General features: G+C 35.6%; 46 protein-coding genes and 2 pseudogenes (1 of these 48 only partly in view). 5 read left to right on the plus strand and 43 right to left on the minus strand.

What is annotated here, in order from left to right; genetic code table 11:
* Window positions 1-2,621: KxYKxGKxW signal peptide domain-containing protein (locus HFD15_RS07080; RefSeq protein WP_167595243.1), on the minus strand; the 2,621-nt coding region annotated here is incomplete at its 3' end.
* Between the two features lie 201 nt (window positions 2,622-2,822).
* Here HFD15_RS07080 and HFD15_RS07085 point away from each other — a divergent pair.
* Window positions 2,823-4,919, plus strand: a complete 2,097-nt coding sequence (locus tag HFD15_RS07085) for a heavy metal translocating P-type ATPase (RefSeq protein WP_058208120.1) — start codon at window positions 2,823-2,825, stop codon at window positions 4,917-4,919.
* Window positions 4,920-4,971: 52 nt separating this feature from the next.
* On the opposite strand, the gene HFD15_RS07090 is transcribed toward HFD15_RS07085, so the two are convergent.
* The 19 genes and pseudogenes from HFD15_RS07090 to mnmA form a co-directional block, all read right to left on the minus strand.
* Entirely contained in the window at window positions 4,972-5,511 is a 540-nt protein-coding gene (locus tag HFD15_RS07090) for a hypothetical protein (RefSeq protein ID WP_023189856.1), read from the minus strand.
* Between the two features lie 16 nt (window positions 5,512-5,527).
* On the minus strand, window positions 5,528-5,905 hold the full coding sequence (locus HFD15_RS07095; RefSeq protein ID WP_025016716.1) for a hypothetical protein: 378 nt from the start codon (window positions 5,903-5,905) through the stop codon (window positions 5,528-5,530).
* Between the two features lie 28 nt (window positions 5,906-5,933).
* Entirely contained in the window at window positions 5,934-6,407 is a 474-nt protein-coding gene (locus HFD15_RS07100) for a hypothetical protein (protein ID WP_235586222.1), read from the minus strand.
* Window positions 6,408-6,478: 71 nt separating this feature from the next.
* Complete coding sequence (locus HFD15_RS07105; RefSeq protein WP_167593344.1) at window positions 6,479-6,868, minus strand: hypothetical protein; 390 nt, start codon at window positions 6,866-6,868, stop codon at window positions 6,479-6,481.
* A gap of 14 nt (window positions 6,869-6,882) precedes the next feature.
* Window positions 6,883-7,437: a hypothetical protein gene (locus HFD15_RS07110; protein ID WP_023189859.1), complete on the minus strand. Its 555-nt coding sequence runs from the start codon at window positions 7,435-7,437 to the stop codon at window positions 6,883-6,885.
* Window positions 7,424-9,802 (minus strand): cell wall anchor protein, encoded by a 2,379-nt coding sequence (locus HFD15_RS07115; RefSeq protein ID WP_167593345.1) that lies wholly within the window; start codon window positions 9,800-9,802, stop codon window positions 7,424-7,426. Before HFD15_RS07115 ends, HFD15_RS07110 begins: the two co-directional genes overlap by 14 nt.
* Before the next feature lie 262 nt (window positions 9,803-10,064).
* Window positions 10,065-11,567, minus strand: a complete 1,503-nt coding sequence (locus HFD15_RS07120) for an ABC transporter permease/substrate-binding protein (RefSeq protein WP_167593346.1) — start codon at window positions 11,565-11,567, stop codon at window positions 10,065-10,067.
* Window positions 11,564-12,481: an ABC transporter ATP-binding protein gene (locus tag HFD15_RS07125; protein ID WP_012897497.1), complete on the minus strand. Its 918-nt coding sequence runs from the start codon at window positions 12,479-12,481 to the stop codon at window positions 11,564-11,566. The genes HFD15_RS07120 and HFD15_RS07125 overlap by 4 nt, the downstream gene beginning before the upstream one ends.
* 125 nt (window positions 12,482-12,606) lie before the next feature.
* On the minus strand, window positions 12,607-13,914 hold the full coding sequence (locus HFD15_RS07130) for an NAD(P)/FAD-dependent oxidoreductase (protein WP_058208785.1): 1,308 nt from the start codon (window positions 13,912-13,914) through the stop codon (window positions 12,607-12,609).
* A gap of 137 nt (window positions 13,915-14,051) precedes the next feature.
* Window positions 14,052-14,480, minus strand: coding sequence for a Spx/MgsR family RNA polymerase-binding regulatory protein (locus HFD15_RS07135; protein ID WP_010905585.1), 429 nt, complete (start codon window positions 14,478-14,480; stop codon window positions 14,052-14,054).
* Between the two features lie 160 nt (window positions 14,481-14,640).
* Window positions 14,641-15,744, minus strand: coding sequence for an alanine racemase (gene alr, locus HFD15_RS07140; protein ID WP_003132601.1), 1,104 nt, complete (start codon window positions 15,742-15,744; stop codon window positions 14,641-14,643).
* 44 nt (window positions 15,745-15,788) lie between these two features.
* Window positions 15,789-16,148, minus strand: coding sequence for a holo-ACP synthase (gene acpS, locus HFD15_RS07145; RefSeq protein ID WP_021468491.1), 360 nt, complete (start codon window positions 16,146-16,148; stop codon window positions 15,789-15,791).
* Window positions 16,149-16,250: 102 nt separating this feature from the next.
* On the minus strand, window positions 16,251-17,669 hold the full coding sequence (gene pepV, locus HFD15_RS07150; protein WP_058208783.1) for a dipeptidase PepV: 1,419 nt from the start codon (window positions 17,667-17,669) through the stop codon (window positions 16,251-16,253).
* Between the two features lie 65 nt (window positions 17,670-17,734).
* Entirely contained in the window at window positions 17,735-18,898 is a 1,164-nt protein-coding gene (gene mutY, locus HFD15_RS07155; protein ID WP_058208782.1) for an A/G-specific adenine glycosylase, read from the minus strand.
* Between the two features lie 235 nt (window positions 18,899-19,133).
* Window positions 19,134-21,068, minus strand: a pseudogene (gene uvrC, locus HFD15_RS07160) (excinuclease ABC subunit UvrC); the annotation flags it as partial.
* A 95-nt stretch (window positions 21,069-21,163) separates the two neighbouring features.
* A complete protein-coding gene (gene pnuC, locus HFD15_RS07165; protein ID WP_012897492.1) occupies window positions 21,164-21,877 on the minus strand; it encodes a nicotinamide riboside transporter PnuC in 714 nt (237 codons plus the stop codon).
* A 128-nt stretch (window positions 21,878-22,005) separates the two neighbouring features.
* Window positions 22,006-22,722, minus strand: a complete 717-nt coding sequence (locus HFD15_RS07170; RefSeq protein WP_023189630.1) for a nucleoside phosphorylase — start codon at window positions 22,720-22,722, stop codon at window positions 22,006-22,008.
* A 150-nt stretch (window positions 22,723-22,872) separates the two neighbouring features.
* A complete protein-coding gene (rpsA, locus tag HFD15_RS07175; protein WP_003132594.1) occupies window positions 22,873-24,099 on the minus strand; it encodes a 30S ribosomal protein S1 in 1,227 nt (408 codons plus the stop codon).
* 211 nt (window positions 24,100-24,310) lie between these two features.
* The gene (gene mnmA, locus HFD15_RS07180; protein ID WP_058203346.1) at window positions 24,311-25,441 is read right to left on the minus strand and encodes a tRNA 2-thiouridine(34) synthase MnmA; all 1,131 of its coding nucleotides are present in this window, start codon (window positions 25,439-25,441) and stop codon (window positions 24,311-24,313) included.
* 275 nt (window positions 25,442-25,716) lie between these two features.
* Here mnmA and HFD15_RS07185 point away from each other — a divergent pair, with 275 nt between their 5' ends.
* The 3 genes from HFD15_RS07185 to HFD15_RS07195 all read left to right on the plus strand — a co-directional run bounded on the left by HFD15_RS07185 (window position 25,717) and on the right by HFD15_RS07195 (window position 29,357).
* Window positions 25,717-26,502, plus strand: coding sequence for a DUF4931 domain-containing protein (locus HFD15_RS07185; protein WP_025016724.1), 786 nt, complete (start codon window positions 25,717-25,719; stop codon window positions 26,500-26,502).
* 70 nt (window positions 26,503-26,572) lie between these two features.
* Window positions 26,573-29,224: a YfhO family protein gene (locus HFD15_RS07190; RefSeq protein WP_058208780.1), complete on the plus strand. Its 2,652-nt coding sequence runs from the start codon at window positions 26,573-26,575 to the stop codon at window positions 29,222-29,224.
* Window positions 29,214-29,357, plus strand: a complete 144-nt coding sequence (locus tag HFD15_RS07195) for a hypothetical protein (protein ID WP_003132587.1) — start codon at window positions 29,214-29,216, stop codon at window positions 29,355-29,357. Before HFD15_RS07190 ends, HFD15_RS07195 begins: the two co-directional genes overlap by 11 nt.
* 53 nt (window positions 29,358-29,410) lie before the next feature.
* On the opposite strand, the gene HFD15_RS07200 is transcribed toward HFD15_RS07195, so the two are convergent.
* From HFD15_RS07200 to HFD15_RS07285, 18 genes and pseudogenes are all read right to left on the minus strand, one after another.
* Window positions 29,411-31,573, minus strand: coding sequence for a heavy metal translocating P-type ATPase (locus HFD15_RS07200; protein ID WP_058208779.1), 2,163 nt, complete (start codon window positions 31,571-31,573; stop codon window positions 29,411-29,413).
* A 185-nt stretch (window positions 31,574-31,758) separates the two neighbouring features.
* The gene (locus HFD15_RS07205; protein ID WP_021722979.1) at window positions 31,759-31,959 is read right to left on the minus strand and encodes a heavy-metal-associated domain-containing protein; all 201 of its coding nucleotides are present in this window, start codon (window positions 31,957-31,959) and stop codon (window positions 31,759-31,761) included.
* Window positions 31,960-31,974: 15 nt separating this feature from the next.
* The gene (locus HFD15_RS07210; protein WP_003132584.1) at window positions 31,975-32,430 is read right to left on the minus strand and encodes a CopY/TcrY family copper transport repressor; all 456 of its coding nucleotides are present in this window, start codon (window positions 32,428-32,430) and stop codon (window positions 31,975-31,977) included.
* A gap of 120 nt (window positions 32,431-32,550) precedes the next feature.
* A complete protein-coding gene (gene sdaAA, locus HFD15_RS07215) occupies window positions 32,551-33,414 on the minus strand; it encodes an L-serine ammonia-lyase, iron-sulfur-dependent, subunit alpha (protein ID WP_012897488.1) in 864 nt (287 codons plus the stop codon).
* A gap of 19 nt (window positions 33,415-33,433) precedes the next feature.
* Window positions 33,434-34,105, minus strand: coding sequence for an L-serine ammonia-lyase, iron-sulfur-dependent subunit beta (sdaAB, locus tag HFD15_RS07220; protein ID WP_012897487.1), 672 nt, complete (start codon window positions 34,103-34,105; stop codon window positions 33,434-33,436).
* A 113-nt stretch (window positions 34,106-34,218) separates the two neighbouring features.
* Window positions 34,219-36,222 carry an NAD(P)/FAD-dependent oxidoreductase gene (locus tag HFD15_RS07225; RefSeq protein WP_015426135.1) on the minus strand — a complete coding sequence of 668 codons (2,004 nt, stop codon included), beginning with the start codon at window positions 36,220-36,222 and terminating at the stop codon, window positions 34,219-34,221.
* 161 nt (window positions 36,223-36,383) lie between these two features.
* A pseudogene (locus tag HFD15_RS07230) lies at window positions 36,384-37,625 on the minus strand (NAD(P)/FAD-dependent oxidoreductase); the annotation flags it as partial.
* A 130-nt stretch (window positions 37,626-37,755) separates the two neighbouring features.
* Entirely contained in the window at window positions 37,756-38,118 is a 363-nt protein-coding gene (locus HFD15_RS07235; RefSeq protein ID WP_021722976.1) for a hypothetical protein, read from the minus strand.
* 159 nt (window positions 38,119-38,277) lie between these two features.
* Window positions 38,278-39,081, minus strand: a complete 804-nt coding sequence (locus HFD15_RS07240; RefSeq protein WP_017864342.1) for an alpha/beta fold hydrolase — start codon at window positions 39,079-39,081, stop codon at window positions 38,278-38,280.
* 251 nt (window positions 39,082-39,332) lie between these two features.
* Entirely contained in the window at window positions 39,333-40,694 is a 1,362-nt protein-coding gene (locus HFD15_RS07245; RefSeq protein WP_081199428.1) for a glycoside hydrolase family 1 protein, read from the minus strand.
* Between the two features lie 84 nt (window positions 40,695-40,778).
* Window positions 40,779-42,197 carry a PTS sugar transporter subunit IIC gene (locus HFD15_RS07250; RefSeq protein WP_015426130.1) on the minus strand — a complete coding sequence of 473 codons (1,419 nt, stop codon included), beginning with the start codon at window positions 42,195-42,197 and terminating at the stop codon, window positions 40,779-40,781.
* Window positions 42,198-42,611: 414 nt separating this feature from the next.
* Complete coding sequence (locus HFD15_RS07255; protein ID WP_003132572.1) at window positions 42,612-43,367, minus strand: MurR/RpiR family transcriptional regulator; 756 nt, start codon at window positions 43,365-43,367, stop codon at window positions 42,612-42,614.
* A gap of 265 nt (window positions 43,368-43,632) precedes the next feature.
* Complete coding sequence (gene leuS, locus HFD15_RS07260) at window positions 43,633-46,122, minus strand: leucine--tRNA ligase (RefSeq protein WP_058208776.1); 2,490 nt, start codon at window positions 46,120-46,122, stop codon at window positions 43,633-43,635.
* Between the two features lie 70 nt (window positions 46,123-46,192).
* Complete coding sequence (locus HFD15_RS07265) at window positions 46,193-46,864, minus strand: helix-turn-helix domain-containing protein (protein WP_058208775.1); 672 nt, start codon at window positions 46,862-46,864, stop codon at window positions 46,193-46,195.
* Window positions 46,865-46,936: 72 nt separating this feature from the next.
* Window positions 46,937-47,911, minus strand: a complete 975-nt coding sequence (locus HFD15_RS07270; RefSeq protein ID WP_167593347.1) for a ribose-phosphate diphosphokinase — start codon at window positions 47,909-47,911, stop codon at window positions 46,937-46,939.
* 175 nt (window positions 47,912-48,086) lie between these two features.
* On the minus strand, window positions 48,087-49,466 hold the full coding sequence (ftsY, locus tag HFD15_RS07275) for a signal recognition particle-docking protein FtsY (RefSeq protein ID WP_023163911.1): 1,380 nt from the start codon (window positions 49,464-49,466) through the stop codon (window positions 48,087-48,089).
* Window positions 49,467-49,527: 61 nt separating this feature from the next.
* Window positions 49,528-50,079 carry a hypothetical protein gene (locus HFD15_RS07280; RefSeq protein WP_003132565.1) on the minus strand — a complete coding sequence of 184 codons (552 nt, stop codon included), beginning with the start codon at window positions 50,077-50,079 and terminating at the stop codon, window positions 49,528-49,530.
* 9 nt (window positions 50,080-50,088) lie between these two features.
* Window positions 50,089-50,898, minus strand: a complete 810-nt coding sequence (locus HFD15_RS07285; protein WP_011835534.1) for a Cof-type HAD-IIB family hydrolase — start codon at window positions 50,896-50,898, stop codon at window positions 50,089-50,091.
* Between the two features lie 376 nt (window positions 50,899-51,274).
* On the opposite strand from HFD15_RS07285, the gene HFD15_RS07290 reads away from it, so the two are divergent.
* Window positions 51,275-52,615 carry an amino acid permease gene (locus HFD15_RS07290; RefSeq protein WP_167593348.1) on the plus strand — a complete coding sequence of 447 codons (1,341 nt, stop codon included), beginning with the start codon at window positions 51,275-51,277 and terminating at the stop codon, window positions 52,613-52,615.
* A 49-nt stretch (window positions 52,616-52,664) separates the two neighbouring features.
* Here HFD15_RS07290 and HFD15_RS07295 read toward each other — a convergent pair whose 3' ends face one another.
* From HFD15_RS07295 to smc, 5 genes are all read right to left on the minus strand, one after another.
* Window positions 52,665-53,426 (minus strand): YibE/F family protein, encoded by a 762-nt coding sequence (locus HFD15_RS07295; RefSeq protein ID WP_003132559.1) that lies wholly within the window; start codon window positions 53,424-53,426, stop codon window positions 52,665-52,667.
* Complete coding sequence (locus HFD15_RS07300; protein ID WP_023188837.1) at window positions 53,423-54,541, minus strand: YibE/F family protein; 1,119 nt, start codon at window positions 54,539-54,541, stop codon at window positions 53,423-53,425. The genes HFD15_RS07295 and HFD15_RS07300 overlap by 4 nt, the downstream gene beginning before the upstream one ends.
* 90 nt (window positions 54,542-54,631) lie before the next feature.
* Window positions 54,632-55,042: an EbsA family protein gene (locus tag HFD15_RS07305; RefSeq protein WP_167593349.1), complete on the minus strand. Its 411-nt coding sequence runs from the start codon at window positions 55,040-55,042 to the stop codon at window positions 54,632-54,634.
* A 90-nt stretch (window positions 55,043-55,132) separates the two neighbouring features.
* On the minus strand, window positions 55,133-57,301 hold the full coding sequence (locus tag HFD15_RS07310; RefSeq protein WP_012897477.1) for an LTA synthase family protein: 2,169 nt from the start codon (window positions 57,299-57,301) through the stop codon (window positions 55,133-55,135).
* A gap of 240 nt (window positions 57,302-57,541) precedes the next feature.
* Window positions 57,542-57,671, minus strand: the final stretch of a protein-coding gene (smc, locus tag HFD15_RS07315) for a chromosome segregation protein SMC (RefSeq protein ID WP_167593350.1). The gene runs 3,395 nt beyond the window's last position; the window shows 130 of its 3,525 coding nt (coding positions 3,396-3,525); its start codon lies off the right edge, out of view; the stop codon is at window positions 57,542-57,544.

The raw sequence follows: 57,671 nt of genomic DNA on the forward strand, positions 1-57,671 counted from the left end.
ACCGAAGATGAACTGGCAACACTACTTTCACTGGAATTTGAACTTGAAGCACTTGAACCTTCTGCGCTTGAACTTGAGCTACTTACCCCAGTAGAACTTGACTGACTTGAGCCCACCGAAGATGAACTGGCAACACTACTTTCACTGGAATTTGAACTTGAAGCACTTGAACCTTCTGCGCTTGAACTTGAGCTACTTACCCCAGTAGAACTTGACTGACTTGAGCCCACCGAAGATGAACTGGCAATACTACTTTCGCTGGAATTTGAACTTGAAGCACTTGAACCTTCTGCGCTTGAACTTGAGCTACTTACCCCAGTAGAACTTGACTGACTTGAGCCCACAGAAGATGAACTGGCAATACTACTTTCGCTGGAATTTGAACTTGAAGCACTCGAACCCTCTGAGCTTGAACTTGAGCCATTTACTCCAGCTGAACTTGACTGACTTGAGTCTACCGAAGATGAACTAGCAATACTACTTTCACTGGAATTTGAACTCGAAATGCTTGAACCCTCTGAGCTTGAACTTGAGCCATTTACCCCGGCTGAACTCGATTGACTTGAGTCTACCGAGGATGAACTTGTGGCACTACCTTCACTGGAATTTGAACTTGAAGCACTTGAACCCTCTGAGCTTGAGCTTGAACTTGAAGCATTAGAAGTCGAACTTGAAGTATTTGCTTCACTAGAATTAGAACTCGTGTTGCTTGATACATTTGAAGATGAAGTTGAACTACTAGCTGCACTTGATGAAGAACTGGCACTACTGCTTGATTGGCTACTATTAGCACTAGAATTTGGATTAACTGTTGAAGCACCAACACTTGGAGTTAAAGAATTGATAATTGTCGTTATTCCATTAAGTGCATTATTAACGAAATTATTAATATTATTTTGTATTTGACTAATAGTGTTCGAAAGACCATTTTCGATAGCTCCAAGACCTGGTAAATTATTTACAATCCCCGTCGCACTTACAACAATATTATTGATAGCATTTTGCAACTGATCGAGCACTTGGTTAAGAATATTCGAAGCACCAGCAGGAAGCTTACCAAGTGAGTTTAGACTATTTTGGAGCGTGTTCTCAATCGTGGCTAAGGCTGTTGAACCAAGGCTTGCAAGATTACCCAAACTATTATTTACTTGGTCAAGAAGGCTGGAAACTCCCGTTAAATTCGCAACTTCACCCAAAGATGCACCAGTAAGATTATTTAATATTGGGCTTAAAACATTATTAACTGTAGTACCTACAAGAGGAATATTACTAATAGTTGGAGATAATTGACTCCAAGCAATTTGACCTACTCGATTAATGGCTGAATTAACTACTAAACCAGCCAAGTAGTTGACAAGATCATTTCCTTGAAGAGAGACAAGTGTGTCTAAATCAAAATTAACACCACCCAAGGCATTGGAAGTTGTCGTATTAAGTTGATTAACAATCCCACTTGTTACAGTACTTATTGCGCTAAGTACTGGGCTTAGTACTAGACTTGCCCCCGGAATACTTGAAAGTCCTGGAATTGTTGGATTTTCAAGAAAAGTAAGCACAGCAGCAGGGCTCATTGATGGGATAGCATTAAATGACGCCGCAATTTGCCCTCCAACTAATGGAATTTGGCTAACATCTAAACCTGCAGATTTCATTCCATTTAATAGAAAGGCTCCAGGATTAGCAGCTGCTTCCTGGATATTTCCAACAATATTGACGATTTGTTCAACACCATTAAGAGCTGACGCGGCTGTAGTCATTCCTGGAATATTAAAAGTTCCAAGTGTGCTAAAAATATTTTCTAAACCACTAATTCCTACTGTCGAAATTGCTTGATTTACAAGATCTCCGAGTGTTGTGTTAAGAGTAGCTGAACCACTTGTTGTAGCAGGCGCTGTTGTAGCTAGTGCCTGAGTAAGTATTGGTAGTACCATAGACGAATTAGTCGCTAGAATAGCCGTAAAAGAAGCGACAGCAGCACTTGAAGCATTAGTACTACTATTTCCCGCAAGATTCATTTCCGAACTTTGAGAAGTTGATCCAATACCACTATCAATTGCTGAACTTTCACTCAAAATTACTGATGAACTTGTTGAACTTTGAGAGACAGCTGCCGAATCAACGCTGTCTGCAGCATTAGAAGAACTTAATATAGAATTGCTGCCATTATCATTTGATGAGCTTGAATCTGCAAGCGATACGATATTGTTTGTAGGAGTTTGAATAACCGCTGTACTTGTCGTATTTTGACTTTCATTAATTGAATTGCTACTATCTGACACATTTGAAGTTATTCCCTCAGTATCAGTTTCTACTGTGTTAGCCAGTGAATTATTAAAACTTTGGTCACTAGCTTGTTCATAAGCAACTTGATTTTGACTAGCAGCTACATCACTATTTGTCGATGAAGCTAGTGCTGAATAACTTGTTACCTCAGTAATACCACTAATTTGCTGACTACCATCAATTGCTGTGTCCGCTTTTACATTTTGGTCAGTAATCGTTCCTGAAACGATAATTATAGCTAATGCTGAAGTAGCAAATAACCAACTTTTCCCTGATTTCCAAGTTCGAAAATGAGACTTGGAGGTAACAGTAGTCACTTCTGGCCGTATTTTTATCATTTATTCTCTCCTTGCCGATACTTTTTTATTGAGTATCGCTATGAATATATATTATAATATCACATTTAGGTCACAAAAGAAACCTTATGGTTATTGATTTGTAACATTTATAGAATACAACTTTTTTCCTTGACTTTGATAGTTTACAATTGTAAACTATATATAGATAGAAATTTCAAAGCATTCATTTAGGAGGAAAATATGTCAAATAAAACTCATTCGTCTAATCACGATGAAATGATGTCTGAGCATCATCATAATCATGAAATGATGGATATGGAGCACGAAAACCATGAGATGCACAACATGCACAATATGGATAATATGCATGATATGCATGATATGGACAATATGGATATGATGAATCATGGGAGACACATGATGCATATGGGTGATATGAGTAAAAAGCTCAAAGTGGCTATCATTCTTATGATTCCGCTACTACTCATTTCACCAATCGCTGGCTTTACTATCCTTAAATTCCCCGGAAGTGAAATTTTGCAACTTATCCTTGGTACAATTATCTTCTTTTACTCTGGGACTCCTTTTTTTAGCGGAGCAAAAGGTGAATTAAAAAGCCGTAAGCCAGCCATGATGATGCTGATTACAATGGGAATTACCGTTGCCTATGCTTATTCTGTTTATGCCACAATCATGAGTCTTAACGGACATATGGGCATGAACTTCTGGTTTGAACTGGCAACATTAATTGTCATTATGTTGATTGGTCACCTGATTGAGATGAAAGCAATCATGGGTGCTGGCGATGCATTGAAAGATTTAGCAAGCCTTGTTCCCAAAAAAGCTCACTTAAAAAGTGGGAAGGATGTGGAGCTTTCAGAACTAAAAGTTGGCGATTTACTTTTAGTGAAAGAAAATGAGAAAATACCTGCAGATGGCCTTATATTAAGTCAAGCGCTCGTTGATGAGTCAATGATTACTGGTGAAAGCCGAGCAGTCAATAAAAAAACAAATGATCTTGTTTATGGTGGTTCCCTCAATCAAAACCAACCATTTGAGATGAAAGTCACAACCCTTGGAAAAGATTCATTTCTCAATCAAGTGGCCGAATTAGTCAAGAAAGCCCAAGCTCAAAAATCTAATTTGGAAAATATGGCAGATAGAGTGGCTGGTTACCTTTTCTATGCCGCACTTATTGTTGGTATCTTCTCATTAGTTTTTTGGACAATTAGTTCTAACTTTAGTTTTGCTCTACTTCTTGCGGTTTCTGTTTTTGTAATTGCATGTCCACACGCTTTAGGTCTTGCGGTTCCACTTGTTGTTTCTCGCCTAACCAGTATTTCTGCTAAAAATGGTTTATTAATTCAAAACAGAACTTCTCTAGAAAAAATAAATACAATTAAATATGCCTTAATGGATAAAACGGGAACATTAACTGACGGTAAGTTTATTGTTCGTAATGTTATTGATTTTACTGATGAAACAGACATTCTCCAAATCATGGCAGCACTTGAAGGAAGTTCCACTCACCCGATTGCTCAATCAATCGTTTCAGCTGCTAAACCTCTTGAAAATCTAAAAGTTGAAGCGGTTGAAAATATTCCAGGAGTTGGGATTAAAGGGCAAGTTAATCAAAACTTTTATCAAATTGTTAACTATAAATATCTTCGTGAAAATCAACTTTCTTATGATGAACAAAAGATTGCTCAATATTTAGATTTAGGTTTAACTGTATCTTTCCTAATCAATGAACAACAAGATGTTTTAGGATTTATTGCCTTAGGAGATTCTCCTAAAGCAGACGCGAAAGCCTTTATTAATGGTTTATTAGCCCAAGGAATTACCCCTGTTATGCTCACGGGTGATAATAAAGAAACTGCTCAAAAAATTGCTAGTGCACTAAATATTCCCGAATTTAGAGCGGAATTAAAACCTGAAGATAAAGCAGAAATTGTGAAAGAGTACCAAAAGAAAGCCGGCGTGCTTTTCATTGGTGATGGTGTCAATGATTCCCCAGCTCTTGCAACTGCTACGATTGGTTTTGCGATTGGAGCAGGAACTTCGGTTGCTATCAGTACCGCTGATGTCGTCCTAGTTAACTCCAATCCAAGTGACGTCTTGGATATGATTAATATCTCCAAACGCATGCTTAGAAAAATGAAACAAAACCTCTGGTTTGGAGCAGGCTATAACATTATTGCTATTCCTGTTGCAGCGGGTATTCTTTATCCATTTACAGGGATTTATATTGACCCTCTCATTGCAGCAGTCCTGATGTCAATCTCAACCGTGATTGTCTCAATCAACGCGATGGGATTGAGGTATGATAAAAAATAGAAGAGCACATGCTCTTCTGTTTTTTTCATACTAATTATGAAACTTTTATCACTTAAATATACTTAAAGATTAAGCATGATATCACACAAATACTAATGATTGTAATGATATTTTTAAATGATTTTAGAAACTTTCGTTCATAATCATTTAATTGACTCCCTTGATGAACTAGAAAATAAATATTACCTCTAAGATAACGATTAGCATCAAGAACATCAAAGATTCCTTGAAGTAAATAATCTTTAGTATCTTGAAGCAGTTTTTTTATTTCTAATCTAACCTCATTAGTATCAAGATAAATATCTATATTTTCCATAAACACTTGATAGCTTTTTCCTCTTTTAATTTTTCTTGGCTTTTGTTTAGTAAGGCTTTCAAATCTAACGAGTCCATTTTTTTCATAGTGAACTTCATTCTTCTGTTCTTCGTTCCATCTCTTTCCAGGACCTTGCATCTTTTTAAGATTATCCACAATTTGCTTAGTTTCCCTTGCTTTTTCTTCACTGCTTCTTTCTTTATTTGTTTTAGGTTTATTCTTATCTTTGATTAAAAATATATCGTCTAAATTTTCTGCCTCTTTATTTTGACTCATTAGTTCTCTTCCTTTTCTAATTACTATTACTTAAAAGGTTGATATCTTTTAGAAAAAAAGTAAAGATGTAGCAAATTCCTATAATAATTCTAAGTAAAAATACTAAAAGGTTTCCCAAACTACTATAACTATGATATATAGACAATATTCCCATCACGAATAGAAATAATTTCCACCATTTCCCTCCCCTTTTACCAATACGACTATATGCCACCCACTCTAATACTGGATAGACTGACATTGCAACTATCCCCACTAGTGCTATTACAAAAGGAGAATACCCAGTAAAAGAATACAAATTATTTATGATATTTATTGTGCCCATAATAGCTACCAGAATAGTCGTTAAGACGTTTCCTATTAAAGCTGTTTTTTTGGAAGTAATTGATTTCATTTTCTCCACCTATTTAAATATACCCATTTTAATTGCCCATGCCAGAAAAATTATGATAGTTGCCTATTACAGAAATCAAGGCTGTTCTCATACCACCTATTTTTCGCTGACTATTAATATAATCTCTTTCCTTATTCGTTATTCCTTGTTTTCCTGGTGTCGTTGTCAATAATAATAAATCATGTACAATGAAACTCTCTGCATCCTCTGAATTAAACTCCCCACTTTCTAGTTTCTTTTTAGCTATTTGCAGAATCATCTCTGAATCAACAGATTTATTCGAGTCATTTAAAAGCTCCTCAATTTTTTGTAAAACTTTCGTACTATTTTTTTGTTCTTTTTTACTTTTTTTATTTCCCTCAATTTTTCGATTTGGTGTTAGATAGTCTTTACTATGAATTTCAGCCATCCAGTTATCCCGATAATCATTAAGCCCATTAACAAATTGATTCACATCTTTTGGGTCTATCGGCTTTCTTTCAGCTTCTTTATTCTGGGTCATTTGGTGCCTCCTAGTATTTATCCATAAAAACGAGTAACTTAGTCTAAGATTTTTCCTTTCCAATATAAAAACTAGAAACCAAAAGTGCTCCAACTATAAATTTTAAAAAAAAAAATTAGGATACTATAGATATTAATAAAAGCACTTAAAAGACTTAGAATTCCTACGATAAGCAAAACTCTTTTCCATTTTTTATTGTATTTTTTATCCATTTTAGAAAAAGCAATCCATGATAATAATGGAAAAATTAGCCAACCAATAAGCCATGAAAGTAATAATACAAGGTTTACTAAAATCAATTTAATAATATTGGAAGAATAAGCCCAATTAATCTGTGGGTTATTTAAAGTTGCGATAAACGGTTGGATAATATTTTTCCAAATTTGCGGTCCCCCAATTATCACAGCCATTAGGCTACTAATAATATTTGCTATAAATACAAATTTTTTTGAATTTGACATTTTATCCTCCCCTTCTATCTTATGAATCTGATTATCAAATATGTACCAAGACAAATGACTATGATTGTTATAATATTTTTTACAAATCTTCTATTTTTAAATGATTTAACAGCCTGTTTCTCAGACTCATTTAACTGCTTACCATGCTGAATAAGTAAAGCAAAACTAATCGTAAGATAACGTTTAGCATCAAAAACATCAAATATCCCTTGAAGCAAATAATCCTTAGTATCTTGAAGTAATTTTTTGATTTCCGGACTTATCTCTTCGACAGCGAGATAGGTATCAATATCCTCCATTATTTTTTGATATTCTTTTCCTCTTTTTATGCTTCTGGGCTTTTGCTTAGTAAGACTTTTAAATCTGACTAAGCCTCGCCTAGTATAATAAACTTCATTTTTATTTTCTTTACCCCATTTCTTCCCATGTTCTTGCATTTCTTTAAGATTTGTCACAATTTGCTCGGTTTCCCTTGCTTTTTCTTCACTTGTTTTTCCATTATTTTTTTCAAATTTATCTTTGGTCAAAAAGATATCATCTAAATTCTCAGAGTTATTATTGAGGGTCATTCGCTCCACCTCCTTCATATAAATCATCTTCTTCTCTTTCTTCCTCATATTCTCCGAACTCCCCAATACTATCTCCTAATCCATCCCATTCAGGCTCCTCCCCACTTTCAGGAGAGAGAGGGCTATCGTCATCATCATTAAAGTTCATCCCTGCCGATGCAACCCCCACTGAAGCAATACTAACCGAAATTCCACCTAGAATTTTAGAGTTAACTGTCCCCCAATTTACGTACAATTTCCCATTTTGTATGTATTCATAGCCGTCATCAACATTTTCTACACTTGAAGTCTTTCTTTCACTGGTCTTGTATGTACCATTTTCTTCTGCTACAAGCTGAGCTTCTTTAGAATAATAAGCAGATTGTGGTACATAAAGAGAATAGCCTCCACTAGAAGCTACGCTTGTAGAACCATCCTCTCCTCCTGATGAATAACCATAACCACCAGAGTAAGAAGTGCCTCCATCGTAATGGCCATAAGTTAGTGCATAATAAATCACAGGTGCAATATAATTCGGAACATATTCATAACCATTGGCATAATAAGTCGTCGCATAAGGATTACTCGTGTTATAGTAAACAATCGGTGGCACATATTTGTAGTACACATCAAGTATTTCATCATGTTTTGGATAAGTCCCTGACTGCGTGGTGCTTCCTTCGATGTAGTAATTGCCAAATTTATAAGGCACATTCACCGAATAAGGTTTGTTATAAAGCCCCGTGATTGATTGTTGTCCTAGATAAATACCGTCCGTACCATAGTAATCATAAGTGACGGTACTTTGGATATGATAATAATCACCAACTATTATTGTGTTCCCATTTCTGTGCTGACTTTCTTGTCCATAAGCATAATGTGGGAATTTACTGGCTGGAACATTCCAAGAAACATTTGGAAACCAGATAAATTGATGTTGGGGAACGATAAGCTGATTGTTTTCGTCCGCATCATAATAGTTAAGATAAACAATATCCCGGACTTGTGTCGTCAAATGTGCTTGAAGCGCTGAACCAAAGAGGTCATAGCGAACCCCTTGCGAATATTGATAAGAATCTCCACTACGTACTGGTGCTGGGCTGTAAAAATCATAGTCAAAGTTTGACAGAAAACCGACACCCAGATAACCGCCATAAGGGAGACTAGCTTGACCATTCAAATCCGTATCAGGGCCCGTCGTATCATAAATAACACCACTTGAATCGGTCGCAAGATTAGTGGTCTTTGGAATGACCGTTAAAAGGTTGGCAAGATTGGTCTTGACTCCTTGGGCCATATCAATATCGGTCGTGATAAACGAAGCAAGGACTGGCACTTGAAAATTCGTATTATGTACGACGATTTGATAATTGAGGTTGACATTATTTGCCCCGTAGTAGAGGGCGACAATCGAGTTTCCGTCGGAGTTGGCAATATTTTGTTCGCCTGTAAAAGCGAGGCCAATCGGACAATCGGACGTACTTTTTTTGGGGGCTTGCCAGCTTGATTCATCTGTTGAGATGACTTTGTAAATCAAATCTAGATTGGTTCCGGCTAGGGTCCTTCCAACATTAGTAATTCGTCCAGAATCTCCTGCGTTCATAGTATAAGTGGTCGCAGGTATGGTCGGGCCATCCGTTTGTCCAAAGTTTTCAGTACTGATTTGACCTGTTACCTGACCTGTGATTGGAATAACCTGCGTATTTGCCGACCAATGAAGACCATCAGGCGTTAAAAAGTTATTGGACACAAGATTATTAGCCTTGATTGTAATATTGATACCATCTAGCGTGGCTGGTCCTGTAATGTCATTGGCGACTGAACCGGTTGCTTCAATAGTGCTGATTACAGGGTCTTGACCATTGGCTTGGCTGGCAATTGAACCATTTGTGAGAGCAGGACTTATGATTGTTCCGCTCGCCGACAGGCTTGAAGCAATTGTGACATTTGCTTTTGATGAATCAAGAGGAACACTTGGGGCTTTTGAAGTTGAGGCCTTTGAACTCAATGAAGCTGAAACCTCTGAAGAATTAGAGCTTGCTTCTCCACTTGAAGTCTGAGCCGAACTGGTTGAAGATGATAAATCTGAACTGGCATTTGGAGCGGTGCTTGCCTGTGAAGTGATTGAGCTTGCCGCTTTAGTTTGCATTTCTGCCTGTGAACTTCCTGTATTTCCTTCGGTTGTCGAATCAGACGCGGCAAGAGAAGAATTTACAGTTGGTTTGGTGACAGCTTCAGTTTGGTTTGGTGATGTAACAGTCAAATTTTCATCAGCCTTTACTGCTAAAGGGTGACTAGTCACTAACAAACTTAAAAGAATTCCAGTGCTAAGTAACCAAAATTTACTTGATGACCTCATCTGAGAGTGCTTTTTCTGATTTTCCAATGCAAAACCTCCTTTTAGTGAATATTTTTTGTTTTCTGATTATTTAACATTATACGCTTAATTAGAAATTTTAGTAAAAATAAATTAATTGTTTTAACTTAATTTAAAAACAAGACTTTTAGAATACAAAAAAGCCCACCAAAAGTGGTAGGCTGCTATTTTACTAAAGCACCAAAACATCATATTCTTGCACTTTTACATGCGCTTTTAGATTTTCTTATCATCTAAAGCAAAAAAAGCCATTATAAAATGACTTTTTCTTTTAAATCAATCCTTTAGCTTTCAAATATCTTTCTGCTACTTTCGCAGCATCTTCTTGTTTGACATTAACATCATAATTCATCTCAATCATCTCTTGGTCAGTAATTTTTCCTGACAGTTTATTGAGAATCTTTTTGAGTTCAGGATATTTTTTTAATAAACTTTCTTTCATCAATGGTGCTGCTTGGTAAGGTGGGAAAAGATTTTTATCATCTTTCAGGACAGTCAGATTATATTGCTTGATTTGACTATCAGTAGAATAAACCTCAGCGACATTCACAGCACCAGAATTTAGTGCTTTATAAATTAAACTATTTTGCATGGTTTTGACATTTAAATCAAGACCATAAAGCTTTCTCAAACCAATATTTCCATCTGAACGATTAGCAAACTCAACGTCAAAGCCTGCAGTTAAACCTGAAACATTCGCTAAATCAGAAATTTTGGTGAGCTGATGCTCTTTAGCAAAATCAGATTTGACGGCAATTGCATATGTATCTTGAAATTTCATTGGGGACAGATATGTAAATTGATTAAGTTTTTTTATTCCTTCTTCTGCCTTTTGCCAAACGACATTAGGATCAGTTGAACTCACTGGATCTTTCAAAAATGTTGAAGTAATGGTTCCTGTGAATTCAGGATATAAATCAATTTTTCCAGCTTTCAAAGCATTATATAAGAAAGTGGTATCACCAAAATTAGATTTTAAGTTCACGTGAATATTACTATCTTTTTCAATCATTAGTTTATACATGTTAATCAAAACATCAGGTTCTGCTCCCAATTTACCAGCAATTGTAATTTGTGGATGATTAGAAGTTTGAGGTCGATAATAAGAGCCTCCAAGAACGAGTAAGCCAATGAAAAAACTGATGAGAATTGTTTTTATCTTGGCTTTTTCTAAAAATTTTAAAAGACTACTGAAAATAATCGCTAAAAGTGCTGATGAAATTGCTCCAATTAAAATCAATGAAACATCATTCATATTGATTCCGAGCAGAATAAAGTTCCCTAAGCCTCCAGCACCAATCAAAGCAGCTAGTGTTGCGGTACCAATGACCATAACTGTACTCGTCCGAATTCCTGCCATGATAAAGGGCATCGCTAATGAGAGCTCAAATTTCATCAATCGTTCTCTTCGATTCATCCCAAATGCTGTTGCAGCTTCGATTAAAGAAGGTTCAATTTGCTCTAAACCAGTATAAGTATTTTGAACAATAGGGAAAATCGCATAAACAACAAGAGCGACAATTGCTGGTAAACTTCCGATTCCGATGAATGGAATCAAGAGTCCTAGCAGTGCCAAACTAGGTATAGTTTGAAAAATTCCGGTGACTTGCAAAACTGGTTCAGCAATTTTGGGAAGACGTCGTAACAATAAAGCTAAAGGAATCGAAATCAGAATTGCAATAAAAATTGAAATTAATGAAATCTGGATATGTTCTAAAAGCGCCTGCCAAAATTGGCCTTGCTGGCTTTGAAAAGTTGAAATTAGCTGATTCATTTGTCACCTCCTGCGATATAGCATATAATATCATCTGAGGAAATTGACTTGCCCTTGTATTTTAAAACTTCCTTATCAGAAAGACGATTAATTATTTCCGAAATAGCTGTATTATCAGCGACTTCTTGCGCTTCTGGATTTACTGACAGCTCTGTCAGTAATAAATTTTCAACAGAAACCGTTGATAAATTCTGACGGTATTCTTTAAAAAATGTTTTAACGAAATCATTTGCCGGATGTTGATAGATATCTGCTGGTTCAGAAATTTGTTGGATTAATCCATCATTCATTACAGCGACTCTGTCAGCTAAATAGAGTGCTTCATCTAAGTCATGTGTCACAAAGACCACTGTTAAATTCATTTTTTTCTGTAAGTCTTTGATAAATATTTGTAACTGACGTCGTGAAATTGGGTCAAGTGCTGAAAAAGGTTCATCCATTAAGACAATTTTGGGATTTGCGGCAATGGCCCGTAAAATTCCTACCCTCTGTTGCTCACCCCCTGATAATTCACTAGGTTGGCGTTGAGCGTAATCTTTAGGATTCAAACCAACTAAATCAAGTAGCTCATTGGTTCTATCAGCAATTTTTGCTTTATCCCACCCCTTCATTTCAGGAATTAAAGCAATATTTTCTGAGACAGTCAAATTAGGAAAGAGAGCGATTTGCTGCAGCACATAGCCTACAGATAAGCGCAATTTTCGTAAATTTACCGTTGATATTTCTTCATTATTGATTAATATTTTTCCCTCACTGTGAGTGACTAATTGATTAATCATTTTTAAAGTAGTCGTTTTCCCACTTCCACTCGGCCCCACTAACACAAAAAACTCTTGGTCTTTAATTGTAAAATTAGCATGATCAAGAATTTTTTTGTTAGCAAAAGCCTTGGACACATTCTGGAATTCAATCATGAATGTCCTCATTTCTATCAGTAAAATTTACTGACAGCTTAAAAATAAAGTCTGTCAGTAAAAAATTTATTCTGCCGTAACTTATTGTTTCTACTATTATAATGTCGGTAGTAATTTATTTTCTGTCAGTAAAAATATTCTAAGTCACTAGCCACTGTTGGATAAGTGAAAATCATTTTTTCAACATCCGCCAAAGTCATTTTTTGTTGAATTAAAATATTAATTAAATTAATCACTTCATCAGCCACTGAACTTACCGTTGATGCCCCCACGATTTCTCGCTTTTCATTGAGTGCAACTTTTAATTTTGCCAAGGGGTCATTAATTCTTTTATAAGTATACCAAGAACTTAAATCTAAAGTCTTGGTATGAATCCCCTCACCTGCCAAATGGCCAACCTCAGCCAGTTTTGCCGTTCCAAAAATGATTGTAGGAATTGCTGGATAAGCAATTTTTTGCGGTTCATCCTTAACTAAATTTTCACCTAAATAAGCTCCTTCAAAAGAAGAAACAGGCGTCAAATGAGGTTGATTTTTAGAAAGTACATCTCCCATCGCATAAATTTTAGAATTGCTTGTTTGTAAATATTCGTTTACCTTGATACCTTTAGCATCCGTTTCGACACCTACTTTTTCTAAATTTAGCTTATCACTATTTGGCTGACGGCCTACTCCCGCAATCACTAAATCTGTTTTATGTTCAAAATCAGTCCCGTCAGTCAGTAAAAATCCGTCAGCAACTTTTTCGACTTTATCTACAGAAATATCATCGATAAATTTAATACCTTGAGCTTTAAGGTAATTAATAAATTCTTGCCCCATTTCTTCATCAAAATGAGCAACTCTCGCTTTTTTACGTGAAATAATAGTAACATCGCTTCCAGCCGCTTTAGCAATTTGAGCCAGTTCTAATGAAATTGGCCCACTCCCTAAAAAGCTGATTTGAGCGGGAAATTCTTCAAGCGCTAAAAAATCATTACTTGTTTTTAAAAATTCTTTTCCATCAATATCTAAAAGACGTGGACGGCTTCCAGTTGCGATAATGTAAGTTTTAGCTTGATAAGTTTTCCCTTCAACTTCAAGCTCTGCTTGGTCATTAAAAGCGGCACTGCCATATATTGTTTCTATCCCAGCATTTTTCAAACCAGCAAAAGTTGATTTTTCATAAGGATCAGTAATATTTAGTTTACGACTTTTCAGCCCTTTCCAATCAATGTTTAATTCACCAGAAATACCCTGCCCTTTTAACTGTTCGACACGACTTTTGGCTTCGACAACTGCCATCATCATTTTTGTTGGGTCACAACCATAGTTTGGACAAGTTCCTCCCCATTTATCATTCTCAATAATTCCGATTTTGTTATCTTTAGTTTTTAAACGATAAGCTAATCCTAGTCCACCAGGTCCGGCACCAATAATAATATAATCAAACATTCTCTAGCCTCCTAATTATTAATAGATCTTTAAAATGTACTCATGATACAACACTTTAGCTTAATTCTACTTTTTTTCTCTAAAATAATAAACTATTTTGCTTTATATAGAAAAAATTCAGTAGCCTAACTACTGAATTATCCTTCATGAAATTGTTCTTCAATATCCAAATTATAAGAAGCTTCTGTTGCGACTTTAATTTGAATCTCTCTCTTTTTTCTTGGTAAAAATTTTCTAATCTCATCATCATTGTAACCAACTTGTAGTCGCTTATGATCGACAATTAAAGGTCGACGTAAGAGCGTTGGATTTTCTTCAATTATTTGAATCAAATCATTTAATTTAATCGTTTCAAAATCAATATTTAATCGTTGATAAGCTTGACTTCTTCTAGAAATGATATCTCCAGTTCCTTCCTCAGTCAATGCTAAAATCTCTAATATATCTTCCTTACAAATTCGACTCGTAACCAAATTTATTTCTTGGTAAGCAAGATTTTGTTTCTCCAACCATTCTTTTGCTTTTTTACAAGAGCTACAAGATGCTACTGTGTATATTTTTATCATAGTGTTCACCTCATTTTTTTCTTATGGCTTTCTCATTTATATCTTAATTATATTTTACCATAAAAAGACAATTTGTAAAGGGTATCATGAGGAAAAGATTAGGAATTAATTCATTTTTAACCTAAATGAAAAAAACTGCAAAAATACAGTTTTTTTCATTTTATTTATAAATTCGTTTGATTCTATCAGAAAGTAAACAAAGCACTTCATAATTTATCGTTCCACGCCAATCAGCAACATCTGTCGTCGTGATTTCATTAGTCTTATCACGACCAATCAGGGTAACTTTTGTTCCTAGAGGATAAGATTTATCAAGTTTTATCATCATTTGATCCATACAAACTCGACCAACAATCTCACAAAATTCTCCATTTACCAACACTTTGAAGCCTTGCATTTGACGAGTCCAACCATCAGCATAACCAATTGGAACAGTTCCAATCCATGTTTCTTCACTTGTTTCATAAGTTGCACCGTAACCAACTGTTTCGCCTGCGGCTATTTTTTTAATATGAGTCAATTCAGAAACTAAAGAGAGAGCAGGTTCGATTTCAAAAGGAAGTTCCAAAGTTTTACCACTTGGATTCAAGCCGTACATTGAAATACCTAAGCGTTCAATAGCTTGAACCTGTTCCTTATGCCATAAAGCGGCGGCCGTATTAGTTGAGTGAACAAATTTTGGTTTACGTGATAAGCCGGCCATAATTTTGTTAAATCTTGCCTGTTGATCTTTAAATTTTGTATCATCAGCCATATCGGCGGTCGCAAAGTGAGTGAAAATCCCTTCAAAATTAATCGCATATTTATCAGCAAGTTCAATCATCTGATTTGCTTCTTCAACATCCCGAATCCCAATCCGACCCATACCAGAATCTACACCAATATGAATTTTTAAATCTGAAAGTTCTGCTTCTTCTTGAACAACCAATTTTAACCATTCTAAACTTGGGGCAGTAAGACTGATATTAAGAGCAGCTGCAATATCAACATCTTCTGGAACAATTCCTGATAAAACTAAAATCGGTTTAGTTACCAAATGATTCCGTAATTCAATTGCCTCATCAAGGTTTGATACACAAAAACCGCCTACCAAATCGCTCACCGCTTTAGAAACCTCAACCGAGCCATGACCATAAGCATCTGCTTTCACTGCTGGCCAAATCTCCGCGTTAGGGTGAATATGCTTTTTAAATTTTTCAATATTATTTCTAATCGCCTTTAAATCAACAATGGCTGACGTATTGCGATGTGGAGAAGTTTTCATCTTTTAAACCTTCCTCTAGTTTAAGCAAAAATTTTTATTACTTTTTAATTCTTTTCCAAAACAACAAAAGCAACAGCTTCTAAATTACTATGCGAGATAGATAAATGAACCTGTCCATCAAAAGGATGTTTAGTAAAATAGGGTTTTCCTAATTCATCATTTTTGATTTCAAGGTCATGCATGCCCAAAGCCTTACCAAATCCCGTACCGTAAGCTTTAGAAAAAGCTTCCTTTGCTGCCCAACGTCCCGCAAGAAATTCAGTTTTACGAGCTGTAGATTGAAAACTATTATATTTTTCTAACTCCACTGCCGTAAGAACCTGTTCCACAAAACGTTCAGAACGTGTCAGTGCTTTTTGAATTCGAGAAAGCTCTACATTATCAACACCTGTTCCAAAAACCATTTTTCCACCTCTATTTATGGAATAAAAGGTTAAAATCTGGCAAATTATGCCAGATTTTTAAACCCTTAAAAGCTTAGTCACTAAACTCTTTATTTTTATAAATTACTTTGTAAGTTCATAAATTGCTTCAGCATAAATTACTGCAGCTTTATAAATATTTTCAACAGGTTTCATTTCATTAGCTTGGTGCATTGAATCAGGTTCCCCTTCAAACATCGCACCATAAGCAACACCACGTTCTAAAAGACGTCCAAATGTTCCACCACCAATGATTGTTTCATAACCTTTGAGGCCTGTGTGTTTTTCATAAACATCAATTAATGTTGATACAAGTGGGTCTGACATTGGAACATAATGTGGAACATGAAGATGTTTTGAAAGTTCAACTTCAACAACACCATCAAGTTTAGCAAGAATTTTTTGCATACGTTCTGGACTATTTCCTTGTGGGAAACGGAAGTTAAGCGCGATTTTACCTTCAGAATTCTCATCAAATGACCAAACACCAGCGTTCATTGAAGTATTACCCATTAATTCATCAACATAAGCTGTTCCCAATTTTTCACCTTCATGGTCTTCAAGAAGTTTTTCAGATCCAACTTTAATGAAAGCAGCAGCACCATCAGCAAAATTAAATTGGTTCAAGAATAAAGTAAGGTAAGTTGCTCCATTTACACCTTTTTCTGGCATCGCACCATGTGCTGATTTACCATAAAGTGTAATTATCGCTTTTCCAGCACTTTCTTCAAGGTCAAAACGAAGATTTTTGCTTGCATGTTCAGCTACGAATTTTTCAAGTGCAGCTTGTAAATCTTTAGCACCTGAAATTACTGCAGTTGCAGATTCTGGAACCATATTTTCGGCAAGACCAGCTTTAAAGCTGTGAAGAACAACTTCTCCATCATTTTTGCCTGCAAAATGGAGATATTCTGTAATATTTCCTTTTTCACCATTGATGATTGGGAATTCAGCATCAGGTGAGAAACCAAAGTCAGGCAATGGCAATTCACAATGTTCAAAATAGTAATCCATATCTGCCCAACCAGTTTCTTCGTTTGTTCCAACGATAAAACGGATTTTTTTGCTTAATGGAAGATTGAGTTCTTTCAAGATTTTAAGAGCATAGTAACATGCAACAGTTGGACCTTTATCATCAGATGCTCCACGAGCATAAAGATTTCCATTACGAATTTCTGGTTCAAATGGATTTGAATCCCAACCAGAACCTGCAGGAACAACGTCTAAGTGACCGATAATTCCAAGAACTTCTGCATCATCACTTGCACCATTTTCGTATTCAAAATGTCCAACATAATTATCATAATTTTTAGTTGTATAACCATCACGTTCAGCAATCTTCAAGAATGCATCCAATGCTTTTCTTGGACCAGGACCAAATGGATTTTCAGCATCTGCATGTTCCATATCCATTGCAGAATCAATGCGCAAAAGGCTAAATAAATCTTCCATCAAAGCGTCTTTACGCTTTTCAACTTCGGCTTTAAAATCAATAGTTGTCATAATCTTCTCCTTGAAGTAGTATATTTATCTATTATACCAAAAATTTGGTTTCGATGGTTACTCCACTATTTTAGCAGATCAATTTTCTTATTCTTATTATCTAAAATCTCAAACATCTTCACTTGTGGCCCAGCAAGTGGAATTTGTGAACGACTTACTTTTGGTTGACCATTTTCTGTCAGTACTTTTGAATCAAAATGAACCCACATTTTGTCTTCTGATAATAATTCGTCAGCAACTTCAAAGGTCTCTTCTGATTTTAATTTAATGATTGCCAAATGCCATTTTTGATGAGAAAAAATGTGAGTAAAATTAGCTATATATTCCATTTTTGAAATACTTTCCGGAAGTTCTGGAATGACAATATTTTTACTGACAGAGCCGTCAGTAACCATTTTTTCAAAATCTGCTGCTGGTAATTCTGTCAGTGGAAATGTCCACATGTCTGCTAACAGGCCTTTCGATGGACGCTTTTCTAAATAATATTCTCCTAATGAATTTTCTAAGGCAAAGGCTGTAAAATACAAATCTTTTTGTTTTATCTTTTTTGTTTTTACTGGATAATTTAATTGTTTTCCTGACGCTGCTGCTGCACAATAGTTTAGTAAGGGACAAACTTCACATTTAGGACTCTTTGGGCTACAAACTAAAGAACCTAAATCCATCAACGCCTGATTGAAATCACCTGGTCTTTTTTTACTGATGAGCTTTCTTAGGTAGCCATCAAAAATTTTCCTTGAACTGCTTTTAGAAATATCACAATCTAATTCAAACAGCCTGCTGGTCACGCGCATTAGATTTCCATCAATTGCAGGCTCAGCGAGTCCAAAAGAAATTGAAGCAATTGCAGCGGCTGTATAAGGTCCAATTCCTTTTAATGATAATATATCGGCTAGATTGTCAGGAAATTTTCCATTATATTTATCAACAACTTCTTGCGCTGCGATTTTTAGATTACGAGCGCGAGAATAATAGCCCAAGCCTTCCCAAAGTTTTAGAAGTTCAGCATCATCAGCTTGAGCTAAAGTTTCAATCGTCGGATATTTTTTCATGAAACGTTCATAATATGGCATGACAGTTTCAACCTGTGTTTGTTGGGACATGATTTCTGAAATCCATATTTTGTAAGGTTCAGTTGTTTTTCGCCAAGGGAGTGGCTTTTTATTATCATCATACCAAGAAAGTAAATCTTGCTGAAATTCCTTTATTTGATTCTTAGACCAGTCCATCGATTCTCCAATTACTTTCTTAATTCCTAGTTTGTCAGTAAATATTTACTGACAGATTTGCAATAACTACTTTATTTTACTGACAGAATTTCTGTCAGTAATTTTTATGTTTTTTCAAGAATCAAAAGAACTGACAGATTTACTGACAATTCTTTTGATTACTTTATTTTTTACCTTCTAAAAGAGGAACATTATCCTTGAGTGATTCCCAATTTTCATTTTCTTGAATTGGTCCAGACAAAGTTGTTTTCACACGTTCTGCTACTTCATAAGGAATGCCAGCTTCTGCCACTTCTTGTACACTTGCCTCTTCAATTGCTTTCAAATTTTTGAAAGTTGTCAGTAACTTTTGTTTTCGTTTTGGACCAAGTCCAACAATACCGTCCAATTTACTTGAAAATGTATTTTTACCACGTAGTTGTCTATGGAATGTAATCGCAAAACGGTGAACCTCATCTTGAATTCTGGTCAGCAAAAAGAATTCTTGAGATTGTCTTGACAAGGGAACTACATCTAAAGGGTCACCAAAAAGTAATTCTGACGTTTGGTGCTTATCATTTTTTTGCATCCCAGCAACCGGAATCGATAGCCCAAGCTCTTTTAAAACTTGCTTGGCAATGTTAACTTGACCAGCCCCACCATCCATTGCAATCAAATCAGGAAGAGCCGTTTCTTCTTTTAAAGCTCGTGAATAACGTCTCGTCATCACCTCGCGCATTGAAGCATAGTCATCAGCACCAACCACTGTTTTAATTTTATATTTCCGATAATCTTTTTTTGAAGGTTTTCCATCAATAAAAACAACCATTGCAGATACTGGTGAAGTCCCCATAATATTTGAATTATCAAATGACTCAATTCTTACAGGTTTTGGTATTCCCAAAATTTTACCCAAGTTTTCAACTGCTTTAGTCGTTTTCAAAATATCACGCTCAGCCACATCAAATTTCAATTGTAATTGACTTTGAGCATTCTTAGTTGCCATATTAACCAATTGTTTTTTCTCACCACGGCTTGGTTGAACAATCTGTGTTTTAGCTAAAAGTGATGATAAACGTTTTTCGGCTGATAATTCTTTATCAAGTTTAACAATTGATTGCTCAACATCTTTTTGATCAGAAAATTTAAGCGTCTTGGCCGTAAAAACTTTTGCATCCACTTCTTTAGCTTGAGCTTTAGTTAATAAATTTCCCTCTTGGCTAGCTGCAACTACTGCTTCCACAGATTCCTTATCGATGTCTTGCGGAATAAAAATTTCCCTTGGCATCATATGATTATTATCTTGATAGAATTGTCCAATGTAAGTTAAAAAATCCTCTTCAGCATCATTATAGTACGGAAACATATTCACATCACGCTGAATCAATTTTCCTTGGCGTACAAAAAATACTTGGACACACATCCAGCCTTTATCAACATAATATCCAAAAACATCGCGGTCTTTCAAATCTTGATTCATGACCCGTTGTTTTGTTCTTAAAGTTCCAATTGCCTTAATCACATCCCGATATTCAGCAGCTTGCTCAAATTCCATATTATCAGAAGAAATCATCATTTTTGCTTCAAGTTCTTTAACAATTTTTTTATCAGAACCTGTCAGAAATTCCTTCACTTCTTGGGTCATCTCCTTATAAACTTGAGGATCAACATGATTAACTACTGGACATAAGCACTGATGAATATGAAAATAGAAACATACTTTTTTCTCGTGTAAGCCACATTTTCTAAATGGAAAAATTCGGTCTAAAAGGCGTTTAACTTCATTGGCAGCTTTGACATCTGGATAAGGTCCAAAATAAGTCGCACCATCTTTTTGAACTTTACGGACGACCAACAAACGAGGATATTTTTCATTTGTTATTTTTAGGAAAGGATAATATTTATCATCCTTAAGCATAATATTATATTTAGGCTTATAACGTTGAATGAGATTGATTTCCAAAACTAAAGATTCAATATTTGAACCTACAACAATCCATTCCAAATCTTCAATTTCAGAAACTAGTAATTCTGTCTTGGTATTATGAGAACCATGAAAATAAGAGCGCACTCGATTTTTAAGATTCTTTGCCTTTCCGACATAAATAACTGTCCCATTTTTATCTTTATGTAAATAACAGCCAGGACTATCTGGTAATAGTTCTAACTTTGCTTTTATCGTTTGATTCATATTGTTTATTATAGCAAAAAAATGTAGGAGCTGCTCTTCTTTTGGACGTTTATAAAACAAAAAAATGACCCATTTACTTGAGTCATTTTCACTTGTTATTTAGTTCCGCCTTCATTATCAGCTTCACCACTTGCCCAAACTCGATTAGCGTAGATTGCATTGAAGAGCAGGGCTCCTTGTAAGGCAACCTGCGATAAATACATTCCTAACTGCCCTTGGGTGTTTACTCCCATAATAAATTGTACCGTTAAAATTGTCCAATAAATTACTGCTGCCGTGTTAACCACAATCCACAGCGACCAATTTTCTTTATATTTCAAAATATACAATACTTGTGCAATGAGTGGAATAATTAAATTTAGAGCATCAAAATAAGGAAGTTGCCCATTTAATAGGGCATCTATGCCCCAAACGACCAACCAAGCAATAAAAGCACCTAGAAAAATTAGACGACGAGTTTTTGGTCTAAATTCATGGATAGCATCATCCTGTCCCCAAAAAAACCACCCCACAGGTTGAGATAAGACATAAAAAATTCCCATAACAAAACTCATCCATGAGTGAGTCTGATAAGCAATTAAAGTCATCGCTAAGGTCTGAACTAAACCAAATGCAAAATTAATTTTACGGCCTTTCATCCCATAAATGAGACAAAGTACACCAAATACACCAGATATCATTCCAATGAAAGAATCAGGGGCAATGATATAGACAATCACTTGTAAGAACAATAAAATTAAGATATATGTGATTTCAAATTTCTTCCAATTTGCAAAAAGTTGCTTAAAAAGCCAAGAATCTTTTGTCATTTTTTCTCCTTTTTATCCTAACGCTTAAAAGCAGTCAAGAATAACGCTTACCGCTTTATTAATTTAAAATATGATGGTAATTTCAGTTCTATTTTTCAACTTTAATCAATTTACAAGTAATATTTATATTAGCGATTTAAAATTTCTAGAGCAATCTCAATTGTCCGAAGCTCACCTTTATTAACTTTATCATTTCCTGAAACTAAATCATTGACTCCCGCTTGTAAATCTCCTCCGTAAGCAACAACATTATTCAAAATGGATAAAGTTTCTATTCCTCGTAAACGTCCGACTGTAAACAATGCACCAGATTCCATATCTTCGCCCACAATTCCACATTTAGACCAATATGCTTGAGTTTCTTCATGATTATCCATATAAAAACCATCATGAGAACGAATAATTCCATAAAAAGCATCAGGAGCAATTTCTTTTGCTTTATTTAACAAATCAGTAGATGGAACTGCTGGATATTGTTCGGGTACATACATTTTTGTCAAACCGTCATCTCGTACTGCTCCTTCTCCAATAATTGGACTTCCTAAATCGATCCCTAATTGCAAAGCACCCGCAGAACCTACTCTGATAATTCTCTTAACTCCAATATTATGAAGCTCTTCAATCGCAATAGCAGCTGACGGTGCACCTACACCTGTTGACAAAACTAATAGTTCCTTACCTTTATAAGTTCCACAGATTGAGCGAAATTCTCGATTGTATTTTAAATTTTTTACATCGGTCAAAAATTTTGCGACCTGATCTATTCGAGCTGGATCACCTACAATAATTGCATCAAGTCTAGCATCAGTCTTCTTTAATTGAATATGCGCTTGTCCTTCTTCCATTTTTCCCTCTCTTTTTAATAAACAAATAATCCTTAACTATTAAACAATTAAATTATAGCAAATATTTCAGACAATTCAAAGTCGATTTGACTGCCTTTATGTACAAAAAAAGACCCAGCGGGTCTTTTAGAGGATATTTTTGAATTTTTCTTACAAATCGTTAATATCGAAGTCTTCACCGAGGAAATCAGCAAGTGAGAAGCCTTCTTGTGTTTCAGGCAAATCGTATGAAGGTTTAGCTGCTTTACGTGGTGCGCGTGGTTTGCGATCCCGTTTTTCACCGTCGTTGTCGTTGTTACGAGCTGGACGAGCTGGAGCTTCTTCAAGCGCTTTGATTGAAAGTGAGATACGTTCTTCAGCAGGTTTCACGTCAAGAACTTTTACGTTCACAACTTGACCAACTTTAAGAACATCTTTTGGATTTTCAACACGTTCCCATGAAATTTGTGAAACGTGAACAAGTCCTTCAACACCTGGGTAAAGTTCAACAAAGGCACCGAAGTCTGTCAAACGTTTAACAGTTCCTTCAACAGTTGATCCAACTGGTGCTTTTTCTTCAACTTGTTCCCATGGTCCAGGTTGTGTAGCTTTAAGTGAAAGTGAAAGACGTCCAGCTTCTGGGTCGAGTTTCAAGATCTTAACGTTAACAACATCGCCAGGTTTTACTGCGTCTGATGGACGTTTGATACGGCTATGTGAAAGTTCAGAAACGTGAACCAATCCGTCGATACCACCAAGGTCAACGAATGCACCGAAGTTAGTTACGCGTGAAACTGTACCTTCAACGATATCGCCTTCTTGAAGTTGTGCAAAAGCTTCTTTACGCATTTCGATTGCTTCAGCTTCAACAACTGCACGACGGCTAAGGATGAAGCGGTTTTCTGAAGCGTTAACTTCGATAATTTTAGCTTCGATTTCTTCGCCAACAAATTTCTTAGTATCTTTAACAAAGTAAGTGTCAATCATAGATGCAGGGATAAATCCACGAACACCGTTATAGTCTACTGAAAGTCCGCCTTTAACGTCTTTAGTAACTTTAACTGTTACGATTTCGCCTTCTTTGCCTTCCAATTGAGTCCAAGCTTTACGAGCTTCAAGACGTTTCAATGAAAGGAGATATACGTTTGCACCTTCGGCTTCTTTACCAACGATTTGTTTGATAACAAGCAAATCAAGAACATCTCCAGGTTTAACGAATGTATTGATATCAGCATCTTTATCGTTAGTGATTTCGCGAAGTGTAAGGACACCCTCAACACCAGTTCCTACGATGGCAACAGTTGCTTGCCCGTTTTCAACTGAAAGGATTTCACCCTTAACGACGTCACGTACTTTAACGTCTTCAACGCTGTTTAATAATGTTTCAAATTCGTTCATTTGTAAAAAAAATTCCTCCAACAATTTGGCTGGTACACAGCCTTACAAAACATTATACCATAAAAAATCGCTTAGGGAAAGCTTTTTTCTCGATTTATATTAAAAAAGTTATAAGTATTTTATTATGTACAGAAATATTATCGACAAGTTATGAAAACCGTTTCTTTTTTTGTTCAAAAAAAACCTGTCAAAACTTTGACAGGTCAATATTTTATTGATATTGCATTACTTTTTGTGCTTTGTAGGCTACGTCAATCATCGCACCACCAAGACATTCTTCTCCATCATAGAAAACAACTGCTTGTCCGGGAGTAATTGCTCGAACAGGTTCGTCGAAATCAACGGTTACTTTATCACCATTAACGTGAATAGTTACTCCTGTATCTTCTTGGCGATAACGGAATTTTGCTGTACAGTGAAGGTCAAAAGTTTCTGGCATTTCTCTGGTAAAGCTCAAATCGCTTGCGTCAAGACTTGTTGAATAAAGGTGTTCATGATGGAAACCTTGTCCAACATAAAGGGTATTAGTAGTTAAGTCTTTACCAACAACAAACCATGGGTCACTTGTTAATTGACCGTGTTGTCCACCGATACCAAGACCACCACGTTGACCGATTGTATAATACATCAAACCAGCGTGATTTCCCATTTCGATACCGTCAAGTGTCATCATTTTACCTGGTTGAGCTGGTAGATATTCTCCAAGGAACTTTTTGAAATTTTTTTCACCAATAAAGCAAATTCCTGTTGAATCTTTCTTCTTAGCAGTTGCAAGTCCCGCTTTTTCAGCAATCTTCCGTACTTCAGGCTTTTCCAAATGTCCCAATGGGAACATTGTTTTCTTGAGTTGTTCTTGGGTCAATTGACTTAAGAAATAAGTTTGGTCTTTGTTGTTGTCCACACCACGTAACATATGAACGATACCATTTTCATCTGTACGAACTTGGGCATAATGACCTGTTGCGACGTAGTCTGCTCCTAATTCCATAGCATAATCTAGGAAAGCTTTAAATTTAATTTCCTTATTACACATGACATCAGGATTTGGGGTACGTCCAGCGCGATATTCAGCGAGGAAGTATTCAAAAACACGGTCCCAGTATTCTTTTTCAAAATTGACTGAGTAATAAGGAACGCCAATTTGATCAGCTACTGCAGCTACATCTTTGTAGTCTTCAGTGGCTGTACAGACACCATTTTCGTCGGTATCATCCCAGTTTTTCATGAAGACACCAATAACATCATAACCTTGTTCTTTAAGAAGCAAAGCTGTGACTGAGCTATCGACACCACCGGACATTCCGACAACGACACGTGTTTGTGCTGGACTCTTACCAGACATAAGTTGAGTATTTGTGTTATCCATTAATTTTTCACCATCTCTTTCTATTTTGATTTTGAAAAGAAATAAAATTGCTGACGAAAAAAACTAGACGATTTCGTCAGTAAATTTTTTCTTTTCAAGTTAGACAAAATATCAGTTGAAGGCTGACTTTTGTAAATGTTGCAGTTGAAGGCTGAACATTAATAGGTAACTGGAATATTATAACACATTGCCTAAGTAAAAACTAGCCTTTGAATAAAAAAAGTAGTCAAAAAAAGTGGTATAATGTCATAATGATTAAACATAGTGAAAATCCTTTAGTTTTCAATACAGCTATTGGAACAAAAAAACGTAATGAAACAGTTGTACCTAAGGAAGTTCTTTGTCCTTTTTGTGATGTGGAAAATCTGACAGGTATTTTAAAAACTTCTGACCATAAAATTTGGTTAAAAAATAAATTTCCAACACTTAAAAATTCAATGATGACTGTGATTATTGAGTCTGATGAACATCTAGGTGATATTTCTACTTATGGTGTGGAAGAAAATCGTGAGGTTTTTTCTTTTGCTTTTGAATGTTGGGATGAAATGATTCAATCTGGCAAATATCAATCCGTTTTGATGTTCAAAAATTTTGGACCTCGCTCTGGTGGAACATTGCGCCACCCTCATTTGCAAGTCGTTGGCTTAGAAGAAACTGACGGCTATGCTCAAATTGCAAAAGAAAATTTTGAAGGAGTCGAAATCAGAAAGAATGGTCTGACTGTCACTTTGTCTACCCGACCTATTATGGGCTTTGTGGAATTTAATGTTATTATTTCTGAACTTGAAAATGTTGAAAAATTGGCTGACAATGTTCACGGGATTACCTCTTATTTAATGACAGACTATATGAATGGGCGTTGTGATTCTTATAATCTCTTTTTCCATCATTTCGATGATAAATATATTTGTAAAATTGTTCCTCGCTTTATTACTTCTCCTTATTTTATTGGTTATAAAATCCCGCAAGTCAATGGAATTGAAGCATTAGAAGGAATTGCTGACGAGATTAGAAATCGTTTAGATAAAAAGTACTGACAGGTTTGTCAGTATTTTTTTAATACACTTAATATAAGTTTGATTTTTGTATCTTTGGTATAATAGAAATATGAAATTTATCAAGAAAAATAAATGGGCACTTCTTGCAAGTTTTTTTATTCCATTATTATTAATGGTTATCGTTCTTGCAATGACTGGGATTTATTGGGGGAGTTCACGGTCAATTTTGGCTGGGGATGCATATCATCAGTATGTCGCCATTCATTCTCTCTATCGTAATATTTTACATTCGGGCGGTTCTTCTGGTTTCTTATATACTTTTACCAGTGGTCTCGGCCTCAATCTTTATGCTTTTTCGGCTTACTACATGGGAAGTTTTCTCATGCCACTTACATTTTTCTTTGATGTAAAATCAATGCCTGATGCTTTATATTTACTGACCATACTAAAATTTGGCTTGATTGGTCTATCAGCATTTGTCAGTTTCAAAAACATGTATCAAAAGCTTTCTAAATTGATTGTTTTGTCAATAAGTACAGCTTTCGCACTGATGAGTTTTTTAACCTCACAGCTTGAAATTACGATGTGGTTAGATGTTTTCATTCTCTTGCCTCTAATTATTTGGGGACTTCATCGCTTAATGAATGAACGAAAACGCTGGCTTTATTTCGTTAGTTTATTGATTCTATTTATCCAAAATTATTATTTTGGCTTTATGGTGGCTATTTTCTTAGTGCTCTATTTCTTGGCACGGATGACTTACGAAAAATGGTCTTGGACAAAAGTGCTTGATTTTGTGGTTTCTTCTGCTTTAGCTGGTCTGTCCAGCCTAATCATGCTCTTACCCATGTATCTTGATTTGAAGTATAATAATTCCGATGCTCTTTCAACTTTGTCAGGTGTCTTTACAGAAAATTCTCATCTTTTTGACCTTTTCGCTAAGAATTTTGTTGGCACTTATGATACTACTCAATTCAATGCCATTCCAATGATTTATGTTGGAATGATGCCTTTAGCTTTGGCTATTCTCTTCTTTTTCACTAAAAGTATTCGTCTCAGAAGTAAATTTGCCTTTCTAGGAATCATTGCTTTCTTTGTTGCTTCATTTTATCTTCAAGCTTTAGATTTACTATGGCAAGGGATGCATTCACCAAATATGTTCTTGCACCGCTATGCTTTCTTATTTAGTTTGCTTCTTGTTTTAATGGCTTTGGAAACTCTATCTCGCTGGGAGGAAATAAAGACTTGGCATATTTTGACTATTAGTCTTTTTCTAATTACAGGTTTTCTTGCTACTTTAATTTTTGGACACTATAAATATATAATGACTTCTCAAGTTATGTTGACTTTCTTGTTTGGTCTTGCTTATTTAATCTTGTCTATTAATTCTGTTAGGAAATGGATTTCAGCTCATCTATTTGTCATTATTCTCTTTGTTTTCATGACTGTTGAAGCTGGTGTTAATGCCCTTTATCAGGTTCAAGGAATACAAAAAGAGTGGAATTTTGCTAGTCGTGATTACTATAATACCCAAGTGAATTCTATAGAACCGATTGCCAATAAGGTGAATGAGCTTACTGGTTCTGGTTTTGCCAGAATGGATAACACTGTTCCTGATACAGCAAATGATGGCATGAAGTACAATTTTAATGCACTTTCCCAATTTTCATCTGTTCGTAACAGCAACGCCAGTTCAATCATGCGTCAGTTAGGATTTCACACTGACAGTACATATTTGAATTTACGTTATCCTGGGAATACATTACTGATGGATTCGATTTTTGGAATTAAATATAATATAAGCCAAGCTCAACCTCCAAAATTTGGATTTTCACCAGTTTACAATGCTCTCAGTAATTTGAGCAAAAACTCAAATGCGATGGGTCTTGGTGTCTTCGTTCCCAATGGATTTGAAGATGCTAAATTCACTGATAAAGCTCAAGCTAGCAGCTTTATTAATAATCAAACAGCTTTAGTTAACGCTTTGACAAAATCGAAAACTACATTCTTTACTCCATTTTACACGACCAGTGAAGAAACTGCTGATAAAATCACGGGTGCTGGCAATTCTGTTACTCTGACTCGGCCAAAAACTTCTACAGCTACTGATGTTTCAGTCACCTACGGAATTACCGTGGCGGCAAATAGTCAAATTTATTTATCTGTTCCCAATATTACTTATCTAAATAGTAATGCTGAGAATACATTGATTACTATTTCTGATGTTTCCAATCCAAAAATGACACGTTCTCTCAATAGTTATTACGTTGGTACAAATGATACTGGCTCCTTCTTGAATTTAGGAAGTTTCAGTAAGGAAACTAAGCTAAAAGTGACCTTAGCATTTCCGGAAAATTCACAAGTTACTTTTGATACCACTTCATTCTGGCGTCTGGACACTGAAGCTTATCAAAAAGAAATGGCACTTCTACAATCTCGTAGTCCTAAAACAGAAATGATTAAAAACGGGGTTCGCATGACTTATAGAGAAAAAGAAAAGGGCGATATTTTCTTGACAATTCCTTATGATAAAGGCTGGTCAGCAAAAGTTGATGGAAAAAAAGTGGCTGTCAGTAAAGCTCAATCTGGTTTTATGAAAGTTAGCGTTCCTGCTGGCAGTCATCGTCTTGAACTAAAATTCTTCCCTAATGGACTAAAAGAAGGAATCATTTGCTTTATTTTAGGAATTCTGTTATTTATTGGTTACAACTATTTTACTAATAAACCTAAAAAATCTGGAGGAACAAAAAATGAAAGCTAAATCAATTATCCCCTTTACGCTCGGAATCCTAGTTGCTGTCAGCATCCCTGTTTCCTATTCTTTAAAGACCAAACATTTTGAAGTCAATTTCAAAAAAGGTGGCTTGCTTGACCCAGAATTGTATAAAAAATAAGGCAGATTGTCTTTAAAAAATTCTGTCAGTAAATTCTAAACAAAAAACGTTGATTATTCAACGTTTTTTATTTTTGTTTTTGTCAAAAGTAAGGAATTCAAAATAACAGAAACTGATGATAAACTCATTGCCGCTGCAGCGAGCATTGGATTGAGTAATCCAAAAGCTGCAAGCGGAATGCCAATGACATTATAAACGAAAGCCCAAAAATAATTTTGCTTAATTTTGGAAATTGTTTTTTTAGCTACTTCAAAGAAAGTGGAAATTTTATGAAGCTGACCGCTAGTAACAGTCACATCACCAGCTTCCATAGCTATATCTGACCCAGTTGCCATTGCCAGCCCGACGGTTGCTGACGCTAAAGCAATAGCATCATTGATTCCATCACCAACCATCATTGAATTTGAGCTATTTTGCACAATTTCTGCTTTTTCTTCAGGTCTTAAACCACTTTTAACTTCATCTAAATGAACAAGTTTTTGAATTTTTGCTGCCGAATTTTGATTATCTCCTGTCAACATAACAGTCTTTAGACCACGTTTTTGCAAGGTCTGAATTGTCTTAAGCGCATCATCTTTGAGACTTGAACTAAAAACAGCCATCGCTAATAATTTTTCTTTATTTGCCAAATAAATGACCGTATCATCTGTTTCTGGGACTGACAGGTTTAAGTCTGTCATTAATTTATCATTGCCCGCAAAATATTCCTGACCATTAATTTTAGCAGAAAGTCCACGACCCGCAAGTTCTGATAAATCTGTCAGTTCATATAAATCACCTTGAAATTTAAGAGATTTAGCCAAGGGGTGATTAGAGTGAGCTTCTAGACTAGCCAATAATTTAAACTCATCACTTGCCATTTTTTCTTCAATAGAATTAAAGCTGTCAGTAACTTTTTCACTTTCTGTCAGTAATTTAAAATCTGTCAGTTCAAATTCACCTGTTGTAATTGTCCCAGTTTTATCAAAAAATACTGTTTTAACTAATCCGGCAAGTTCCAAAGCATTGGCATTTTTAATCAACAAACCATTTTTAGCAGCCAAACCAGTCCCAGAAATAATGGCAGTTGGTGTAGCTAAACCAAGCGCACAAGGACAAGCAATGACCAAAACAGCTACTGAATGCATGATTGCTGTCAGTAAAATTCCGCTGACAGCCCAAGTCGCAATGAAAGTTATCAGAGCAATAACTAACACAACTGGCACAAAAATCCCTGAAATCTTGTCAGCTAATTTTTGAATGTTTGGTTTTGAGCCTTGTGCTTCACTCATCATTTCAACCATTCTTGAAATTGTTGAATCATTTAAATCATGAACAACAACCGCTTTAACTTCACCATCTAAATTAATTGTTCCTTCAAAAATGACTTCATCATCCATTTTTACAACAGGTAAGGCTTCACCTGTCAAAATAGATTCATCAAAAGATGCTTTGCCAGAAAGAATCATCGCATCCAAAGGCACTTTCTCTCCTGGCAAAATGCGAATCACTTGTCCCATTTGAACTTCTTCAATCGCTAAATCAGTCGATTCCGTATGAACAAAAGTTGCTCGACTAGACATTAATCCAGTAATTGCTTGCGTTGTTTTCTCTTTTGCATTATGTTCTAAAAGTTTACCCATGACCACCAAAGTGATAATTACCATCGATGATTCAAAATTCAAAGCATTCGCTTGGCTCATAAAAACAGCCAAAATCAAACTCGAAAAGTAAGCAACCGAAGTTCCTAAAGCCACTAAAACATCCATATTTGCCGATTTATTTCGCAAAGCATGATAAGCGCCAACATAAAAGCGCCAACCAATAACGAATTGTACTGGAGTTGCCAAAATCAATTGTACGATTGGTTCATGTAAAAACATGACCCAATTTGCATGTACTCCGAAGATATCAGCAAACATTGCAACTACTAAAGGTAAAGTCAAAATTAAAGCAATCCAAAAAGACAAAGCCAAATTTCTTGCTTTTTTTGCAGCTTGACGTGCAATTTTTTCATGATGAGCTTTGTCATTAACAATGGCTCCATAACCCGCTTTTTCCACTAAGTTAATAATTTCTTGGTCAGAAATATTATCGTCAGCAACAATTTTGGCTTTCTCAGTCGCCAAATTTACCGTTGCTTCCATAATTTTATCTGACTGATTCAATGTTTTTGAAACTGTATTTACACAATTTGCACAGGTCATTCCTGTAATTACAAATGATTGACTCCGCATTTTTACCTCTTCTATATTTTATCTCTAAATATAGTTTACAACTGTAAACGAAAAAAGTCAAGAAAAAATCATCTCCATTTGGGGAATGAAGATGACCTGTTATTATTTAGTAAAACAATATTTGGGGTTTGCTTTACCAATTTCATTCTAGCAAATTTAAATTCAATTCACAAACGAAGTGTTTTTTAAATTACTTTATAACCAGCCTCTGCAACGGCAACAGCCATTTTATCCATATCTGCTGGGGCAGAAAATTTAACTAGTGCTTCATTTTTTTTCAAAGAGACTTTCGCTTTTTCAACACCCTCAATAGCTTCCAAAGCATTTGTCACATGCATTACACAGTGGTCACAAGTCATTCCCTCAATTTTTAAAGTTTCTTTCATTTTATATTCTCCTTTTTAAGCAGAAATCTGCTCATGTTCATGTTTGCAAGCACAAAGTCCACTTGTTTCTAAGCAATTACAATGTTTTTGTCCTACCACTTCTTTGGCATTAAGTGATTCTTGCAAAAGTTCAATATCCTTTGCCGTCAAAGTCGATTTTTCAATCATCTCTTGCAAAACATTGACATGTTTCGTTTCACAAACTTTTTGGATCAGACCATCGGCCATTAAATTTATAGCCGTACATTCTTCCATCAATGGACGATAAACAAATTTTCTTCCTTCTTTTTCGGTAGAAAGCATTTCTTTTTTTACCAGTCGACCAAGTAAAGTCTTAACAGTGGCCAATGACCATTCTAATTCTTGGGGGATTTGCGCATAAATTTCATCAACTCGCGCTTCTCCTAGAGACCAAATTACACGCATAACGATTAATTCGGCATTTGATACATTAAATTCTACTTCGTTCATTTTTTCTCCTTTCCCTATTCATTTTCATAAGATAAGTTTACACGTGTAAACACTAAAAGTCAAGTATTCAACCTAAAAAATAAAATTCGAATTTTATCATTCGAATTCTTAAGTTTAATCTTAACCAAATAATTCTTCCATAATTTTACGTCCAGTGGGTGTTTGGGCCAAACCACCCTCAGCTGTTTCTCTAAAAGCAGCTGGTAGAGAACGTCCCACATTATACATGGTATTGACCACCTCGTCAACTGGAATCACTGTTTTAACCCCAGCCAAAGCCATATCAGCTGAAATCATTGCTTGTGACGCCCCCATTGCATTACGGTGAACACAAGGGATTTCAACCAAACCAGCAACAGGGTCACAAATTAAGCCTAACATGTTTTGCAAGACAATAGCAATCGCATAGCCTGCTTGTTCTGCAGAACCACCAGCAGCTAAAACGAGTGCAGCTGATGCCATTGCCGAAGCAGAACCGACCTCTGCTTGGCAACCACCCTCTGCTCCAGAAATCGTTGCATTATTTGCAATAGCAAGTCCAAAGGCTCCTGCTACAAATAAAAATTCCACTTGCTGTTCATGACTCAAGTCTAAAGTTTTAATAGCCGAAGTTAAAACACCTGGCAAACAGCCGGCTGATCCGGCAGTTGGTGTCGCACAAATGAGCCCCATTTGTGCATTCACTTCATTGACGGCAACCGCATCACGAGCTGCTCCTAAGATGAGCTCACCCGAAAGTGCTTTGCCTGATTTAATATAATCATCCATCAATTTTGCATCGCCACCAGTAAGACCTGTAAGTGATTTTTTACCAGCAAGCCCCTTTTTAACAGAATCAAGCATCGTTTCTAGGTTATGTTCCATCATTTCCCAAATTTGTTCACGATTTCGTCCAGTTTGTTCCATTTCAATGGCAATCATTAATTCTGTGACCGAGGAATAATTTTTTGAATCCTCGATTAATTCTTCTATATTTTTAAACATATTTATTCCTATACTGCTTTTAATTAAAGAAATTAACGGCGTGCAAACGAGGAATAAGTTTCATTTCCTCAATTACTTCCTTAACATTTGGTGTATCAACTTCTAAAATCATAATCGCTTTTTCACCCTTAGCTTCTCTGGTTACATTCATTTGTGCGATATTAATTTGATGTTCTGAAAGGACACTAGAAACTCTAGCAATCATCCCTGGAACGTCTTCATGAATGACCACAAATGTCGGAACACCAGCCGAAATTGCGATATCAAATCCATTCAATTCTGTCACTTGAATCATTCCACCACCGATTGAAATTCCAGTCACGGTCATTGTTCGATCCCCTTTTTTGGCGATTAAACGTGCGGTATTGGGATGTTCTGCTTTTTCTTCTGGATGTGGAACATAAGAAATTTCCATTCCTTGTTCAAAAGCAAGCTGAGGCGCCATTGGCAGACGTTCATCATCTGTATCCATTCCTAAAACACCTGCAACAAGAGCAACATCTGTTCCATGACCCCGATAGGTTTTAGCAAAAGATTCATAAAGATGAATCTCCAATTTTTCTGGAAGTTCACCGAAAATAGAACGTACAATTTTACCAATTCGAGCAGCACCAGCTGTGTGCGAGCTTGAAGGTCCAATCATCACTGGACCAATGATGTCAAAGACACTTTTATATCTTAAATTATCCATTTAAACCTCAGTTCTTACAAAGATAGTTTTTAAACTATCTTTTATCTTCAAATATCATAACATAATTTTCAAGCTTTTTCAGGCAAAAAAAAATAGCTCCGCAGAGCTATTTTCTATTGACGTCCTTTGTAAATTGAACGCGATTGACCATACCATATTTTGGTTAGCCATCTTTGAATCCAAGGTTGAACCCATTTATCTAAACCAAATGAACGACCTGAACCATTCATAAGTGCAATTGCCACTGGAATAAACCAAATGTTAACCCAGTAGAACATTCCTGAAAGTGAGAACATAACAGTCAATGCGGCTGTGGCTGCCGCTGCAATCCAAGTGAACAATCCAAAAATAAGGGCAAGTGCAAGGAAGATTTCAACAATTGACATGAATTTTTGCATAAACAATGCGACTTCACGGTTTGGAATCATAAACTTAAAGATAGGTTCCATCCAATGTGGCACTTTGTCAAAAACAGTCATTGGGTCAGAACCGTAAGCGTACGAGAGACCCCATTCAGTTGCTTTATGAGCAGCTTCGCCACCACCACTTGAAGCGGCTGTTGTTGCTGCGCCTGTAGCACCTGCGGCTGCATCGGCTACACTAGAACTTGATGAAGCAGCTGTTGAAGCGCCTGCGGCTGCGTCAGCTGCTTTTGGTGCTTCTTGCAACCATGAGAATGGGAATTTAAGGTCATTTGTAAACCAAGAACCTTTACCAAACCAAGTCGTTGGGTTGAAGTATTGACCATCACCGACAATTTTCTTAATTGCTTCGGTAAACCAAACCACACCATAGAAAATACGAAGTGGAACAGCCCAAAGTACATTTCCTTGACGTGAAGTATGACCACGCATAAAGTTACGATTATCTTTTACGCGGAAGACTTCATCCAAGGCATAACGCCAGAAATAATGTGCTGAACGAATTTGTAAAGTATAGATAAAGTAAACAATATTCTTCATCAACATTGCCCAGAAACCAGTTAGACGCATGCTACCGATTTTGGCAACTCCCCAAGTTGAACCAATTGAAACCATTGTTCCTTGGTATTTACTTTCATGTTTATGTTTGCTTCCACCATTGATGTCTGCAAGAATATTTGCCGCTGCTGTGTGTGCTGTTTGTTCCGCAGCTTCAACGATTTGTGGTGTTGGACGACCAGTATCTGGTTCAATATATCCTGAAACGTCACCAGCAACATAAATCCCTTTTCCTTCAAAACCAACAGCTTCCATGTATTCATTTGCTTGAAGACGATGTCCACGTTCTGTTTCATTAAGGTCTGTTTTTGCAGCTGTATTTCCTTGAACACCAGTTGTCCAGATTAATGTGTGAGTTGGAAGTTCTTTGGCAACTTTTTCTTCGTCACGCCCACCAACATTTACTTTGATATGATCTTTTGCTACTTCAACAATACCGTGGTTTGTTAAAACGTGAACATTTTTCTTTTCAAGATATGCATGAGCTTTATCTGCTTGTTTACGGTCTAAAGTATTAAGGATTGTTGGCATCATTTCAACAACGTTGATTGTGATTTCTTCTTCAGGAATCTTCCAATCTGTTGAAACTTTTTTACGCCAATCAATCAATTCGCCTGCCATTTCAATCCCAGTAAATCCTGATCCGGCAACTGAAATTGTTAAAAGAGCACGGCGTTTTTCATCATCAACTTCTGTTGATGCATATTGGACGATTTTTTCCAAATGACGTTTGATTCGCATTGCATCTTCAAGTGACCAAAGTGTAAACCCGTGTTCTTTAACACCAGGAACTCCAAAGTCATTTGGTTCGCCACCAAGGGCAACAATGACATAATCATAGCTATAACGACCATGTTTTGTGATTACTTGTTTGTTTTCTTTGTCAAGACTGACGACAGAGTCAGTGACAAGACTAACGTTTTTACGTTTTCCTAAAAGCTTTTGGAAATCATATTGTACAGTTGTGAATGGAACACGTCCTGCTGCAACTTCGTGAAGTTGAGTCATGGTTGTGTGGTAACTATGTTTGTCAATCAGTGTGATGTCAGCATCTGCTTTGAGCTTTTTAGAAAGCTCACGCGTCGCATGTACTCCTGCAACACCACCACCGATGACTACGATTTGTTTCTTAGTCATTTAGAATGGTTCTCCTACTAGTAATATAATAATAACGTCAGGCACTATTATATCCTTTTTAGAGCAATTTGTAAACTGTTACACAAGAAAAACTTTTCCAAATTTTTTTATGGAAAAGTTTTATATTTATATTTTATTTTAACTTAAATTGCCCCTTTGTGGAAAAGTTGGTCATTGATATATTTGAAGAAATAATGACCAGAACGAATTTCAAAGGTATAAACAAGATAAACCATGTGTTTCATGAATGTTGCTGAAAAACCACTTAATTTTGTTTTTCCAACTGTCCCAACCGCATAGCCTGAACCAATAGAAACCAGTGTTCCTCGATAATTTCCAACAAATTTGGTTTTTTCGCCACCTTTAATATCTGCAATGATATTTTTAGCGGCCGTGCTTCCTGTTTGTTCTGCTGCTTCTACAATTTGAGGAGTTGGGCGACCATTTTCGGGAACAATATAACCTGATACATCTCCTGCAACATAGATGCCATGATTTTCTTCGCCAATCGCTTCCATGTATTCATTTGCTTGAAGACGATGACCACGTTCTGTTTCGGAAAGTTGACAAGCTTCTGCTTCTGTATTTCCTTGTACCCCTGTTGTCCAAATTAAGGTATTTCCTGGAATTTCTTTAACAACTTTTTCCTCGTCACGCCCACCAACATTAACAGTGATATGATCTTGTGCTACAGCTGTAATTCCATGATTTACAAGGACATTGATGTTTTTATTTTGAAGGTAAACGAGTGCTTTATCTGCTAAACTACGGTCTAAAATATTCATAATTGTTGGCATCATTTCAACAATATTGATTGTAAATTCAGATTCTGGAATACCGTATTTTTTAGATGCTTTTTTACGCCAATCAATCAATTCTCCGGCCATTTCAATTCCAGTGAATCCTGAACCAGCCACGCTAAAGGTTAACAATTTTTTGCGTTTTTCTGAATCAGCTTCTTTAGCTGCTGCTTGAACCATTTCTTTCAAATGTGCTTTTATTTTCAAAGCATCTTCAAGTGACCAAAGTGTGAAGCCATATTCGTTAACACCTGGTACACCAAAATCATTGGGTTCTCCACCCATTGAAACGACTAAATAATCATAGTCATAGCTATTTTTATCTGTAATCACTTTTTTGTTAGCTTTATCAAGTTCAACAAGTGACTCTTTTACCACTTTAACGTTATTAAATTTTCCAATTGTTCGATTCAAATGATATTGAACAGCATCTGCCTCAACACGACTCGCTGCAACTTCATGAAGTTGGGTCATTGAAGTTTGAAAATCATGTTTATCTATAACTGTAATTTCTGCATCATTTTTCAAATTTTTTGCAAGTAAGCGTGTGGCTGAAACTCCAGCAAATCCAGCACCTACAATAACGATTTTTTTCTTAGCCATTTCTCTTGGCCTCCTACTAATAATAATTCCAAAAAATATTATACCTCTTATCGAAATAAATATACATTTTTCTGTTTATAAATTTACTTTCTGTAATTTTTAAAATAAAAAACCGCAGTATACGGCTTTTTTAAATAATTGAATAATTTTTTAAGACTTGACCCTCAGATACACCTAAACATTTCATGAAAGGAAGTATATAATCAATATCTTCAATATTTTTCTTTTGCATCAGTGAAATTCGGCTAATGCCTTGACTAACTTCTACTGTAACTTTATGGTCGTCGTTAATAAAAAGGTGAATACTATCACATGCTCCTTGATGAATACTGACGCCTAAAATTTTTCCTTTTTGAACTTCACAGGTTTGAGCGCCATGGAGATAGCTATCTACTACTAATTTCATTACGGTTGTTTCAATTTTAAAATGCTTTGGTTTTTGCTGATCATCAGCTTTTGAATCTTGGGCAAGTTCCATGTTATTATTTTTCATGGTTTAGCTCCTTTCCATTTCTTAATTCTATTTTATCAAGTTTTATTATGAGAAAAAAATGATATGAAAATAAAATTTATTTAATACTTTTAAGACTATAATACTGCCTTTCTTACTAGTTTAAATTTTACTGACGGTCAGCAAAAAAGACTGACCACATCAGTCTTTTTTTATTTTGTTGAGAAAAACAATGACTGCTTGGTTGAATTTCTCAATTTCTTCCAAATGTAAGATATGCCCACATCCTTCAAAAATTTGAACTTCTGAATTTGGATTGTTTTGTAATTCACGCGCTGCTTGAGCATGAATTGCTGGAAAAATCGGAGATTTCTCGCCGGCAAAAAATAAATGTGGTTTTTTTTCTTGCCCAAGCTCAGGACGCCAATCTTGCAAAATAACATTTTGCAGTAAAGGACGATAGCGTTTGAAATCAAAAGGTTTCATTCCATGTCCCAGTGTTCGTTTTACACTATCTGACAACTTTTTTTGTGTCAAACGAGTTTTTGGAAAATCATCAATAAATACTGACAGCTCTGTCAGTGTTTTCCCATATTGACCATTGAGCCAATCTGCCGATTTGAAGAAAGTTGGGGCCTGATCTTCTGTAATTATTGCTGATACATTTTCGTCAGTAAATAATTCTTCATAAGCCATAATTGTTGCCGCACCCATCGAATGGCCAATTAAGACAACATTTTTTAATTGTAAATAGTCAATTAATTCTTTTAGGTCCATTGCCAAACGGTGTAAAGTCAAGCCATAATCAACTTGTTGTGAATCTCCATGTGAGCGATGATCATAAGTAATCACCCGATAACCAGCATTTACAAATGTTTCTATTTGGGCAAACCATGTAACTTCACTGGACGAATAGCCACCAATTAGAATCAGAGGTTGATTTAACTGATTGCCATAATCATGAAAATTTATTTTTACTAAATCATTTGTTGTAAAAAAAGACATTTTTGTTTCCTCTCAAGCTTTTTCCAATGTTTTCATTGTAACAAAAATTCTGTCAGCACTGATCAATTATGATTTCTAGTAACTGATTATTCTTCAGCCAGATAAAAATACTGACAATAAGTAAAAAAATTCTGTCAGTAAAATTTTTTAATGATGAATTTAAAAACTGACAGCCTAGCTATCAGTTTAATTAAGAGATATGAGTAAATCATAATTTTTCTATCATTATTTCATTTTTATCACTGATTATTCTAATCCAAATGATCACCATTTGAAGCAAAAACATTTTTAAACCAATGAAATGATTTTTTTGGAATACGTTTATGACTTTTTGGATCCACATAAACAGCACCGTAACGTTTATCAATAGCACCAGATGAAGCAGGAATATCAATCAATCCCCAACCAAGATAACCCATAACTTCTATCCCGTCAGTAAATATTGCCTTTTTCATAGCTTCAAGATGTTTCTGATGATAAGAAATTCTCAAATCATCAGCAATTTTTGTTTTCCCATCCCAGATTTCTGACTGACCAATGCCATTTTCAATAGGAAAAACAGGCAATCCAAATTCATTATATAATCTACTTAGAATTCTTCTAAAGCCTTCTGGGTCAATGGACCAATCCCATTGATTATGTTCAAGCAACGGATTTAATTTCATTCCTTTAGTCAAATAAGAATTTGGTGCATCATTTTCTGTCAGCTGACTTGCATCAAGTAAAATTGAGCGATAATAAGAAAAAGAAATAAAGTCAGAAATTCCATTTTTTAAAATTTCTTCATCTCCTTTTTGAAAATCCATTTGGATGTTCTGATTTTTAACATAGGTTATAACCTCATGCGAATAATGACCAAAAGCATAAACATCACAGAGATTTCGATTATAAAATTCATCAAATTTTCTAAGATATAAATTATCTTTTGGTGAAAAAGTTGCGGGATATATTTCCGTAGTCGCCAACATTCCTCCTATTTTTGCTTCAAAATTTTCATGCAAAAATTGGGTTAATTCACAATGAGCAAGCATGGTGTGATGAAAAACAGTATACATATCAGAGAGTGTCAGCTCTTTTTTCAAAACTCCCGAATAATGCTCAAAACCGTCAGCAAAATAAAGATTATGCTCATTAAAAACAATCCAATATTTGACTTTGTCAGCAAATCTTTTCATCATTTCTTGCCCAAATCTTACAAATGCTTCTTTCACTTTTCGACTCAAAAAACCATTGTACTTTTCAGCCAGATTTAATGGCATATCGAAATGATAGAGACATATCATAGGCTCAATTCCACGAGCAAGCAAATCATCAATCAGACGATTATAAAAGGCAATTCCTTCCTCATTAAATTCACCATCGCCGTCAGGAACAATTCGTGACCAAGAAATTTGGAAACGATACATATTCATATTCATTTCTTTCATAAGATCTAGATCTTGGGAATAATGATGATAATTATCATTTGTTACTTGCCAATCTTTGGCAGAACGTCCAGCGGTATTCACATCATAGACAGAGGGCCCTTTTCCTCCTTCATTCCAGCCGCCTTCGGTTTGCATTGACGAAGTTGAATTCCCCCAGAAAAAATCTTTTGGCATTTTATTTTCCATTTTGTCCCCTTTTATCTTTAATTTTATAAAAAGAAATCCCGAAGAAAAAGTTTCTCCGGAGTTTCTAATCTCCTTATTCAATTACTAAGCAATAACTTCTTCAGCTTCAGCATTTGCTTCTTGTTCTAACAACATTTTGTCATATTTTTTAGCAAATGGAAGATAAATCAAAATTGATTCTAAAAGCGCAATAACTTGCAGCACTGCATATTGCCAGCCTCCGATTAAAAAGCCAGAAATAATTGGTGGAGTGGTCCAAGGCGCGGCAACACCATTCATTGGCGGAACAATGTGAAAATAAATCGCTCCGTAAACCGTAGCCGAAACGACTACTGGAACAAGAAAGAATGGCAGAGCAAGAACTGGATTTAAAACAAGTGGCAATCCAAATAAGAAAGGTTCATTGATATTAAATAAACCTGGGACTAACTCTACTTTACCAATTGACTTCATCTGTTCTGAACGAGCAAAGAAAATCGTAAAGATAATTAATCCAAAAGTAATTCCTGACCCCGAAAGATTAATAAAGTTATTATAGAATTCATTGGTCACAATATGAGCACCATTAGCTAAACTCAATTTGTGAGATTGATAAAGGGATGCATTGGCAAAGGTATTTGGAATCAGAAAGGCAGAGGTAATTGCTCCCATGATAATTCCACCATGAACCCCAAAGAACCAGAAGAATGGAACTAAGAGTGAGATAATAATAATTCCACCAAATGAGCCGCCTAAACCTTGTAGAGGGACAGATAACCAATGATAAATAAAAGTTACTGCATCGGTATGACCAATCTTATCAAATAAAGCATAGACAACCGTAGCAGCGACGACAATTACTCCTGTTGGAATCATTGAAGTGAATTGATTAGCAACATTTGATGGGACTTGTTCAGGAAGTGTAATCTTCCAGCCTGCTTTCATCATTGCTGAATAAGCCCAGCCTGATAGAATACCAATAATAATGGCCGCAATCATTCCTTGACCACCGTTCCAAGTTAAATTGAGCACTCCTGTCACTGGATTATTTAGAAATACTTGCATGGCATGAGGAAGCTTTTCAAAAGCAGCCGTTGCTTGTGTTCCTGTGAGATTCCCAATGCCTGAGGCTTCTTTCCCAGTAGCTAGTGCCGCTGTGATTGGATTTGCAATACTTAGAGATTGAACAATGAAAAATGCAGAGAGAGAAGTTAATCCTCCTTGTAAAGCAACATCACCAAATCCAGCTTCTTTGACATAAGAATAGCCAATACCGACTGCTGCCCAAATCGCTAAAATACCGAATGATACGTTAAATGCTTGGGTAAAAATTGCTGACCAGCCATTGTCTGATAACCATTTTGCCACAGGTGGAATTGGAATATTCGCCAGAATTAAGAAAATTGACCCAACAATGATAAATGGCATGGCAAAAAGCATTCCATTTTTCAAAGCAGTCATCGCTCGTGTATTCACGAATTTCATAATTGGCGGTAAGACTTTATTATTTATGAAGCCGTTCATAAATAAACCTCCTTTAAGATGTGAGCCCGACGGTTCTGAAATGAGGAAAATTGTCTTTTGTGCTGGCCTTTTGCCCCACCAACAAGTGCTTTAACACTTAGCTGGAATGCTCAACGTATTTTATCTATCTACGCAGCAAGCTGCTACGCTGTCCATTCGCTCTAAGCGACTATCTTTGCTGATTTCATCAGCTACGCTGTCCGTTTTCTCTACTTGCTAAAGCAAGTGATAAAAAGGCAAAGTTGCAAGGCGAATCGCATTTTCACTTATTTCAAGAAGGTCGAACTCAATTTGTTAAGACAGTTCAGATACTTTGAAGACTGTACTCTTTTAATTAAACCGCTTACAATACAATAATACCCCTTACAATTTTTTTTGCAAGGGGCTTTTCTATCTTTGTTACCTGTTACAGGATTAGTTACATTTATCAGCTTTTTCCATTGCCTGATGAGCTAGTATTTCAATAAAAGCAATGACTGGGAGCTGAGAAGTCAAATTTTCAAGTGGGTCATAGGCGGAATATTCCGTTTGGAATCCATAAGTTAAATTTATATTTGAAAGTTTGGATAAGGTCGTTTCTGGATGATTTGTAATTGAAATAATCTTTGCTGGTGCTTCCTCTCTTAGTTTGACAACTCGTTCAATAATCTTATCTGTTTCACCCGAAGCGGATAAGACAATGCTTAAAACGTCTGGTGCACCTTTGCCCTTAACGGCTTGATAAGGATCAGAAATGGCATAAGATTCTAAGCCAATATTTGTAAAATAGCGGGCACCATATTCAGCTAAAGCTCCTGAAGAACCTACTCCAATAAAAATAATATAACGAGCTTCTCGAATTAATTTGACAGCTTCTTCTAATTTTCTTCCCGCTTCCTTAGAGGTTATTTTTCGTAAAAATAGATCGAGTTGCAATAAATTTTCATAGTAATTAACTGGAATTTCTGTCAGTTGATTTTGGTTTTTAAGATAATATTTTAGTTCTACCCAGCCCTCAAAACCAAGTTTTCTGGTCATGCGCATAACTGTTGCTGTGGAAACATGGACAGCTTGTGCAAGCTGTCTGACTGACATTTTATCAATACTTGATAAATTAGATAAGATAAAATTAAATGTCGCAGTTTCTAGTTCATTGAGCGTTCGAACTTGTTCGGGCAAGAAATCAATCATTTTTACTGACCCAACCTTTCTTATGTTGTTGATTATTTATTTGTTATCCTGAGCGAACTCATCAGTATCGATTTTTATTTAATAAATAAATTACTGACAGAATTTTGAGGGTCAACTCTAAACTCTTCTGTGACTTCCAAAATAAAATAAGCCAGTCGACAAATTGTCAACCAGCTTATTTTACTTTTTATTCTTTAGCTCTCATTTTTTTTACTGACAGCTAATTATTATAAGATTTAACTGATAAATGTTCAGATTGTCATCTTTATTTTACAACAATATTAACTAATTTATTTGGAACAGCAATTACTTTGACCACGTTTTTACCTTCAAGAGCCTCAGCAACTGATTCACGGCCAATTTTTTCAAGTTCTTCACGCGCTAAATCTTTAGCAATTTTAATTTTTGCTTTTAATTTGCCATTAATTTGAACAACAATTTCAACTTCTGATTCAATTAATTTGCTTTCGTCAAATGTTGGCCAAGCAACATAAGAAATTCCAGCTTCATTACCTAATTTTACCCAAAGTTCTTCAGCAATATGTGGTGCAAATGGCGCCAAAAGTTGGACAAAGCCATTAGCGTATTCTAACGGTAAAGCTTTTGCTTTATTAACTGCATTAACAAAAATCATTAATTGGGAAATTGCAGTGTTAAAGTACATCAAGTCCAAACGCTCAGTAACATTTTTCACTGTTTCATTGTAAACTTTGTCCAACTCTCCATTATTTTCAGCTTTAATCTCTGAATTTTCAATCATTCGAACAGATCGGTCTAGGAATTTACGAGCCCCTTCAAGGCCTTCTTCTGACCATGGAATACTTGCATCAAGTGGACCCATGAACATTTCATAAACACGTAAAGTATCAGCTCCATAATGTTCAACAACATCATCAGGATTAACAACATTTTTAAGAGATTTAGACATTTTAGCTGGAGCTTGTTCAAGGGCTTCACCTGTTTCCATATGGTAAAAGCCACCATCACGTTTTTCAACCTTATCAGTTGCAACCAAGGCCCCACGATGATCACGATAAGAGGTTCCGAGAATCATTCCTTGGTTAAAGAGTTTTTGGAAAGGTTCTTTAGTTGGAACAACTCCTAAATCATAAAGCACTTTATGCCAGAAACGAGCGTAAAGTAAGTGAAGAACAGCATGTTCAGCCCCTCCCACATAGATATCAACTGGCAACCATTCTTTGAGAAGTTCTGGGTCTGCCAAAGCTTCGCTATTATTTGGGTCAATATAGCGAAGGTAATACCAACTTGAACCTGCCCATTGTGGCATTGTATTAGTTTCACGGCGACCTTTTAGGCCATCTGCGCGTGTGACTTCCAACCAATCTGTCAAGTTAGCCAAAGGAGACTCACCAGTTCCTGACGGTTTGATATCAGAGGTTACTGGTAAAACAAGAGGAAGTTCATCTTCTGAGAGCGCTGTTGATGTGCCATCTTCCCAATGAATAATTGGAATTGGTTCACCCCAATAACGTTGACGACTAAAGAGCCAGTCACGCAAGCGGTAAGTGATTTTCTTTTTCCCAATTTTCTTTTCTTCTAAAAATTCAATGGCTTTTTCAATCGCTTGTGCCTTGTCAAGTCCATTCAAAAATTCTGAATTAATATGAGGGCCATCTTCTGTATAAACAGCTTCTTCTACATTCCCACCTTCAACAACAGGCAAAATTTCAAGTCCATAGACCTTAGCAAATTCCCAGTCACGTTCGTCGTGAGCAGGAACTGCCATAACAGCACCATGTCCATAAGAAGCAAGAACATAATCTGCAACCCAAATTGGCATTTTACGGCCATTAATTGGGTTAATCGCGTAAGCTCCGGTAAATGCTCCAGTTTTTTCTTTAGAAAGGTCTGTACGGGCTAAATCAGATTTCAAGCTCGCTTTGCGACGGTATTCAGCAACAGCTTCTTTTTGCTCAGGTGTCGTAATAGCATCAACTAAATCATGTTCAGGTGCAAGCACAGCATAAGTTGCCCCAAAAAGGGTATCAGGACGAGTCGTAAAGACTTCAAATGATTTGTCGGTTCCTGCAACTTCAAAAGTCACATCTGCTCCTACTGATTTCCCTATCCAATTCCGTTGCATTTCTTTGATTGATTCAGGCCAATCGACTTCTTCAAGGTCTTCAAGTAAACGTTCCGCATAAGCTGTAATTTTAAGCATCCATTGGCGCATTGGTTTACGAACAACAGGATAACCCCCGCGTTCAGAAGTTCCGTCTGGAAGCACTTCTTCATTAGCAATAGCCGTTCCGAGTTCTTCAACCCAGTTAACAGCTACTTCTGCTTCATAAGCTAACCCTTTTTCATAAAGTTTAGTAAAAATCCACTGTGTCCATTTATAAAAATTAGGGTCAGTTGTATTAACTTCACGTTCCCAGTCATAACTAAAACCTAAGCTATTGATTTGACGTTTAAAGTTAGCAATATTTTCAGCTGTAAATTCTGCCGGGTCATTTCCTGTATCCATTGCATATTGTTCAGCAGGTAAACCAAAGGCATCCCAGCCCATTGGATGAAGAACATTGAACCCTTGAGCGCGTTTGTAACGGCTCAAAATATCAGTTGCAGTATAACCTTCTGGGTGTCCAACGTGAAGTCCTGCACCAGATGGATAAGGGAACATATCTAGAGCATAAAATTTTGGTTTATTTTTATCTGTTCCTGTACGGAAAGTTTTGTTATCCGCCCAGTATTTTTGCCATTTGGCTTCTATTTCTTGATGATTGTATTCCATATTAAAGATTTGAGTTCAATTTTATTAAACTCAGTTCCTTTCTCATAATATTGCTAATGTAAATTGTCTTTTATAATAAATTATAAGCGAGAGTTAGGTCACTTCCCGAAAGCTGTAAGCCATATTTTTGCTCATATTTTTTGATTTTATTAATCAGCGTATTTCGATGAACATAAAGTATTTTTGCTGCTTTCGTTTGATTGCTACTTGCTTTATACATTGCTTCAACTAGTTTTTGGTCTTCAGGATTTTCTAATAATTCTTTACGGATTTCTTGTAAAATTCTATTTTCTGATAGATTTAGACTTTCTGATAAAATGTATTCACTAAAAGTATGCTGACTTTCAAAAATTTTGTATTCTTCAGAATATACTTCAGAGAGTTTATTTTTCTCGACAAAACGGCCGACATAAGCCGTCACCTCTTCACCCATATCTTGCGAAAGGGTTTGAAAAATATCAAAAAGTTCTGAGTTTGTGGGACTATCAGTTGAAAATGCTTCTATCACAATTTTTTCTTCCCCAATGCTTTTTACAAAATCAGGTAAAAGTAGCTTTAAAGTATTTTCCAATTCTTCAAAATTATTTCCTGAAAATTGTAAAATACGATAGCGGCCATTAGGAAGTTTATCAGTCTTCAATTTTCTGTCAGTAAAAATCAATTCTGTCAGTAACTTTTCTCGCTCTGTCAGTTGACTGGGGTCAACTTTCTCGTAAAGTTTTCTAATTTTTTCTAGTTCCATTTTTTAAAAAAGCGACCTCTGGTCGCTTGAAGTCTTATCCTAAATCCACTTTGAATTCCAACAATTACTAGTTTAGATTTGTTCTGAAGGAAGATGTAATTCAAAGAGTGGTGACAATGGACGGCGTTCGTGAATACGAATAATCGCATCAGCAAGTAAGTGAGCAATTGAAAGTTGAACAATTTTTTCACTTTGACGTTCTTCTGGCATTTCAATAGTATCCAAAACAACGAGTTTAGTAATTGCTGAATTATTAATTCTCTCGATAGCTGGTCCAGAAAGTACGGCATGAGTACATGAAGCGTAGACTTCTGTTGCACCAAGTTCTTTAAGGGCATTGGCCGCTAAAGTAATTGTTCCGGCCGTATCAATCATGTCATCAATCAAGATACATTTTTTCCCTTGAACATCACCGATGATATTCATAATTTCTGCCACATTGGCACGAGGACGACGTTTATCAATGATAGCAAGTGATGCTTTCAAGAAGTTTGCTAACTTGCGCGCACGTCCTACTCCACCATGGTCAGGCGAAACGACAACGATATCATCACCAGCAGAAACCAATTGACGACGGAAATATTCAGCAATCAATGGTGAACCCATAAGGTGGTCAACTGGAATGTTGAAGAATCCTTGAATTTGTGGTGCGTGAAGGTCGAAAGTAATTAAACGGTCGGCACCAGCAATTTGAAGCATGTTTGCTACGAGTTTTGATGTGATTGGTTCACGAGCACGAGCTTTACGGTCTTGACGAGCATAACCATAGTAAGGTAAGACAATGTTAATTGATGCAGCAGAGGCACGACGCAATGCATCCATCATAATCAAGAGTTCCATCAAGTTATCATTGACAGGGTCACTTGTTGATTGAAGGATAAACACATGATCACCACGAACTGATTCGTCAATATGAACGACAGTTTCGCCATCCGAATGTGCACCAACACTTACTTTTCCAAGCTCAATTCCAATTTCTTTAGCCACTTTTTGGGCTAATTCGTGGTTAGAAGAGAGCGAAAACAACTTCAAATTTGAATACGACATGAAGAGCCTTTCTTTAATTCCTACAGAACATAGCAGTTCTATTTTATGTAATTCTATTTTACATTAAATTCTCAATTTTTTCAAACGCTCATCGGCTTTATTTTAATGGAACCGTTGACAAGTAAAAAAGCATTGCCCAAACTGAACAAAACTTTTTTACTTCTCATTTTATATTTTATAAAAGCTCTTTGAAAAGCCCTCTGACGAAAAATTCTTCATCAAAATCTTGTAAATCATTAAGCTTTTCACCTAAACCAATCAATTTAACTGGAATTTTAAGACTTTGAACGATTGACAAGACAATCCCACCTTTTGCCGAACCGTCAAGTTTAGTCAGAGCAATTCCTGTAATTGGAGTAACTGCTGAAAACTCTTTGGCTTGTTGAATGGCATTTTGGCCTGTTGTTGCATCAAGTGCCAAAATCGTTTCATGCGGAGCATCTGGAATTTCTCGTTTAATCACTTTACCAATTTTTTCCAGCTCTTTCATCAAATTATCTTTATTTTGCAAACGTCCTGCAGTATCCACAAGTAAAATATCATAATTTTCAGCTTTAGCTTTTGCGAGAGCGTCAAAAACGACTGCCGCTGGATCTGAACCAGCTGGTTTTGTGACTACTTCAACGCCTGAACGATTTCCCCATTCAACTAATTGGTCAATAGCACCTGCCCGGAAAGTATCCGCAGCTGCTAAGAGTACTTTTTTGCCTTCATTTTTATAACGAGCAGCTAATTTACCAATGGTCGTTGTTTTACCAACACCATTTACCCCAACAAAAAGGAAAACACTTAATCCATCCGATTGGATATCCAATTTTGTCGGTAATTTTTCACCGTCAAACTTATCAACAATTTTTTCAATAATCAATTGACGCAAGTCATCTGTTGATTTAGCATTAACTAATTTTGCTTCCTTGCGCAATTCTTCAGTCACTTCCATTGCCAAATCCACACCGACATCTGACATAATTAAAGTTTCTTCAAGTTCTTCAAAGAATTCTTCATCAACTGTCCGGAAGTTAGCAAAAAGTTCATTAAATCCGTCAGAAAAAGTCTTACGAGTTAAAGTTAATGACTGTTCATATTTTTTCTCAGTTTCCTCACGTGATTGAGTGAAAATATTAGCCAGAGCATCAATATCAATGACAATCTCTTCTTCCTCATCTTCGTCAGTAACTTTTTTCTCAGTCACTTCTGTAGTTTCAGAGATTACTTTTTCGTCAGTAATTTTTTCTAATTTTTCATCATTTTCTGGTTTAACAATTTGTTCGTCAGTAACTTCTACTTCAACCTTTTCAGAAATAATAGGTTCATTTTCACTGACAGGTTCATCCGTAATTTCTGGCTCAACATCAATCATTTTACTGACAGACTCGTCAGTAACTTTTTCTACTTTTGCTGGCTCTTCATTTACCTCAGGCCGTTTAGTAGTTTCATTTTCTTTTTCATTCTTGACTGTTTCAGTGATTTCACTAGATTGATTTTCACTGACAGGCACATCATGATTAGTTTCCTCTTGTTTCTTCTTTCCGAAGAGTCGGTCAAAAAGTCCCATTTTTTCTCCTTAATAAAATATCACATTTTGATGATAAAGTTCATTCATATAATGAAAGATTTTAATTTAATTTTTTTCTTAAAAATGCAAGCCCTAAAACAAGGACTCCAACGGCTGAAAAATCGATTACCTTTGAAAGCAAAACGAAAGCCGTGGTCTCTACAAAAAAGGCTAATAAAATGACTGACAAAGCATGAAAAATAAAAACCAAGCCCATAAAAAGAGTCATTATTAACATTTTTCTGTGATTTTCACCCTCGCTAGCAAGCTCTAAAAGCGGTCGATTTAGAAGGACTGACAGTAAAAAAATCGTTCCAATAGCAGCCGTTAAAATCGGGTGCCAGAGCTTGAAAGCAAGATTATTTCCATGCGTCAGATAAACAGCTAAGAGTGAAATTAAAAAACCAATAATTGCCACTAAAGAAACAGGATTTAACTCTTTTTTTCTAATTAAAGACCAGAGCATATGAACAACTGGAAAGGCTGTTGCAATTCCTAAAGCTAAAGTGTCTGAATTCCCAAGCATTTTTAAAAACAAATAGGCAATAACTGGTAAAATAATCGCAAAAATTAAACTCGGCAAATACTTTTTTAGTTGAACTTCATCTTTCATTATTAGTCCTTAGAGTACATATTTTTCAATAATATGAGCAACAGCGTGTTGGTCATTAGTTAAATCAGAAATAATTCTTGCTTCTTCTTTAACTGCTGGGACAGCATTTGCCATAGCAACACCATATCCTGCCCAAGAAATCATTGATAAATCGTTTGCTTCATCTCCCATGGCCATTACATTTTCTGGTTTTAAGTTTAACTGATTAATCAATTGTGTCAAACCATAAGCTTTATTAATTCCTTTTGGCATAAATTCTAAAAGCTTTGCTTGAGTTTTAAAAATCTCAAATTGGTCAAAATAAGATTCAGGAATTTTATCAAGACTAGCGTCCAACAATTCTTTTTCTGTACAAGAAACAATCTTATTATAAACCACATCAAGTGGAACTTGATCAAAATCAACTTTGATAAAAGTTAAAAGCTTATTTAAAGTGTCATATTGCGAGTCAATTTTACTTTTCGTCATATAAACTTTTTCTTCACTCAAAACATCGCAAGGAATGCCAAGATTTGAAGTCAATTCTTTAATTTCTAAAATTTCATCATGTGAAAAACTTTTTTTAGATAAGATTTGACCCGTATTTCTTTGGACCAGACCACCATTAAAGGTAATTGAAAAATCTTCAAAATCAAGCATTTCTAACGTTTTGAGAAAGGGTTGAATTGCAATCAAAGGACGCCCCGTTGTTAAAACAACATGGACCCCTTTTTGTCTTGCTGCATTAATAGCCAGACGATTTTCTTTTGAAATTTCTTTTGAAGAGTTGAGTAAGGTTCCATCCAAATCTAGGGCAATGAGTTTAATTTCTTTATTCATTGTTTAATTATAGCACACTGTATCAGTCAGGTTCAATAATGCTCACTAAAGTCAGATTGAGAATTAAACATTTACTAATATTTTTAGATTATTCATAAAAATGTTTGACAAATCTAAATCTTTTGATTACACTTAGAATAATTAAAAAAACGAGGTCCAATAAATGACTTATTTACAAGCTTCTCTTAACTTGTTGTTGAAGGAGGGCTCACACTAGCTAATTTAAGCTAAATGTGTGAGTCCTCTTTGACGTTTGTCATTAACGAGGACGAAGAGACGTCCTCAGGACGTCTTTTTTTAATGTTTTATTATCAATTTATTAGTCAATAAAAGAGAGACGTCTCTGCTTATTGATTTAGAAAGCTAGGAATTATCGTTGGAAACTAATCAATCCTTAAAGAAAAAAATGGCCGCACGCCATATTACTATGATTGCTCTTGGTGGAGCAATTGGTGCTGGTCTTTTCAAAGGAAGCTCATCAGCCATTGCTGCCGCTGGTCCCTCTGTCTTAATCGCTTATTTTATCGGAGGAATCGTTCTTTATTTTGTAATTAAGAGTTTAGAAAAGCTTGTTCTAAGTTCAAAAGATCCACACGGCTTGTCCGGACTTGTTCAGCCTTATCTGGGTAATCATACGGCTGATTTTACGGACTGGGTTTATTGGTCAATGTGGATGATTAATATCATTGCTGAGGCTGTTGCTGCTGCAAGTTTTTTGCAGCTCTGGTTTGCTAATGTTCCCACTTGGGTTTTTGTCTTGATTATTGCCCTTTTAACTTCCCTTATTAACTTATTCTCAGTTGCTCTTTTTGCTGAGACAGAATACTGGTTGGCATTTATTAAAATTAGTGTTGTTATTTTGTTGATTATTTTTGGTGTTTTTCTTGTGGCAAAACAAATTTTTGATACTAATCTAGTGACTACTTTCTCTGGAATGACCGCTCATGGTGGCTTTGCTCCTCATGGCTTTAAAGGGGTCATTAATTCTTTATTAATTGTTATCTATTCGTATGGTGGTTCTGAATTAATTGCTATTACAGTTAGTGAAACAGAAGATCCTAAAAGAGCCATTCCTAAAGCCATCCGTGGTGTAATCGGTCGAATTATTTCATTTTATATTATTCCGATGTTCTTACTTCTTGTGATTTATAATTGGCAAACGTTGGCTACTTCTTCAATGAGCCCTTTTGTGATGGTCTTTAATAAAATGCATATTCCTTTTGCTGGCGATATTGTCAACTTGATTATCATTCTTGCCCTCTTCTCATCAATTAATTCTGGAATCTATGCTTCATCTCGCCTTTTGTATTTCCGTTTAAAAAATCGTCAAGGTAAAATGGCTCAAAGAATGGCTCATTTAAATAAACATCACGTTCCTCAAAGAGCAGTTATTTTCTGTTCAGGTACACTTTATATCGGTGTTGTTCTTTCTTATTTTGTCGGTGATCGTTTGTTTAATTACTTGGCTGGTTCCCTTTCTTACACTGTTTTAGCCGTTTGGGTCTTAATTAGTCTCGCTGGTTTTGGTCTCTCTCTTAAAACAAAATCATTATCCGGTAGAACAATGAGTCTCTTAGCACTGATTGCTCTCTTTCTCATTCTGATTGGTATTTTATTTACTAATCCAATTGGTGTGACTGTCTTCACAGCAATTCTTTATTTCATCATCTTTATCAGTTATCGAAAAAAGAATGATTCTGTCAGTAATTTAAACTAATAAAAAAGACTTGATAATTAATCAAGTCTTTTTGTTTTTACTGACAGAATCATCTGTCAGTATTTTTTTGCTCAAAAGATTTTTGAACAAAATAACCAGAAAGCCAAATTGCAAATAGAATCCCTAACATTCCTAAAAGCATGGCGGCAACTTCAGCCATCAGCAATTTTGAATTAAAAATATCCGCCAAGCGATAGTTTAATCGTACAAACCAGAGAATTAGACCGACAGTTGCCCCCAAAACTCCAAAAAAGAGGGTATTGACAGCCGTTCCCAAAATTTGTTGAGATATAATTTCTCTTTGATTTTTAAATTGGTCAAGACTCATGTTTTCGTCCTGCTCAACAACTTCCGAAAGGCTAGCTGCTAAAGCCATCGCTGATTCTGCTACCGCTCCAAGCATGGAAATAACCATGACTACAATGGCTACATTTGAAAAATTAAGCCCCACATTTAATGACAGATTTTCCAATTCATCAACATCTTCTGTAGCAAATCCCTGAAATTGACCAAAATGTTGAATGATTAAAGCAAGAATGAGCAAAGATAAAACAACAATGATACTCGTTTTAAAAGCAATCAACGTGACTTCACTTTCATCAGCAGACATAAAGATAGCTATTGCCAAAATAATTACTGACAGAACTATCAGAACTGCTATTGCATTAAATCCCCAAGAAATTAAAGTAATTAACACAAAAATAGCAATAAAATTAAAGGTCAAACCAATTAAATTTCGTAAGCCATCTTTTTTGGCAACGATAAGCATCAACACAATCAGTAAAATTAATAGGATCAAGAGTGCATTCATAAAGAACTCTCCTTTCCTTGATGACTTCTAGTCAAAGCAAAACTTGTGAAAACAGCGGTAATTGGCACAGCTAACACGATTCCAATGGCCGAAATAATTGTTTGTAATAACCCAAGATTAAGACCAACCGTTGCAATATAAGACCAAGAATTTCCATTTCTCAATAATAAAAGCGTCATCGGCAAAGTTTCCGCCATGAAAATCATGAACAAAACATTTGTCAAAGTTCCAATGAGCTCTTGCCCAATTGAAATTCCTGATTTAATGTAATCTTTTCTGACCATATTTATTTTGTTCAATTTATTTTGTCTAGCCATACCAAAAAGCCCTGCAACAATATCACCTGTACCATCCATGATTGCCCCTAAAACTGAAATCATTGTCCCAACAAAGAAAAACTCTGATGGATTTTGGGTGACATAGTCCAAATATTCAAAATGAATACCCGAATTCCCTGTCATTTTTAGAACGAATAAAACAACTGAAAAAGTTAAAGCAGTGGTTAATACGGTAGTTATAAAAGTATAGAGCATCTGTTTTGTGGGTCCCAAGACAAATAAAAGGGAGGAAGCTGCAAAAATTACTGACAGAATCCCAAATAGCAAAATGACAGGTGGATTAAATTCAACGTTAAGGGCGATGACAATCACAAAGTAAAGAAGGTTTAAGACTAGAGATAAGAAAAGAAAAATTGAAGCCCTAAATCGTTCAAAACTAATGACAAAACCAATAAATAAAACGAGTAGTCCAACAATTAGTGCATCCCTTTTTAAGGTCACAATTTGATAATTTCCCGATATTTTCTTTAAGATTACTTGCTGACCAACACGATAAATTTGTCCTGTTGTTTGAGAGAGAGTTGTTGTGTTTTTTAAATTTAAATTGCCAGGCTCTGCTCCTTTTGCATTGAGGACTTTTATTGACAATTCTTGCGTGACTTGACGGTCTTTATTTTGAAAATCATCACTCACTTCGTGACTACTTACCGTTTTGGCAACCGTAATTTTGCCAACTGGCGCCTCGTACAAAAATTGGTCATGACTCACAAGAAAAAATGCAACAATAGCAAAGATTATGGGAAGTAGCATTTTCTTGAATATCCATTTTATATTCATAACTTTCCTTTTTTCATCGACTAAAACAATGAATTTTAGTCCTATTTTTTTATGACAAATCAAAAGACGACAAAACTGCCGTCTTTTTTATTAGGCTTTTAAATCACTGACTTTATTAGAATGTTCTATCGTATCATGCAAAGTTGCTAAAGCTTCTTTAGACTTTCCAAAAGTGAAGAATTGATAACGTTTGCCAGCATAAGAAAATCCAAAACCAAATTTAGTTGTTTTTACGGCTGTGATATATTTCAATTCAATTGTTTTCATTCGCACTCGGGGGAAAGTTGTAAAGTGAAGCTCGTCATCAGCAATGAAGAAACGGTGTGGCCAAATCAAAGTGATAAAGATAATATATGAAACAATCGCCAAAATAGTCAAAAACCAGTTGCCTTCTTTATTAAATTCATAAAAAAGTGTTCGCTCAAAGCTTAAAATGATGATGCCCCAGAGCAAAACTAATCGATGATTAAGTGACACTGGCAGAAAATATCCTGTTTTCATTGGTTCCTCTCTTAATATAAAGTGCTGACCAGCCTCAAAATTAGATTAACTCATTTTGAAACATTTTGTCAGTAACTTATCTTATTTTTATTAATCTTTCACCTTTGGTGAATCTTGTCCTTTTTCAACTTCTGGAATTTCAACCGAATAATCTGGTAAAGTTGATTTTCCTTGATTTTGACTAAGTAAACTATTTGATCTAGCTGCTAAATCTTCATTTTCTTTCTTCAATCTCTTCTCGGTTGCCTTGACCGTATAGTTGTAATCTTTAGGGTCAACAGCTTTAAAGCCTTCTGGCGTATAGAACCTGAGGAGATTTTGATTATTTAATTTATCAGATGCTTTTAAGAGATCAGAAACTTTTTGCTTGGTTTCTTTAACATATTGTTCTTGCTGAGCATTAAGTTTTTCAATCTGCAAGCCCGTTTGAGTATCATAATAGTTTCCATTCAAACTTGGTTGAGTAATGGTTGGAGTAACAAATCCACCATTTCTTAGAGCAACAAAATCTTGACGACCAGAAGCAAACATATCTTGACCAAACTGTACATATTTTTTCGTATCAATCCCAAGTAAATGCTCAAGCGTTGGCATAACATCAAGTTGACCAACATAAGTATTGATAATATGACCATTTGTTTGTCCAGGAATATCTACCATGAATGGTGTTCTTTGTAACATTGTACTATCGTAACTATTGAAAGTATCAGCATTATAGCCAACATAAGGCGCAAATGCCTTATTATCACTACCAGAAATTCCGTAGTGGTCACCATATAACACAATAATTGATTTATCGTATAAGCCAGATTTCTTCAAATAATCATAAAATTGTTGAACTGCTTGGTCTAAGTAATGAGCCGTTTCAAAGTAACCGTCAACTAATTTATTCCCTGAATCAACAGTTGCAAAGTTCGGATCTTTGTCTTCATCATCCATTGTATATGTTAAGTGATTTGTAACTGTCAAATACTTAACATAGAAAGGTTGTTGCATTTGTTCAAGCAATGGTACAGAATCACGGAAGAGTAATTTATCTTTAATTCCCCAAGGACTCATATTTGATGCGGAATTATCAAAGAAACTTTGGTCAAAGAAGTTTTGATAACCCATTTGTTTGTATGTATTCAATCGATTATAGAAAGCACCAACGTTCCCATGAACCACAGCTGAACTATAACCATCGGTTTGATTCAAGATAGCCGGCATTGCTTGGAAAGTTTGGGTTGAACCATATTTGGCAAAAAGTGAGCCAGCTGGTAAACCAAATGTTGATGTTTCCAATAGATTTTCGGCATCAGAAGTTTTTCCTTGTCCAACCTGATTGAAGAAATTACTGAATGAGTAAGTCGAATTTGAATGATAGATTGAATTTAGGAAAGGCGTAACAACATGTTCTTTTCCGTCTGTTCCTTTAATTTTCAAATCAATCAATGCTTGTTGGAAAGATTCCAAGTGAATCTCAATAACATTGCGGTTTTTAGCAATTCCATACATTTTCAAGTTCGGTGCTAAATAACGATTTGAAGCAATGTATTTTTGAATTTCTTGCAAGCTTTCTTTGCTGGCATCTTTCCGTTGCGTATTTGCTAAATTCGTATAATAACCGTCTGTTAACATCCATGGGCCTAAGCCAAGATATCGAACAATATAAGTTTTATCTGATTGGGCCTTACGCAAAATCAATTGGTGTTTATTAAAATCTCCAAACCAGAAATTCAAACCAAACAAAGCCAAGCCCATTGAAAGATAAGTAAATGCTCTTTTCGCACCAACCGGTCGTTGGTCGAATTTCATTTTTTTAGCAATCAATAAAACAATAATGACTACAAGGTCAATCCAATAAACCCAGTCCATCAAATGAACAGGCACCGAGCCAAAATCAAAACCATGTTGGAACATTCCGGCCCCACCAGTCATCGTATCAATCGTGATGAAATCGGTGAATTCTCGATAATAGAGAATATTAAGATAGAGCAAAAAGTTTGCAGCTATCGTTAAGACCAGTGTCGCTAAATAGAAAAGCGAAGTTCTTCTAATAAAGAGTAAAACAGCAAAACAAATAGCTGTAAAACCAATTGGGTTAATAATCATCAGCAATAATTCTGCTGGACCAACTCCGCGAAGATTAAAAACTCCAAAGTAGGCAATCATCGATTTTACCCATACAAAAAATACAATAAAACTAAGCAAACCAACACGTGTGTTGAAAGCAGATAGTAATTTTTTCAATTTATTATCCCCAGAAAATATACTCATTCTTCCTTAATTTAAAGAAAAACTGCAGTCAATTCATTAATATAAAACTTATTAATGAATACGAAAAACGCCAATTTCATTATTTTTTTAATAATGAAATTTTTTAAATTCATGTTTTTGTTGCTTAAATTATACGACTTTCCTTATTTTTAGGCAAATCATATACCAAGCCATAAATTAGGCAGTCCTTCAAAAATCAATTTATAGTGTAGCATTTATAGATTAAAACTATCTTAAATTTCAATTAATAGCCGAATCAAGTTTCACCGAAATCATCTTAGAAACCCCAGCATCAGCCATTGTAACGCCATACATTGAACCTGCTGCCGCCATAGTTCCACGACGGTGTGTTACAACAATAAATTGATTA

The sequence above is a fragment of the Lactococcus sp. EKM203L genome (genome assembly GCF_011800585.1).
GTDB lineage: Bacteria > Bacillota > Bacilli > Lactobacillales > Streptococcaceae > Lactococcus > Lactococcus lactis.

Coding starts and splice junctions, on each gene's coding strand:
- leuS (WP_058208776.1), bottom strand. CDS start 46,122: ATGGAATACAATCATCAAGAAATAGAAGCCAAATGGCAAAAATACTGG.
- HFD15_RS07210 (WP_003132584.1), bottom strand. CDS start 32,430: ATGAACGAAGTAGAATTTAATGTATCAAATGCCGAATTAATCGTTATG.
- HFD15_RS07235 (WP_021722976.1), bottom strand. CDS start 38,118: ATGAAAAATAATAACATGGAACTTGCCCAAGATTCAAAAGCTGATGAT.
- HFD15_RS07170 (WP_023189630.1), bottom strand. CDS start 22,722: ATGGAAGAAGGACAAGCGCATATTCAATTAAAGAAGACTGATGCTAGA.
- HFD15_RS07205 (WP_021722979.1), bottom strand. CDS start 31,959: ATGAAAGAAACTTTAAAAATTGAGGGAATGACTTGTGACCACTGTGTA.
- HFD15_RS07255 (WP_003132572.1), bottom strand. CDS start 43,367: ATGATTGATTTCTTGCCCGAACAAGTTCGAACGCTCAATGAACTAGAA.
- HFD15_RS07280 (WP_003132565.1), bottom strand. CDS start 50,079: ATGAAAGATGAAGTTCAACTAAAAAAGTATTTGCCGAGTTTAATTTTT.
- HFD15_RS07100 (WP_235586222.1), bottom strand. CDS start 6,407: ATGACCCAGAATAAAGAAGCTGAAAGAAAGCCGATAGACCCAAAAGAT.
- HFD15_RS07285 (WP_011835534.1), bottom strand. CDS start 50,898: ATGAATAAAGAAATTAAACTCATTGCCCTAGATTTGGATGGAACCTTA.
- HFD15_RS07245 (WP_081199428.1), bottom strand. CDS start 40,694: ATGGAAAATAAAATGCCAAAAGATTTTTTCTGGGGGAATTCAACTTCG.
- HFD15_RS07270 (WP_167593347.1), bottom strand. CDS start 47,911: ATGTCGTATTCAAATTTGAAGTTGTTTTCGCTCTCTTCTAACCACGAA.
- ftsY (WP_023163911.1), bottom strand. CDS start 49,466: ATGGGACTTTTTGACCGACTCTTCGGAAAGAAGAAACAAGAGGAAACT.
- acpS (WP_021468491.1), bottom strand. CDS start 16,148: ATGGTTTTTGGAACAGGTGTTGATAATGTAGAGCTTTCTCGAATTCAA.
- HFD15_RS07190 (WP_058208780.1), top strand. CDS start 26,573: ATGAAATTTATCAAGAAAAATAAATGGGCACTTCTTGCAAGTTTTTTT.
- HFD15_RS07090 (WP_023189856.1), bottom strand. CDS start 5,511: ATGAGTCAAAATAAAGAGGCAGAAAATTTAGACGATATATTTTTAATC.
- HFD15_RS07225 (WP_015426135.1), bottom strand. CDS start 36,222: ATGACTAAGAAACAAATCGTAGTCATCGGTGGTGGTGTTGCAGGAGTA.
- rpsA (WP_003132594.1), bottom strand. CDS start 24,099: ATGAACGAATTTGAAACATTATTAAACAGCGTTGAAGACGTTAAAGTA.
- pepV (WP_058208783.1), bottom strand. CDS start 17,669: ATGACAACTATTGATTTTAAAGCCGAAGTTGAAAAGCGTAAAGACGCT.
- HFD15_RS07200 (WP_058208779.1), bottom strand. CDS start 31,573: ATGCGGAGTCAATCATTTGTAATTACAGGAATGACCTGTGCAAATTGT.
- HFD15_RS07185 (WP_025016724.1), top strand. CDS start 25,717: ATGATTAAACATAGTGAAAATCCTTTAGTTTTCAATACAGCTATTGGA.
- HFD15_RS07300 (WP_023188837.1), bottom strand. CDS start 54,541: ATGAATATAAAATGGATATTCAAGAAAATGCTACTTCCCATAATCTTT.
- mutY (WP_058208782.1), bottom strand. CDS start 18,898: ATGGACTGGTCTAAGAATCAAATAAAGGAATTTCAGCAAGATTTACTT.
- HFD15_RS07105 (WP_167593344.1), bottom strand. CDS start 6,868: ATGTCAAATTCAAAAAAATTTGTATTTATAGCAAATATTATTAGTAGC.
- sdaAA (WP_012897488.1), bottom strand. CDS start 33,414: ATGTTTAAAAATATAGAAGAATTAATCGAGGATTCAAAAAATTATTCC.
- mnmA (WP_058203346.1), bottom strand. CDS start 25,441: ATGTCTGGTAAGAGTCCAGCACAAACACGTGTCGTTGTCGGAATGTCC.
- HFD15_RS07295 (WP_003132559.1), bottom strand. CDS start 53,426: ATGAATGCACTCTTGATCCTATTAATTTTACTGATTGTGTTGATGCTT.
- HFD15_RS07095 (WP_025016716.1), bottom strand. CDS start 5,905: ATGAAATCAATTACTTCCAAAAAAACAGCTTTAATAGGAAACGTCTTA.
- HFD15_RS07085 (WP_058208120.1), top strand. CDS start 2,823: ATGTCAAATAAAACTCATTCGTCTAATCACGATGAAATGATGTCTGAG.
- HFD15_RS07135 (WP_010905585.1), bottom strand. CDS start 14,480: ATGATAAAAATATACACAGTAGCATCTTGTAGCTCTTGTAAAAAAGCA.
- HFD15_RS07250 (WP_015426130.1), bottom strand. CDS start 42,197: ATGAACGGCTTCATAAATAATAAAGTCTTACCGCCAATTATGAAATTC.
- HFD15_RS07310 (WP_012897477.1), bottom strand. CDS start 57,301: ATGAGTATATTTTCTGGGGATAATAAATTGAAAAAATTACTATCTGCT.
- HFD15_RS07130 (WP_058208785.1), bottom strand. CDS start 13,914: ATGTTTGATTATATTATTATTGGTGCCGGACCTGGTGGACTAGGATTA.
- HFD15_RS07265 (WP_058208775.1), bottom strand. CDS start 46,864: ATGGAACTAGAAAAAATTAGAAAACTTTACGAGAAAGTTGACCCCAGT.
- alr (WP_003132601.1), bottom strand. CDS start 15,744: ATGAAAACTTCTCCACATCGCAATACGTCAGCCATTGTTGATTTAAAG.
- HFD15_RS07125 (WP_012897497.1), bottom strand. CDS start 12,481: ATGATTGAATTCCAGAATGTGTCCAAGGCTTTTGCTAACAAAAAAATT.
- HFD15_RS07305 (WP_167593349.1), bottom strand. CDS start 55,042: ATGAAAACAGGATATTTTCTGCCAGTGTCACTTAATCATCGATTAGTT.
- HFD15_RS07240 (WP_017864342.1), bottom strand. CDS start 39,081: ATGTCTTTTTTTACAACAAATGATTTAGTAAAAATAAATTTTCATGAT.
- HFD15_RS07195 (WP_003132587.1), top strand. CDS start 29,214: ATGAAAGCTAAATCAATTATCCCCTTTACGCTCGGAATCCTAGTTGCT.
- pnuC (WP_012897492.1), bottom strand. CDS start 21,877: ATGACAAAAGATTCTTGGCTTTTTAAGCAACTTTTTGCAAATTGGAAG.
- HFD15_RS07110 (WP_023189859.1), bottom strand. CDS start 7,437: ATGACCCTCAATAATAACTCTGAGAATTTAGATGATATCTTTTTGACC.
- HFD15_RS07120 (WP_167593346.1), bottom strand. CDS start 11,567: ATGAATCAGCTAATTTCAACTTTTCAAAGCCAGCAAGGCCAATTTTGG.
- sdaAB (WP_012897487.1), bottom strand. CDS start 34,105: ATGGATAATTTAAGATATAAAAGTGTCTTTGACATCATTGGTCCAGTG.